This is a genomic window from Streptosporangium sp. NPDC051023 (assembly GCF_040689595.1).
Classification (GTDB): domain Bacteria; phylum Actinomycetota; class Actinomycetes; order Streptosporangiales; family Streptosporangiaceae; genus Streptosporangium.
On sequence record NZ_JBFBCE010000030.1, the window covers coordinates 56,718 to 105,339 of the forward strand.

Here is a 48,622-nt window from a genome sequence, read left to right on the forward strand (position 1 = left end):
GCAGCTCGGCGGTGGCAGGCCGGTCGTCACGGTGATCCTTCCTTGTGGTTCGCACAACGGGTTAAACCGATTGCTTCTGGCGTGGGGGCTTGTTTGACTTGGCTCCGAGCGGATGAGGGGGGATGTTGATGACCGTGGGCACCGAGGACGCCGTCGTGCGCCCTCGAGCGGGTCGACGTCCCCACCGGAGGCTCCGGCGGGGATGATCCCGCGTGGGTTGCGACGGCACAGTCAGCCGACTCGCCGCCCATTTCGTTTGGAGCTCCTCCCTTGCCACGCCATCGCGCTCGCATCAGTTCTTTCCGTTGCGTCAACTGCCGCCTCGACGTGCCCACCGACGCGCCGGGCACCGCGCACCGCAACCACTGCCCCACCTGCCTGTGGTCCAGGCACCTGGACGACACTCCGGGCGACAGAGCCGCCGACTGCGCCTCGGGCATGGCGCCAATCGCCATCCACGCGCGCCAGGACGGTGAGTGGGCCATCATCCACCGCTGTACGGCGTGCGGCACGCTCAACGCCAACCGCGTCGCCGGTGACGACAATCCGCTCACTTTGATGCGGCTGGCCGTCGCGCCACTGGCCCGCCCGCCGTTCCCGCTGGACTACTTCGCCCAGCTCTGAGACGGCTTCCCGGAGCCCGCAAGGCGGTCGCGGGCCGGCTGCGGCTCTTCGCCCCTCCCGGCCCGCCCCGCCGCGCGGCGGCCATGCCGCCGATGTCGCCACCGGTGCGCCTGATCAGGGGAGGAAACATCTCCGGGGGTACCGGACACCTATTGAGGTGTTCCGGCACCTTTTGGTTAGGAGACAGCATGCAGGATCCACGCGTGCCCCCCGGCACGCGCGATCGTTTCGAGGCGCTCTACCTCGCCTGCTATCCCGCCGTCCATCGATACGCGCTGCGCCGTACCGACTCGGTCGACGACATCGCCGATGTGATCGCCGAAACCTTCCTCACCGCGTGGCGGCGGCTGGACGACGTTCCCGAGGGGGACGCGACCGTGCTGTGGCTCTACGGCACGGCACGCCGCGTCCTGGCCAACCACCGGCGCGGAGAACTGCGGCGCACCGCTCTGGCCTCGCGGCTCCGTGACGAACTGATCACCGGTCAGGAGGCGGCGCCCGCCGATCCGCGGGCCGACGTCGTCCGTGCCGCCTTCGCCACCCTGGCCACCGCGGACCGGGAGGTGCTCGCGCTGGCCTGCTGGGAGGAACTGACCGGGCCGCAGATCGCCACGGTGCTGGGCTGTAGCAGCACCGCCGTACGGCTCCGCCTGCATCGGGCCCGAAAGCGCCTGGCCCGGCTGCTCGACATGACAGACGAGGCCCCTGTGATGGCCGCACTGAGAGGAGAGAACCGATGAGCAAGATCGACCGCATGGTGTCCGCCATCGATCCGGCCGCCGGACGTGCCGCGCCCGCGGTGAGCCCGGGGGTCTACGACCTGCTGGAGGAGATCGTGGCGACGGAACCCCAGGGCGGCCGTTCCCGGCTGCGGCGACGCCTGCTGGCGGGTGCCGCCGCAGCCGGGATCGCGGCGGCGGCACTGATCGTCGTGCCACTGGTCACCGGGGCGGAGAGCTCGGCCTACGCGGTGACAAGGCAGGCGGACGGGTCGATCACGGTCAAGCTCAATGAGCTTCGTGATCCTGAGCTGCTGGAGCGGGACCTGGCCGTGCTCGGCGTGAAGGCCAAGGTCTCCTACACCCCTCCCGGCAAGGGATGCTCGAGGAACTTCACCAGCGCGGATCCGGGCATTCCCCGGGAGGAGCTCACCAGCAAGGACCCGAAGGTGAAGGCCGCAGCACGGCAGAAGATGGACAGCTCTCCCTCGGCGCAGGCGTTCGACCTCGAGCTGGGAGGAGTCGTTCGCATCTTCCCCGATCACATCGAGCAAGGGCAGACGGCGGTCATGGAATTCTCGGAGAACTCCGATCAGACAACGGGCCCGGAAAAACCACGGGTGCTCTGGGAGTTCTCCTTCCAGCTGGCGAACGGACCGGTCGGCGAGTGCGTGCTCACCGACAAACCCGGGTGGAACGACATCGGTGACCCCGAGAAGAACCCCGAGGCGTTCCCGCCTCCGGGCAGCTGATCCGCCGATCCGTTCCCGACCAGACCAGGCCGCACCCCACGGCAACCGACCGGACCATCCGCCCCCGCAGTGCGGACCCCGAGAAGGCGGAACGTCCGTGGGGAACGGTTCCGGCGTCTGAGCTTCGGCGACGCCGGTGTGGGCTACGGGTTCATCAGCGGCGACGGGCAGGAAGGGCGCTTCCTGCCCGGCCCGTGACAGGACTCCTGCCACGGGCCGGGCACGTCCTCCCCCGGGCGACCCGGCTGCGGATACCCGCCGGCTACCCGGGGAGACGTGCCCGGCCCTTCCTCAACGATCGCTAACCGCCTGACGAGACACCGTCAGCAGTTCCTGACCCACGTGTGACTGGAGATCTCGTCGTTGGCCTGCGTCTGGTCGTCGAACCGCTCCCAGCCGAGGGCGAGGTTGCCCCAGTAGTCGCCGTTGCCCAGGCACATCGACGTGCCCTCGTATCCGGAATCCTTGTAGAACCGCACGTCGTCGTGGCTGCCCGGATAGCCGTTGTTCCACATGGACGTGGCGACGTTGTCGAAGTTGTCATTCTCACTGCACTCGCCCGCGGAGGTGCCGTACTGCCCCGACCACGCGTACGTCCAGTAGGCGTGGCTGCCGCTCCACCGGCACCACTGCTCGTCGTAGTCCCACATGGCGTCCTTCCAGACGTACAGATAGCCGTCGACCGCCTGCGCGCTGGCGTAGCCCGTCTTGTTCGGCGGAGCCGGCCTCTGCGGAGCCCCGTTCACGCCGGGAGCCGGGCTGGCCGAGCTCGACGGCTGCGGTGACGGCACAGCGGCTCCCGCCGGGGCGGCGGTCAGAACCGCCGCCGCGACGGCGGCTCCGATCATCAGGGCGCGGATTTTCTTCATGGGTGTACCTTTCCTATCGGTTTCGGTGGTGTGGCTTGTCGGTCGCGGCGGGCGGTGACCGCCTCGGCCGCGCCGGGAGGGAGTGGGAGGGAGGGGCCTCAGTGGCGGGCGGTGATCTCGGCCGCGCGGGGAAGCGCGTCGCGCCTCATGCGCCAGGCGGTGGTGACGTCAAGCCGGTACCGCTCGGAGAGCGCCCGGGTGTGTTCGCGCTCCAGGACGCCGATGACGGCGGGCAGGTTCGTTTCCCGCGCGCAGGTCGCCTCCGCGACCGCCGTACGGATCTCCTTCTCGCGCGCTTTCCGCGTGCTCGGGGCGGTCGCCTCCAGCTGGGTGACCTTCGCCCGTGCCTCCGGCGGAGTGCCGTACGGGTGGCCGCGTCCGCGCATGCACGCCGACCACGTCGAGATGGCCGTGGTGTATCGCGGATCCCGCGTCACCCGGGCGCGCGCGGCGTCCTTGAGATATTCGGTCACCTTGGCGACGCGATACCAGGTCGGCAGGTCACCGTACAGTCGCCGCTGGGCCTGGGAGGTGCAGCTGACCGCGCTTCTGCGGACGACCCCGCCTTCGGGCAGCCGCGCCTCGACCTCGTCCGGCCCGCGCGTCCTCGTTCCCGGCCGGGGTCCTTCCCCGTTGATGGCGACGAAGGCGGCGCGGCGGCGCTCCGGCGGGAGACCGTCGAGATAGCGGCGGTTCGGATTCCGTTCCCTGAGCCGGTCGATCTGTTCGCGGATGTCGCCGCCGTAGCCGTGCCTGCGGGCCCAGGCGGGGTCGTCGACGACGTAGGGGAAGTCACGGTCGTCGGGGATCGGGTCGTACGGCGCGGGCCAGTAGGCGAAGCCGTGTCCGGCCATGCAGTCGCGCGTGAGGATCTGTTCGGCGTCCCAGAGTGTTCGCGCCTCCTTGTCCGTCATCTCCCGGACGGAGGTGAGGGGAACGGCCGGGTCTGCGGGCACCGCCCGCGAAGCGGTACAGGCGCTCAGTGCCACGAGGCCGATCACCGTGCAGGTCAGCAATCTGACGTTCTTCGACGTCGCAAGCGACGCGGACATGGATCCCCCATCCATTGGTCCTCGGTCATTCGTGGTCTTCGCAGGTCGGCGGAGCGCTCCGAACTCGTCGGATCACACCGTGCCCGGCGTTCAGGTCTTCCGGGCACCGGTTGGGCGGGAAGGCTTCAGGCGAAGCGGCCGAGCTATCGCAATGATCTCGGCGGTGCGACATCCGCAGCCATCGGCGGACCCGCCAATTAGCGCGGAATTCCCGCCATCGCTCCGGTCCTACGCTTTCCTCAATGGCCGATATCCCTTCGCCGAAGGCGCGGGAAACGGCGAGTCCGACACCGTGAACCGGCCGCTCCCGCCCTCGAACGGCTTTCTCGCCCGGCCGAAGGGATTACCGGTACGCGGATTTTCACGTCGTGAGAAATCCCGTACACGGTCCTTATGTTCAGGGGGCCGGACCGTTTCGTCTCCGGCCAGTGGGACCTGAAAGTGTCGTCGGCGGCCGTTAGGGTGTGCGCGTGATCACGAATGGCGATCCCTCGTACGTCATGTCCTTCAGGGACGCCGACGGTCCCGTGGACGCGTTCACGACCAGGATCGGCGGCGGTCCCGACTGGGTCGGGGAGGCGCAGTGGCCGCTGTGCGCCAGGTGGGACAACCCGATGGCGTTCGTCGGGCAGTTCCGGCTGGCGGGTGACGAGCTTCGCATGGCCTACCTGTTCATGTGCGACAGCTGCGAGGAGACGTGGGAGCCCGAGGCGGGCAAGAACGCGCTGATCGTCCAGCCTGGCCGGGTCCCGCCGTTCGTCACGACGATGGTCCCCCTCTGGGAGTCGACGCCCGGCGGAATGCTGGTCGACCTGGAGATAGAGAGCCCCGGCGACCTGGAACACGAAGAGTCCAGGATGTACGGATCACCGGCCTGGCTCCAGTACGAGCAGTACCCGCCGGGTGGCCCCTGGTCGTTCCTCTTCCAGTTGGACTCGCGCTGCGACTGGTTGAATCACCTGAACTTCGGCATCGGTGTGGGCTACGGCTTCATCAGCGGTGACGAGCAGGAGGGACGTTTCCTGTGGCAGTGCTGACGCGGCGGCCGTACGGTCTCGCGGAGTCGCCCGCCCACGCGGAGGACGGCCCGTGACCACCGGGTCGAGGTGGCCCGACGGACACGGCGCCGAGATGATCACCACTCATCGGCGACTGGGACAATTCCCCCCATGACGCCAGAGACGCCATGGGATCCGCGCAGCAAGGGTGAGGAGCTCGTCGCCGCCGCGCAGGCGGGCGACGCGGAAGCCGCCTTCCGGCTCGGCGAGCTCCACGAGGAGCTGCGCGAACCCGAGGCGCGTGACCACTGGCACCGCCGCGCCGCCGAACTCGGCCACCACGAGACCTGTTTCGCCATGGGCCTGCTCTCCGACCACCACAGGGATTGGCAGGAGTCCGAGCGCTGGTACCTGCGTTCGGCCGAGAGCGGCGGGGGCCTGGCCGCGATGTTCGCGGGCAAGCTGAAGGCCCAGCGCGGCGCGTACGCCGAGGCGGAGCCGCTGCTGCGGCACGCCTGGGAGAGTGGGCGCGAGCACCCGTACGGCGTCGAGGCCGCGGGCTACTACGGGATGGTGCTGCACCGCCTCGGCCGGTCCGCGGAGGCGGTGCCGCCGCTGCGCGCCGCCGCCGAGCGCTGGCGCGAGGTCAGGCGGCGCTACGACCCGGACGACCTGGAACTGCTGGCCAGGATGGCGGACCCGGCGAAGGAGCTCGCCGAGGCGGAGGCGGCGGGATCCGCGGAGCGAGACTCTGGCCTTCCCTCGATGGGGTCCTCCCGGGCGAGGTCATCCTGAACGTCGTGCCGACGGCGAACGGGCCGTCGACCTCGATCTTCTCCAGCCCGTCGTTCCGCCGCGGCCACGCCGCCATGTCGGACCAGTGGCGCCAGAGCGCCTCCGGGGCGGCGGCGGTCTCGACGCTGTGCCCGTACTCCCACACGGGCTTCTCTCTCGTCAGTTGAACTACGCATGGATTATCGGTCAAGATCTGGCGCACCGCAGGTCACGGCGGGGTTCGCACCGCCACGGACGACCCAGAGCACTGCGGCGGACACCCTGGAGGAGCCCGGCGACCGGCCCGCTACCCGCGTCCCACACCCCTGTCCGGCCTGTCCGGCAGGTGGAACCACACCGCGTTGCCCGTCTCGTCGTGGTGGACGCCCCAACGGGCCGAGAGCAGTTCGACCATGAGCAGGCCACGTCCGCCGTCACTGTCGGTCGTCGCCGCGCGGACGAACGGCAGACTGCCGTCCGACCCGTCGTCGATCACCTCGACGTGAACCGTGCTGTCGCCGTGGTCGTTCGAGAGCGCCACGCACACCGTCACCGACCCGTACGGCTCACGCCCCGAGTCGGAGTGGACGACGGCGTTGGTGACGACCTCGCTGAGCAGGAGAAGGGCGTCGTCGAGGGTGGTGTCGGAGAGCCTGCCGGACAGCAGGTCGCGGGCCCACCGGCGGGCGGTGGGGACCGAGGCGGGGGTGCCGGGGAACTCGGCGTGGCCCAGGGGGAACAGCACGGCCCAGCGGGGTGAGGCCACGCGGTGGCGCTCGTAGCGGCAGGCGGCCCGCGCGGTCGTGGCCGAGAGCGGGAATGGGGGCGGGGGCGGAGGCGGGGTCACGCGGCGGCCGCCATGGCGACGATGTCGGCGGCGTTGTCGGCCTCGGCCCACACCCACGACCCCGGCATCCACAACCGCGCCCACCAGGGCCGCCAGATGAACACCCACTCCCGCGCCCGCCGGATCACCACCACCCGGATCCGGGTCCGCCCCATCGAGACGACCTCCAGGATCGGCTGACCGGCCACCGGCAGCACCAGCGTGGTGCCCACCCCGATCCGATGCAGATCCCGACCCAGCCGTACCAGATGGTCGAACTGTTCCAGCGAATTTCCGGTAACCATACTGCCACCTCCTACTGCGAGAGTTATTTGGCGTTAGGTCCGCATTAGGCAATGCGTCCGATCTGCATTCCGGAAGGACGATAGTTCGCCGCACTAAAAGCCCGATTTCATACGGTTACTAACAGCAACTCTCCACAATGACATCGTCATGTTGCAGTCGCTAGGTGCAGCCTGTCAATGCACTGTGCAGTTTTAACTTAATCTACGTATCCCTGACAGTGGCGTGATCACTCCGCCACACTGGGCGCATGTCGCCGACCTACAGCCCAACCGTCCGACTTCGCCGTCTGGCCCGCGAACTGCGCAGGATGCGAGAAGAGAGCGGACTGAGCCCTGAAGAGACCGCAGCGCGATTGGGATGGAGTCGCAGCAAAGTAAGCCGCCTCGAAACGGGACGTACCCGCGCAAGCCCTATCGACGTGGCCACCGCCTGTGATCTCTACGGCGCCAATTCATCGATTCGCGCTGGACTGATCCAGCTTGCAAAAGATGTCCGGCAACGGGGCTGGTGGACCGCCTATGCCGATGTTTTCACCGGCTCATATGTCGGCCTGGAAGACGAAGCGACCCTGATTCACCAGTGGGAGGTCCAACTCGTTCCAGGCCTTCTGCAGACCGAGGACTATGCCCGCACGGTAATCGGCGCAGGCAGGCCGGATCCGCACAACGCCGACGACATCCAGCGACGGGTCATGGCCCGCATGGCACGGCGAACGTTGCTCAGCCGCCCGAAAGCTCCAGCGCTTCACGCGGTGCTCGACGAAGGAGTCATCCGTCGTCCGATCGGTGGCCGTGAGCTGATGTGCGATCAACTGGACGCGCTCTTGAGCACGGCACGACGCCCCAACATCACGCTGTGCGTTCTTCCCTACAGCGCCGGAGCACACGCGGGACTGGAAGGCTCCTTCACCGTTCTCTCCTTCGCCGAACAGATCGATCCTGATGTCGCCTATGTCGAAGGAACAGCCGGTGACGTATACGTCGAGAGCTCGGATCAGGTAGATCGCTATAAAATAGCGTTTGAGCGCATCTGTGATGCAGCACTGCCCCCAGAAGCCTCGATGAGACTGATCTCCGACGCTAAGGAACAGTTACTCCATGACTGATCTGTCGAACGCCATCTGGCGCAAGAGCAGCCAGAGCGGTAGTGGCAACAACTGTGTCGAAGTGGCCGACAACCTTCGCGGGGTCGTGGCCGTCCGGGACAGCAAGAACCCTCACGGTCCAGCTCTGATCTTTTCCTCCAATGGCTGGCGAGCCTTCGTCGGCGGCCTCAAAAGCGGCGAGTTCGACGGCCTGAACTGACCCTTCTCGCAGTTCAGCGCCTTTTCTCGTCTGATCAAGGAGATTGTCAGCGTGTTGGTCGTCATACCGTGAAAATCATGTACGTGGGCCTTGATCCTTACGTAGCTTGGCGCCATGGACCTCTTCACCGCGCCACCGCCCTGTGAACGGAAGCCGGAAGAGTGGAGAAAGGACCCTTCCTGAGTCAGGGCCCCGGATGACATACGGCAGACCGGACCCCGCCTGGGTCACACGACCGCGCCGGGGCCCGGCAGCAGGTCGACGTCGCCCGCGTGCATCGGCAGGCCGCAGTGGGCGCAGCGCAGGTCGACACCGCCGATCTCACCGCACGCGTGATGGCGGTAGAGCACCGGCGGCCCCGCCTCGCCCGCGAGCCATTTGTCCCCCCAGCCGGCCATGACCAGCGGCACGCTCAACGCCAACCGCGTCGCCGGTGACGACAATCCGCTCACCCTGATGCGGCCGACCGTCGCGCCACTGGCCCGCCCGCCGTCCCCAGTGGACTGCTTCGCCCGGCTCTGACCCGGCTTTCCCTAGGTCAGTGGCCTAGCCGAGCCAGCCAGGGGAGCCGTCGGGGACGCTGGCCAGCAGGGCGCGGGTGTAGGGGTGGGCGGGGGTGTCGAGGACCTGCTCTGCGGGACCCGTCTCCACACACCGGCCCGCCTCCAGCACGTAGAGCCGGTCGGCGATCTGCCGGACCACGGCCAGGTCGTGGGTGATGAACAGCATCGCCATGGACAGCCGTTCCCGCAACTCGGCCAAGAGGGAAAGGATCTGCGCCTGGACCGAGACGTCGAGCGCGGAGACAGGCTCGTCGCAGATCAGCAGCCGGGGCTCCCCCGCGATGGCACGGGCGATCGCGACCCGCTGACGCTCGCCGCCCGACAGTCCCGCGGGACGCATCCCGGCCATGTCGCGGTTCAGGCCGACCGACTCCAGCAGCCCGGCGACGTCACCCGAAGCCGCAGGGCGGCCGTCCGCGCGCAGGGCCTCGGCGAGGGCGGCCCCGATCGTGCGGGCCGGGTTGAGCGTCGAATAGGGATCCTGGAAGATCATCTGTGCCGTGCGGCGTGCCTGGCGCACCGCCGTACGGCTCAGCGCCCCGTAGTCGGAGCAGTCGGCGTCCCCGAGCAGGATCGTGCCCGCGTCGGGACGTTCCAGCCCGGCCACACAACGGGCGAGCGTCGTCTTGCCCGACCCGGACTCGCCGACCACGCCGACCACCTCACCCGGGGCGATGGAGAGGCTCACCCCCGCGAGCGCGGGGCGGCTCGCTCCGGCGAACGTCCTGCGCAGGTCACGCACCTGGAGCACCGGTGCGGCCGTGACCGGTGCGGGCGGCGTGACACCCGGCGCGGGCGCGGGCTGAGCGGGCAGTTCGACGGCCCGCAGGCAGGCCGACTCACGGCCCGGCCGTACGGCCACGGGCACCGGCCGGGCGGCACGGCACTCGGCCACGGCGAGGGAGCACCGCTCCACGAAGGCGCACCGGTCGGCCACGGCGTCGTGGGCGGGCACCGAGCCGGGAACCGCGGGGATGACGGCCAGGCGCCGGTCGGCGGGCGGCTCGGCCGCCAGCAGGGCCCGGGTGTAGGGGTGGAGCTGCTCGTCCCGTACGGCCGCCGCCCCACCGACCTCCATGATCCGCCCCGCGTACATCACCACGACCCGGTCGCAGGTGGAGAACGCAAGCCGCAGGTCGTGGGTGATGAGCACGAACGCCATGTCCCGTTCGCGCTGGATCCGCCTGACGAGGGCGAGCACCTCGCGCTGGGTGGTCGCGTCGAGCGCGGTCGTCGGCTCGTCGGCGACCAGCACACGCGGCCCGCCCGCGAGCGCGGCGGCCAGCCCGACGCGCTGCCGCATGCCTCCGGACAACTGGAAGGGGTACCGTCCGGCCACGTCCCCCGGCAGGCCGACCTCCGCCAGCAGCCGGGGCACCTCGATCGTGGCGTCCGCTCCCCTTGGCAGCCCGTCCGCGATCTGCCGCCCGACCCTGCGCAACGGGTTGAGCAGGGTGAACGGGTCCTGCATGAGAAGGGAGACCACGCCGCCGCGCTGCCGCGCGCGGGCACGAGGGTCGTCGTCGACCCGCACGCCGTCGATGTCCACCCGCCCCGCGGCCTCAAGCCCCCGAGGCAGCAGGCCGAGCATCGCCCTGACCGTGAGCGACTTGCCCGAACCCGACTCGCCGACGATCGCGACGGACTCGCCGGGCGCGACCTCGAAGGAGACCTCGGACAGCAGGGTCCGTCCCGTGGCGGGCTGACGTACGGCGAGCCCTTCGACCCCGACGCCTCCCAGGCCCCCGCCGGTCGTCCCCGTTCTCCCGGCCGCCGACCGGCCCGTCCCGGACCCGTCACCTCCCGGCCGCCGTGCCCCGGGGTCCCCTGTCACCGGGCCTTCGGCTCTCGATGCCATCTCAGCGTGCCCTTCCGCGCCGGTCGACGCGCTCGTACAGCCAGTCGCCCACGATGTTGAGCGCCGCGGCCGTGGCGATGATGGCCAGACCGGGGGCGATCACCGTCCAGGGGTTGGCGAGGAACTGGGTGCGGTTGTCCGACAGCGTGCGCCCCCAGTCGGGCGAGCCCGCGGGCACACCGAGACCGAGGAAGGACAGCGACGCCAGCGAGACCAGCGCGAAGGCGAAGTTGAGGAACACGTTGGCCAGCGCCACCGGGGCGATGTTCGGCCAGACGTGCCTCGTCATGATCCGCCAGGCGGAGAGGTTCTTCAGCTGCGCGGCCTCCACGTACGGCCGATGCCGCTGTTCGAGTACGGCTCCGCGCACCACCCGCGTGTCGGTCGGCGCGAACAACACGACCAGCACGGCGATGGCCAAGCCGTACCCGCCGCCGAGCACCCCGGCGACGACGATCGCGACCAGGAGCGCGGGCAGGGAGAACACCAGGTCGGCCCAGCGCATGGCCAGCGCGTCGACCCAGCCGCCGAGATATCCGGCGGGCAGGCCCACGAGGTTGCCGATGAGCATCGACCCGGCGGCGACGCACAGCGCCCCGGGCACCGCCGTACGGGCGCCCGCGACCAGCAGCTCCAGCACGTCACGGCCGAGGTCGTCGGTGCCGAGCGGATGTCCGGGACCGGGCCCCGTGATGCCCAGCATCAGGTCCTGCGCGGTCGCGTCCGGCACGATCCAGGGGGCGAACGCCGTGGCGACGGCCACCGCGACGAGGATGGCCAGCGCGATGACCACGCTCACCGGCGCGCGCCGCACGATGCTCCTGCGCGCGTCCGACCGTGAGCGCCTCATGAGGTCCTCCCGCCGAGCCTGACCCGGGGGTCGGCGAGCGAGTAGCCGATATCGACCAGGAGGTTGACGGCGGCGATGAGCAGGGTGAGCAGCAGGGCGAGCGCCTGAACGGCCGGAACGTCCTTGAAGGTGACCGAGTCGACCAGCAGGGAGCCGAGTCCGGGCAGCGCGAAGGTCACCTCGACCAGCACGGTTCCGGCCAGCATGCCGGTCACGATCAGCCCGGCCGCGGTGAGGATCGGGACGAGCGAGTTGCGCAGCGTGTAGCCGAGGACGGTGACGGCGCCGAGGCCTCGTGCCCTGGCGAACACCACGTAGTCCTGGTCCAGCTCACGGATGAGCGCGGCTCTGCTGAAGCGGACGAGCATGCCGACGGCGCCGACGGCCAGCGCGGCGGCGGGCAGCGTGAGATGCCAGATCTGGTCGGCGAGGCCCTCGCCGGTGCCGTAGACGGGAAACCAGCCGAGCCAGGCGGCGAAGACCACGAGCAGCAACAGCCCGACGGCGAACGGCGGGGCACTCAGCCCGACCACTCCGGCGGTGACCACGAACCTGTCGGTCGCCCTGCCTCGCCTCAGGGCGCCCACGACGCCCATTGGGATGCCCGCGAGCAGCGAAAGCAGCGTGCCGTACCCGGTGAGCGCCAGGGTGAGCGGCAATCGCTCGCCGATCATGTCGGCGACCGGGGATCCGGTCCTGATGGAGACGCCGAGATCTCCGCGCAGGACACCGCCGAGCCAGCTCAGGTACTGCACGGGCAGCGGGTCGTTGAGGTGGTAGCGGGCCTGGATCGCGGCGATGGTCTCCGGTGTGGCGGGACGGGTGCCGAGCAGGGTCTGCTGCACCGAGCCGGGGGCGAGGTAGAGCAGGCCGAACACACCGATCGACAACAGCGCGACGACGACGGCGGTGCCCGCGAGCCTGCGCAGCAGGAAGGCGCCCCAGCTCCGCCACGCCATCACAGCACCCCGTTCCCCGTCAGCCAGGCGACCGTCCGCTCCGCCGCGTCACGGCGGTGCTCGGGCTCGGTCAGCTCGTGGCCCTCCCGAGGGTAGACGACGAGCTGAGTCCTGACGCCCGCCGCTGACCAGGCACGATAGAGCTGTTCCGCCTGCCCGAGGGGGGTCGTGCGGTCCTCGGCGCCGTGCAGGATCAGTGTCGGGGTGGTGACGGCGGCGGCGTGGCAGACCGGAGAACGGGCGGCGAGGAACTCCCTGCCCTCGGGGGTGGAGATGTCGGCGCCCCGGTGGTACAGCGGATCGTACCCGCGGGCCAGGTTGCTGGCGGTGGCGAAGCTGAGCCAGTCCGTGACGCCGGACATCACCACCGCGGCCCTGAACCGGTCGGTACGGGTCACCGCCCACGCGCTGAGGTAGCCGCCGTAGCTCAGCCCGAGCACGGCCATGCGGCCCGGGTCGGCGACCCCGCTCTCGACGAGGTGGTCGACCCCCGCCAGCACGTCCCCGAGGTCCTCCTCACCGACGTGCCCGATGACACGTCGCGCGTAGTCCTGGCCGCGCCCGCTGCTACCCCTGGGGTTGGGCAGCAGTACGGCCGCGCCCGCGTGCACCAACGGCACCGCGAGCTGGTCGGACTCTGCGGGCGCGAAGGCGCTGGACCACAGCCAGGTCGGCCCGCCATGCGCGATGACGACGAGCGGCAGCGCCTCTCCCCGGCCGCCACCCGGTACGGCGACGCCCGCCCCGGAAACAACGCCATCTAGTACGGCGACACCCGACCCGGAAACGCCATCGCCCGGTACGACAGCACCCGAACCGGAAACGACGCCATCCGACACGGCGAGACCACCCGAGGCGGAAACGCCGCCGCGGGCCCTGGGGGTCAGCAGCAGGCCCTGGACGGTGAGCCCGCCGGGCCCGGTCCAGGTCACCTCCTCCTGGTGTACGGCCAGCCCCGCGAGCCCCTCATTGAGTGCGGTGACCTGGCGCCACTCACCCTCGGCGACCCCGGCGACCGCGATCTCCGGCGGCAGTCCGGCCGTCTCCCAGACGGCCGCGGCCAGCGTGCCCGCACGGTCGACCGACAGTGACGGCTGCCCGTCGCGCCCGCCCAGAGTGCCCCAGGCCGTCCAGCGGGTCAGGACCCGGCCGTCGGCGGTCAGCGTGCCGCCGTGCGTCCCGGTGCCTGACCAGCCGGTGAACCACAGGGTGTGCTCGTCCAGCCAGCCCAGGTCGGTGACGTCGTCGACGGCGGCCAGCCGTGTCACCTCGCCGCCGTCCAGGTCAACGTGGAGGATCCGCCCCGAGACGATGGACAGTCCCTCGACCACGACGGCCGCGTGTCCTCCCGGGGCCAGCCGGGGGCGGCTGAGCTGCCACGAGGTGCTCATGAGGGTCCTGGTCAGGCCGGTCTCACGGTCGGCCAGGACGAGACTGGGCCGGTAGTACCCGGCGGGCGTCTCGTCGGCCGAGATCACGGCCAGCGCGACGCCGTCACGCCAGTCGGCGTCCCACACGGTCTGGCCCGCCAGGGGGATCGGGCGTGGGGACTCGTCACCGATCTCGGCCCACGCAAGCCGCCTCAGCCGACCCCCGGGCGTCCTGACGAAGGGGTCGGAGGGGTCGGCGACCCGGAGCCCGAGGTGGCTGCCGTCCCGCTCGCTGCCGGGGTCGGCGAGCCGTACGAGAACGGTGCCGTCGTCGCCCGCGACCAGATCCTCGATCTCCCCGTCCACCCTGACCCGCCAGACCGGGGCGAGGTCGTCTCCGGAACGGACCTCGACGTGATCGAGGTCCTGCCCCTCCCCCGAGGCGAGGAGCAGCCGCCCGTCGGGCAGCCAGCGCGTGAACGCGTGCCAGCGCTCCGGCGCTTCCGGCACGGGAACGGGCGTGCTCCCCTCCGCGAGGTCGAGCACGTGCGCGACGGGTCCGGCGCCGGGCAGCGGCAGCACGCAGGCGACACGACCGCCCGCGGGGTGCAGCGCCACGGCGTCGGGCACCCGCAGGGTCGCCAGCGCCGCGTGCGCCCGCAGCGCCGCCTCCGGGTCCGACAGCGCGGAGCCCAGCAGCACAGAATCCGACAGCGCGAAGTCCGACGGCGCAGAATCCGACGGCGCGGAGCCGGGTGAACCGACCCGCGCCTGCGGCGGGGTGGTCACGAGCGGGCGGAGAGCTTGGCGGCCCAGGGGCCGACGAAGAAGTAGGGGCCGAATTCGCCCGCGCCGACCTTCGGGCCGAACGCGGTCGCCGCCTCGCCCCACCACAACGGCTGGTAGGGGACGTCGGCGGCGGCCTTGACCAGCGCGTCGCCGAGCAGCTTGCCCCTGGCCGCGTCGTCGGTGCTCTTCTTGGCGTCGTCGAGCAGGCCGGTCACGTCGGCGTTGGCGTACTCGGCGATGTTGGAGCCGTTCTCGCCGACATAGGCACCGTTGAGCAGCTGCTGGATGTACTCGGACGGGTCACCCGTGGTGGCGAAGTACCAGCCGAGGTAGACGCCGGAGGCGTGCTTGCCCAGCTCGGCGATCCACTGCTCAAGCGGGATCTCCTTGACTTCCAGGGTGATGCCGATGGTCTTGAGGTTCTCGGCGAGGGTGAGCGCGGCCCTGCCGAGCTGAGGGCCGCTGCTCGGATAGGTCAGCACGTCGCTGAAGCCGTCCGGCACCGACGACTGGGCCAGCTCGGCCTTGGCCTTGGCGAGGTCGAAGCCGTACTGCGGGATGGTGCCGTACAGGCTCTTGACCGCGGCCTCGTCGAGCACGCCGCCCCACTGCGCGGGGTCGGGGATGGTCGCGGCCACCTGGCCGTGGCCACGCAGGACGCTGCGCACGATGCCGTCCCGGTCGATCGCGTGGGCGACCGCCTTGCGGACGTGGATGTCGTTCCAGGGCTTCTTGGCGGTGTTGAAGGCGAGCGTGACCAGAGAGCGGTCGCTGGCCGTCTTCAGGTCGACGCCGGAGATCGCCTTCCACTGGTCGATCTGCTCGGCGGGGACGTTCAGCGCGACGTCGACGGAGCCGCCGCGCATGGCGAGCAACCGGGTGGACTCCTCGGGGATGAAGTCGAGCCTGATCTGGCGGTAGGGCGCCTTACCGCCCCACCAGGCGTCGTTGCGCTCCATCGTCACGTGCGAGTCGGGCGCGAACTCGGTCACCTTGTAGGGGCCGGTCCCGAGGATCTTGCCGGTCGGGGTGCCGATGTCCTTGCCGGTGGCGTCGATGAACTTCCTGCTCGTGACCAGCAGGGTGCCGGGAGAGGGCGTCCAGGCGAAGGAGGCGTCCGGCTCCTTCAGTGTGATCGTGACCTCGGAGGGGCCGCTGGCCTCGATCTTGTCGACGTTGGCGTAGGCGTAGGCGAAGGCCGAGGTCGAGCCCTTCTTCGCGTGCAGGTCGAGGCTGGCCACGATGTCGTCCGCGGTGAGCGGTGTCCCGTCCGCGAAAGTCACCCCGGAGCGGATCTTGTAGATGTAGGTCTTGGGGTCCTTGCGCTCCCACGACTCGGCGAGGGCGGGCTGGAGGCTGCCGTCCTGGCCGACCCCGACGAGCGCCTCCTGGCAGAGGAGGGCGACGACGTAGTTCATGATGCCCGCCTCCTTGCTCGCGTCCAGCGAGCTGATCGAGGAGGGCAACGCGACCCTGAGGAGGTCGAGGGACTTCGCCGAGGCGCTCGGGGCTCCTGACGAGCCGGCCGAGCCGGTCGAGTCGGCGGGGCCGGTCGAGCCGCAGGCGGCGAGCCCGGGAATCGCGGCCAGGCCGCCCACGATGGCGAGGGACCTCAGAAGGGAGCGCCGGGTGAGGGCGACGTCGGGGAGACCGGCCACGGGGACCTACTTTCGTGCGACCAGCCAGCCTATCTAGCTGCTGCGTCTACCATTACTATCCACTTGGCTCAGGAGAGTATTCGCTCGATGGAGCCCCGGTCAAACCCACCTTTCGAATGGGGAATCCATGACCTCCCTCACCGTTTACAGCGCCCCCTGGTGCGGCCACTGCCACCGCCTGAAAACCGCGCTCACCCGCGCGGACATCCCCTTCGACGAGGTGGACGTCGATCAGACGCCGGGGGCGATCGAGCTCATCACCGAGATCGGCGGCGGCACCTGGCTCATCCCGACCGTGGTCATGCCCGACGGCTCGGGCCTGGTCAACCCGAGCCTTCAGGAGATCCGCGACCGCCTGACCTGACCTGACCGCCCCTGACCTGGCCGCCCGGCCTGCCCCCTGACCTTGTCCTGACCGCCTGAGCGATCAGCGCTCAGGGCCGCCTCTCGGGGCGCGCACCGGCGTCAACGCGAGCACCGCGGCGACCAACGGGAAGCACGCCACCACGACGAGCACCCGAGACAGGCCCATCGACGGGGCCAGCGCGCCCGCCACGGCGGAGCCGACGCCGCCGCCGACGAAGAAGGCGAGGTTGAGCAGTCCCATGCCCGCGCCGCGCAGGGGCAGCGGCAGCCGGGCCGACATCTCCCCCGTGAGCACCACCTGGGTGAGGGCGAAGGATGCCAGGGCGAGCGAGGTGCCCGCGACGAGGAGCCATGCCCCGCCGCCCACGCTCCCGGCCACGACCATGATGACGCCCGTCACGGCGGCGGCACCGGCCAGCAGCAACCGCCCGGTGCGCGGGCCGAGACCGCCGGTCACCCGGGACAGCGCGGCGCCGACCACCGCGCCGGGCAGCAGCGCCGCGCCGACCGTGAGCACGCTCCAGCCGTAGGTCCTGGTCAGGATCTGGGGCACCGCGTACATCGCGGCGAACAGCCCGCCGTAGACGCCGACACCGATGACCGCCGCGACCCAGAACCCCGCGTCGCCCACCACGGGGCGAGGTACGAAGCCGTCCTGCCTGCGCCTGACCTGCCAGGCCAGGCCCGCCGAGGACAGCACCAGCACCGTCGCGACCGCCGCGACGACCGCGCCCGGCAGTCCCAGAGCCCGCGACTGGATGAGGAGCAGCAGCGAACTGGACGCCGTGGCGAGCAGTACCGCGCCGACCACGTCCACCCGCCTGTGCGATCCCGGCCTGGTGGCCAGGGGCAGGCAGAACGGCACGGCCAGCAGTGACAGCGCGGGCAGTACCAGGGTCACCCGCCACGACAGCCAGGCCGTCGCCACACCGCCGGCCAACGTGGCGCCCGCCGCGAACAACGCCATGACACCGCCGTACGTGGCCAGCACCCTGGCCCGCCTGGCCGGATCGGTCGCGGCGAGCAGGGCAAGACAGCCGGAGGTCATCGCGCCCGATCCACCGGCGAGCACCAGGCGGCCCGCGATGAGCACGCCCAGGTTCGGGGCGACCAGACAGCACACGGCCCCGGCTCCCAGCACCAGCGAGCCGACGATGAGGGAGGTCCGCACCCCCCAGGAGTCGGCCAGCCGCCCGAAGACCGCGGTGCCGATACCGAGTGCGAGAGCGTGCGCGGTGAGGACCCAGGCCACCGCGACGGGCCCGGCGTGCAACGCGGCCGCGACGCTGGGCAGCGCGACACCCGCCGCGGTGACGCCGAACACCGCGGGCCCGAACAGGGCGCCGAGCCGTACGGCCGTCGAGAACGGACTGATCGGAGCCGGATCGACGGCCACGACGGGCGGCTGCCCGACAGTTGGAGTCGAGGACATGGACGGTGTCTCCTTCACCGGGCGGCGGAGGGCCGTGCGGCCCGCCAGGCCGCGCTGCTCACGAAGTGGACGTCGTAGTGCTCCTGCACGGCGGACAGGCTGTCGGCGGCCTCCCGGCCGTCGGCGATGCGCCCGAGGTGCCGGAAGTAGCCGAACCGCTCGACGCCGGGTGTCAGGACGACCAGCACCTCGGCGGTCGAACCGGGGGCGGCCCCGAACGCGTGCGCCGTCCTCGGCGGCACCACCACGAGGTCTCCCCTGGAAACCGTGGCCAGCCGGTCGCCGAGGAGGAACTCCATGACCCCGTCAAGCACGTAGAACGCCTCGGAGGACAGGGTGTGGAAGTGCGGGGCGGCTCCGCCGGCGCCGCTGCCCAGCGTGAGCCGGTTGGCGCCGAGCGCGCCCTGGGTGCCGCTGGCATCGGCCAGCAGGGCGAACTCACTGCCCGCCGACAGTTTCACTGTCTCGGCGGCCTCCGCGCGGACGATCATGGCACGGCTCGTGTCTGGATCACTGCCTGGCATGCGAACTTCCTCTCAGATGCTTGGGACCCATTCGAGCCTGGGAACACCTCGCGAACCAGAAGCAGTTGTCACCTGCAGATATCTGTGATCGTGATGAATGGAGGAGTTGTGGAACTCCGGCAGTTGGAGTACTTCCTCGCCGTCGCGGAGGAGGGAGGGTTCGGCCGGGCCGCAGAGCGGCTGAACATCGTGCAGTCCGCGGTGAGCCAGCAGATCCGCAGGCTGGAACGCGAGCTCGGGCTGCCGCTCTTCGACCGCTCGACCCGGCACGTCCATCTGTCCGCCGCAGGAGAGCGCCTACTGCCCGAGGCAAGGGCGGTGATCGCCGCGGCACACCGCACCCGGCAGGTCGCGGCCGAGATCATGGCGGGCACGGACGGCATACTGCGCCTGGGCGCGATCCACGGCCCTGGGGACCGGCTCTACCGCACCCTGGCCGAACTGGCCGCCCTCGCGCCCCGCCTGCAGGTCCGGCTCAAGGACGCCCCGCTGGCCGACCGGCTGGCGGCCGTACGCTCCGGTGAGCTGGACGCCGCACTCGTACGCGCCCTGGCCTCCGCTCCCGGCCTGCGGCTGATCCCCGTCTGGACCGATCCCCTGTATGTCGCGCTGCCCGCGTCACACCCGCTGGCGGCCGAGCCCGTGCTGCGTCTGGAACAGCTCGCGCACCTGCCCGTCCGGCTGACCTCGCGAGAGAAGAACCCGCCCTTCCACGATCTGATCACCGGCTCCTTCCGCGAGGCCGGAATCGAGCCTCCGCCGGGACCGCCGTTCACCAGCCTGCAGGAGACCCTCGCCGAGATCGGGGCGGGTGCTCCCTCCTGGACGGTCTTCTACGAGGTCTCGGGACTGCCGCCCGCGCTCCGCGTGGCTTTCCGGCCGCTCGCGGAACCGGCCCTCGTCACCTTCCTCGCCGTCCGCGACAGGCCGCTCACCGCCGCCCTGCGGCACCTGCTCGTCTCGTTCGGAGCCGGACCGCGGGACGACGGACAGCCGTCGTGACCGGGCCGATCAGGTCAGCAGGGGCTCAAGCAGCAGCAGAACGCCGAAGACGGCGAACGCGGCGGCGGCGCCGTACCGGATGACCTTCTCCGGCAGGTGCTTGCCGAGCATCCGGCCGACCGCGATGGCCAGCGCGTCGGCGGCGACCATGCCGACCGTCGAGCCGAGCCAGGTGCCGAACCAGCCGTACTGCGTGGCCAGCGTGATCGTGGCAAGCATGGTCTTGTCGCCGAGCTCGGCGAGGAAGAAGGCCACGGTCACGGCGACGATCGCGGAGCGGGTCGTGCGGTTGGCCTTCTGCGCCTCCTCGTCGGTCAGCTCGTCCCCGCGCAGCGTCCACAGGGCGAAGCCGAGGAAGGCGACGCCCGCGACGATCGTGATCGCGGTGGTGGGGATGAGGTCACCGGCCAGCCTGCCGAGGCCGACGCTGACCAGGTGAACGACCGCGGTGGCCGCGGTGATCCCGGCCAGGACCGGCCACGGCTTGAACCGGGTCGCGAAAGTCATCGCCATGAGCTGGCTCTTGTCGCCGAGCTCGGCGACAAAGATCACAGCGAGACTGATCCAGAACGCTTCCAACGAGCTGCCCTTCCGCGCGCGGCCGGGCCGGAAGGAGCACCCGGGGAGTTTCGGGCACGACTTCGGCCCGGCGGCATCCATGTGTGCCTGCCAGGCCGAAGGTCTCGTCCGCCTCGGTGTGAGGCCCGCGCGACCGGGCGCCGGAGCGCCAGTATGTCGATCACGCGATTGGGACTACTCCCCTTCGGGTGTTTCCACCCGACTTTAACAGGCGGAGTACCCCCGTTGATTCCCCGCCCGTTTCCCCGGTGCGAAACTTCACGGCTCGGCGCGACGGCTGTACACACCGTGGACACGGACACGGACACGGACACGGACACGGAGATGGAGACGGACAGCCGGGCGTGCCGGACGGATCAGGCGGGACGAACAGGGCAGATGGATCAGAGGCGGGCGCCGACCATCACGGGCTCGTTGACGAGCGCGACGCCGAACTTCTCCAGCACCCCGTCCCGCACCTCACGGGCCAGGTCGAGGAGGTCCTCGGTCGTCGCGGACAGCTCGGGGTTGGTCATGGCCAGGGTGTGCTTGGTCGAGATGCGCGCGGGACCGCGCCGGTAGCCCTTCGGGAAACCGGCGTTCTCGATCAGCCAGGCCGCGGGGACCTTGACGGAGCCATCGGGCGCGTCCCAGTGGGGGAAGCCGGGGACGCGCAGCTCCAGCTCGGCCGCCTGCTCCGCACTGAGGATCGGGTTGGTGAAGAACGAGCCCGCGCTCCGGGTGTCCGGGTCCGCGGGGTCGAGCACCATCCCCTTACCCGCGCGCAACCGCAGCACGGCCTCGCGGGCTCGCGCCAGCGGCACCCGCTCCCCCAGCTCGACGCCCAGGGTCGTGGCCAGCTCCCGGTAGGCGACGGGGCCCGACATCCCGTCCCTGGCCAGCTCGTAGGTGACCGCCAGGACGACGTGCCCGCCGGGCTCCTGTTTGAAGGCACTGTGCCGGTAGGCGAAGCCGCACTCCTCCGCGGTCAGGTCCCGCACCTCGCCGGTCATCCGGTCGTAGACCCGCACCCCGGTGATCGTCTGCGAGACGTCCTGCCCGTAGGCGCCGACGTTCTGGATCGGCGTCGACCCGACCAGCCCCGGGATCCCGGACAGACACTCGATCCCCGACCACCCCTCGGCGACCGCGAGGGCGGCCAGCGTGTCCCAGTCCTCACCCGCCTGCGCGGTGACCCTGACCCCCTCCGCGCCCCCCTCGACCTCGACTCCCCGCGAGGCGACCCGCACGACCAGGCCGTCGAACCCCTCGTCCGCCACGAGCAGGTTGCTGCCCCCGCCGAGCACGAGCACCGGCTCGCCCGCCCTGTCCGCCTCCGCGACCAGCTCGACGATCTCCTCAGCCGACCCGGCCTCGACGAAGGCCTTCGCGGGGCCGCCGAGCCCCAACGTCGTGTACGGCGCCAGCCGTACCCCTGCAACCCGCTCAGTCATGCGCTTCCCCACGCCGGTGCGAAATCCGGCGACCAGCCTACGTGGCGCGGAGCAGCCCGAGCACGCGGTCGTAGGTCCTGCGGGACTCCCTGTCGCGGTAGCCGGGGTCGACGTCGTGGTAGCCGCGGTGCCGTTCCTGGTGGACCGGCAGGTCCCTGCCGAGGGCGACGACGATTCCGGGCAGCGAGAGGGAGAACTCCAGGTCGGCGTTGCGGTAGTAGCGCGCGTCCCTGGAGAACCCGCCCGCGGCGAGCGCGGCGTCGCGCCTGACGGCGAACAGGTGACCGAGCACCCCCCTGACCTCGCCCGGTCCCGCCTCGTGCCAGTCGTGGCCGTCCTCCCCGGGATTCACGCCCTTCCACCCGGCCGCGGCGACGTCGTCCTCCAGCGCCCTGACCAGCGGGGTGATCGCGTCACCGTCCAGGATGGTGGAGGTCTCCATCACGACGTGCACCTCGGAACGGTCGAGCCTGAGCAGCTTCGTACGGCTCTCGCCCCACCCCGCGGAGCCTCCCCGCCAGTGTGCGGTCTCGGCCACGTGCCAGGCCTCGACCCTGCGGGGATACTCGGCGGCCAGTTCCTCGAGAACGTCCCCGGCGCCGTCGACGTTCCCCAGGTCCAGGCCGATGATCTTCGCGTCGGTGCGGGCGATCACGGCGCGGACGCACTCCCGCAGGTCGTCGGGCCAGCCGTCGACCACGAGCGCGACCGTCACCGTCGGCGGCGCGACGGGCTCCTCGACCTCGACCGGGGTGACCTCCTCGTCGAGCCGGGAGACCGACAGGCTCCCGTCCCACAGGAGCTGGGCCTCGAGCATCCGCTCGGGACGGCCCTCTTTCTCCCTCGACCTGCCGACCAGCTCCGCGCCCTCCGGCGCCTGCTCCGGCGCGGCCTGGGTCTCCGCGACCCGCTCGGACTCCAGGTCTCCGAGCCGTCCCGGATGGACGCCGGGCTCCGCCGCCTTACCGGCGCGGTCCGCCTCGGGAGAGGTTTTCCCCGGGGCGACCGTCCCGGAAGCCCGCCCCTCCGCTCGTGCGTCCCGTTCCTCCTGTCCGGGGTCGCCGGAGCTTTCCGAGCTCTCGGACCTTTCCTGCCTTTCCGGCACGGAACTCACCGTGGCCCACACCCGGAACGACGGTTTGGGAGTGAGATCTTTGGGAGTGAGATCGAAGCCCTCATCGGTGTCGCGGACGAGCCAGCCCTGGGCTTCGATCTCGCCACGGAGCGCGTCCGCTCCGACGTGGTCGTGATCGGCCCTGGCCCTGGCCCACCGCTCGGCGAGAGCGGTCACGTGAGGTGGTACTTCTCTCATTCCAGGACGCTACCCACGGACAGGGGGAAGAATCCGCCTTCGATCGGTGAGACAGTGGAGGCGAACCGTACGACGCCTCCGTCCTCGGCTACTGCGCGAGCCTACGGAGGGATCGGGTGCGTGGCCGGCGCACCCGATCCGTCATGTCAGGAACAGAGGCAGGAGGTCAGCTGTACTTGCGGATCGTCGTGCCGATCCAGTCCGCGTAAGCGTGCACGTTGGTGTAGAGGCCGGGACCTTCCGCGCAGGACGGGCTCGCGGCGCCGGGACCCGAGGTGACGCCGATGAGCTCCCATCGGTCGTTCCTGCCGCGCTGGATCTGCGGCGAGCCGGAGTCGCCGTTGCACGCCATGGCGTCCGGCACCCGGCTGACCGTGCACAGCCGGGTCTTGGTCGCGTAGCCTGGGCCGCACTCGGACTTCGCGCCTCTGCGGGTGTCGAGCTCCTGGAGTCGCGGGGACATCTTCCAGTCGGCCGGGTTGCGCTTGGACTCGGTGATGCCGAAGCCGATGATCCGGGTCGGGGTGCCGGGCCGTCCCGGCCGCTCGGCGATCCGGATGGGCTTGTAGGAGACGGGACGGTCCAGGCGGACCAGCGCGATGTCGTTGTTGTTGGGCGCACCCTGGGCGAAACGAGGGTGGATCACCGCCTGTGCGATCTTACGGACCGTGCCCCCCGACTTTCGCCGGTCGCTGCCGATGCGAACCTCTCCCGCCGGGATCGACCCGATCTCCATGTTGAGGCAGTGAGCCGCGGTCACCACCCACTGCGGGGCGATCAACGCCGCCCCGCACACGCCGTCCTTGAGACCCACGCCCGGCGCCGACACCGGGATCGACGCCATGAACGAGTAGGACTGCGTGGCGTCCTTGCCGTTGATGATCGCTCCGGCGCTACCGGTCGTCGCGGCGAGACAGGCCACGCCGGCCACGGCGACGATGGCGGAACGTGACAGAGCGCGACGGAACGATTCCATGCCAAACAACGGGGTTAGCCCCTTAAGTGGAGGATTAAGACGTAATCACGCTATATGTCCGAGATTGGCGGGGTTATCACGCCAGCACGTCAACCCACGGTAGGGGTAACCCCCCCGGACCAGGGCGGATATCTCAACAGCATCCCGGCCACCGGACGCTGCTCCCGCGCCCCGAGAACACTCCCCAGGACGCGGGGGAGTCGGCCGCGAGCCACCCATGTCGCGCGCGGCCTCCTCACGTCACCGGTCGGCGGCCGTTTCCCGCGGTCGGCGCCGATGAGCGTGGCGGGTGTCAGAAGGCGTAGGGACCGAAGCGGCCCCAGGCGATCACGGCGGTGAGCACCAGCAGCACCAGGTTGACCACGATGCCGCTGTACTCCTTGCGGCGGACGTGGACGGCGGCGGCCCCCACCATGATGATCGCCAGGCCGGTCGCGGCCAGCGGCGTGAGGATCGGGGCGATGCCGGTGAGGGCGGGCAGGATCAGGCCGAGCGCGCCGAGCAATTCGACCACCCCGATCAGGCGGACCTGGACGGGCGAGAAGTCCTCGACCCACGGCAGCCTGGGGGCGAGCCCGTCCTTCGGCTGGGTGGCCTTCATGACTCCGGCCATGCCGAAGGCCGCGGCCAGGAGAATCTGCAGAACCCACAGGAAAACGTTCACGTCGGTTTCTCTCTCGGAGCGAGGGGGCCGGGCACCGGTCCCGGCGGGGAGTCAGGCGAGAAGGGAGACCCGTGCCGACGACGACGGTCGCGGACGTCGGCGATGCCCCAGGGGGTGACGAGCGGGTTGGCGGGCGATGCCCTCAGGGGACGGGCGGGTTAGTGAAGGGATTCCTCCACTTACCGGGAGGATAGCAAAACATGTGGAGGATGTATTCCGCTTAGATATCCTGGAAACATGACCACTTCCGCCGACCGGCCCGCCCTACGCGCCGACGCCGAACGCAACCGCGAGCGCATCCTCGCCACCGCCCGGCGGATGTTCGCCGAGCACGGCCTGGACGTGCCGATGGAGGACGTCGCCCGCCAGGCGAGCGTGGGCGTGGCCACCCTGTACCGGCGCTTCCCCACCCGGGAGGACCTCATCGCCGCGGTGTTCGAGGCCAAGATGACCGCCCACGCCGACGCCGTCACCACCGCGCTGACCGACCCCGACTCCTGGCACGGCTTCTGCCGCTACCTGGAACACGTCTGCGCCATGCAGGCCGAAGACCGCGGCTTCGCCAACGCGCTGACCATGACCTTCCCCACCGCCCGCGCCCTGGAGGCCGAGCGCGACCGCGCCTACCACGGTCTGGTCGAGCTGATCAGCCGCGCCAAGGTCGCGGGCAAGCTACGCAGGGACTTCGTCCCCGAGGACGTCGTCATGCTGCTCATGGCCAACGCCGGTGTCATCGCCGCGACGGACCAGGCCGCCCCCTGCACCTGGAAGCGGCTGCTGGCCTATCTCATTCAGGCTTTCGCCGCACCGGCGACCCCGCCCGTCACGGTGCCGCTGCCCGACCCACCGGCCCCGACCGCGATGTATCGGGCGCTTCTGCGCCTGCGCGGGCCCAGGACGGGCACGGCACGCTGACGCGCGGCCGCGCCACCGTCATGCGGGTCACGGGAGTCATGGGTACGGCGATTCCCGGCGGGTCATGGCGGGTTACGACGGGTCACGGGAGGAAATCCGTGGAACACCGTCGCGAACCCGCCGGCTCGCGGAACGCCTCTCAGGCGAGCTGGACCACCGCGCGGGCCTTGGAGAGCACCCGGGAGTCTCCGGAGCGGGCGGTCAGCGCGACCACCACACGCTTGTCCTCGAGCTTCTCCTCGACGATGCCACTCACCGTGATGACCGCCCCCTGCTCGTCGTCGGGGACGACGACCATGGAGGAGAACCGCACGCCGTAGTCGACGACCGCGCCCGGGTCGCCCACCCAGTCGGTGACGAACCGGCCGCCCTGGGCCATGGTGAACATGCCGTGCGCGATGACGTCGGGCAGCCCGACGGTCTTGGCGAAGCGCTCGTTCCAGTGGATGGGGTTGAAGTCGCCGGAGGCCCCGGCGTACATCACCAGGTTCACGCGGCGGACGGGATAGTCGGCCGCCGGGATCTCCTGGCCTGTCTCGACATCGTCGTACTTGACCGTCGCGGCCATCTCAGCCCGCCCCTCCGCGCTCGACGATGGTGTTGTAGGTCGTGCAGACCGGCTCGCCCTCGACGGTGGTGACGTCGCTCCTGACGGTGATGAGCTCGTTACGGCCCACGCTGCGGATGTCGGTCACCGTCGAGACGGTGACCAGCTCGTCGCCGACGTGAATCGGCCTGCTGTACTCGAACCGCTGCTCGCCGTGGACGACCATGGCGAAGTTGAGGCCGAGGTCGGGGTCGGTCAGGATCGATCCGCCCGCCAGGCTGAACACGATGGGGAAGGTCGGCGGCGCGATCACGTCCGGGTGACCGGCGGCCTGGGCGGCCTCCCTGTCCCGGTAGATCGGGTTGTTGTCGCCGATCGCCGTCGCGAACTCCCTGATCTTCACGCGGCTGACCTCGTAGGGCGAAGAGGGCGCGGACGCCCGCCCGACGAAATCGCGGTTCAGAGCCATCATGCTCCTTTGCGGATATCGAGCTGGTGAGGCCGACAGTAACAGAACAAGATTCCGGGATGTGCTCCCAGACGGCCACCAGGAAACCGTAGCCCGGTCCGGGCCTCGCACGGCTGTTGAGCACGGTCAACACCCGAACCGGAAAGCTGTGCGGATACGACAAACCGGCGCCCTCCAGAGAGGACGCCGGTCTGCGTTGAGTATGCGAGTGCTACCGAAGCAGCCATCTCCCGGACTGAGGCGGGAGTCTTCGCGGAGACTTAGCGGGTCTCGCGGTGCGCCCGGTGCGTCTTGCAGTTGGGGCAGTACTTCTTCAGCTCAAGCCGATCCGGGTCGTTGCGCCGGTTCTTCCGCGTGATGTAGTTGCGGTGCTTGCACTCCTGGCAGGCCAGCGTGATCTTCGGCCTAACGTCGGTGGCAGCCACTTGGGAGTGCCTTTCTACGTTTGGGACTGGGACAACCCACGCCGGTGCTCCGCGAGGGAGACCGAGAGGGTAGTAGCGGAGGCCGGACTTGAACCGGCGACACAACGATTATGAGCCGTTTGCTCTGCCTGACTGAGCTACTCCGCCTTGGGACCGACTAAACTGACGACCCCCGCAAGGATACCCGACCCGCGGACTGACTGCGTACTTGCGCAGGTCAGGGCCATCATCCGGGTTTCCCCGGTATGCCCGTCCACGCGCCGGGACCTTGAGCACTCTCCGGGTGACCGTCAAGGGCCACCCAAGCCGAAAGCCCCAACCGACAGGTCAGGGCTTGGAGGCTGTCGAGCCCCTTTACGGAATCGAACCGTAGACCTTCTCCTTACCATGGAGACGCTCTGCCGACTGAGCTAAAGGGGCCTGTCTGCTTCGCCTTCGCGCTGCGGACAGGTGTAACCATACACGGCTCCGGAGCGCGATGCGAAATCAATCGAGGACCGCCCGGATCACCACACGTCCCCCACCGGTCGTGCCGTGTTCGACGCCCAAACCGGGCCTCTCGGCTTCGCGGCGACGGCGACGCGACCCCGGGTTCCGCTCCCCCGCGAAGGCGACGGCCGCCCACCACCCTCACCTACGTTCCCGCAGGTGGAGGGGCCGTCCGGGACGAAACCGCACGGCCGGTCCGCGCCGGAACGGCTCCGCCCGCCGCGGACCGCCTGGCCGTACCGGAAACTCGGACCAAGCCGCGGCTCACAGGCCTCCGAATACGGTGCGTGGCGAACAGGAGACGCGGGGTCAGGGCGGCGGGAGCGGGGCTCCTGGCGGCGCTGGCCGCGCTCGGCGGCGGGGAGCTGGTGGCGGGGCTGCTGCGCCCCCAGGCCTCCCCCGTCGCCGTCGTGGGCGCCACGGTGATCGACCTGACCCCCACTCCCGTGAAGGAGTTCGCGGTCAGCACGTTCGGAAGCCACGACAAGGCCGTCCTGGTCGGCACGATCGTCCTGGTCCTCCTCGGCTTCGCCTGCCTTCTCGGCCTTCTCGCCGGAGCGGGCCGCCGTGCCCTGGCCGCGACCGGGGTGGCGGGCCTGGGGCTTGTCGGAACCGCGGCCGCGGCGACCCGGCCTGCGACCGTCCCCGTCGACGCGGTCCCGTCCCTGGTCGCGGCGATCGTGGGAGCCCTGACCCTCCTCGCCCTCGTCCCGGCCGTACCACCGACCGGCGGCGCGAGGATCCTCCCCACGCGCGGCAGGAGGGCCATCCCGGTCAACACGCGAAGGGCCTTCCTGGTCACCGGGACGGGGGCCGCGGCGGCGATCACCACCGGGCGCCTGCTCGCCTCGCGCGCCCCGGCCGGCACACTGCTCCTGCCTCCGCCCGCCGCCCCCGCCCCGCCGCTTCCCGCGGGGACCGATCTGCGCGTCCCCGGCCTCGGCCCGTTCGTCACCCCCGCCGCCGACTTCTACCGGGTCGACACCGCCCTCGTCGTGCCCCGTCTCCTCCTTGACGACTGGACCCTTCGCGTACACGGGACCCGCACGATCGAGCTGACCATGGCCGACGTGCTCAGACGCGGGCTGATCGAGCGCGACATCACCCTGACCTGCGTCTCGAACGAGGTCGGCGGCCCGTACGTCGGCAACGCGCGCTGGCTGGGCGCGCCGCTGGCGCCCCTCCTGCGCGAAGCCGGCATCCCCGCGGGCTCCGACCAGCTGCTGAGCCGTTCCGCCGACGGCTGGACCGCGGGAACCCCGGTCGACGTCGTCATGGACGGCCGCGACGCGATGCTGGCCGTCGGGATGAACGGCAGAGCGCTTCCCGCCGAGCGGGGCTTCCCCGCCCGTCTCGTCGTCCCTGGCCTCTACGGCTACGTGTCGGCGACCAAGTGGGTGGTGGAACTCAGGCTGACCCGCTACGCCGACGAGCACGCCTACTGGACGGAGCGCGGCTGGGCCGTCGACGCGCCCGTCAAGACCATGTCCAGGATCGACGTCCCCGCGCCCTTCGGACGGCTGCGAGCCGGAGCCGTGACGGTCGCCGGGGTTGCCTGGGCGCAGCACCGCGGCGTCGCCGGTGTCGAGGTCAGGGTGGACGGCGGCCCGTGGCAGGAGGCCCGGCTGGCCGCCGTCCCCGGCCCGGACACCTGGCGGCAGTGGGCCTGGACCTGGCAGGCCACACCGGGCGGCCACACCGTGGAGGTCCGCGCGACCGACGCGGCGGGCCATACCCAGCAGTCGTCCCGAGTGACGCCGTTCCCCGACGGGGCGACGGGCTGGCACTCGGTGGCGGTCACCGTCACGTGACCGGTTCATCCCCGCGGAACCGGCGGGCGGAACGCGGCCCAGGTCGCGCACCAGACGAACACCACAAAACCATCGATAACAGGAGCAGCTACGTGAAGATCACCGCATTCACCGCCACCGCCCTCACCGCCCTGGCGCTCACCGCCGCCTGCGGGAACAGCACGAACGCGGACGGCACCGCGGCGAACGGCGCCGCGACCCCGGCCCCCGCCACCTCCGCCGCCTCGCCCGCCGGGACGGCCACGCAGGACGCCGCCGGGCCCGCCATGGCCGACGGCCCGTTCGGTACGGCCTGCTCGGCCGTACCGACCTCGGGCAAGGGCAGCTTCGCGGGCATGGCGACCGACCCCGTCGCCACCGCGGCGTCCAACAACCCGGTGCTGTCCACCCTGGTCGCGGCCGTCAAGAAGGCGGGCCTGGTGGACACGCTGAACTCCGCCAAGGACATCACGGTGTTCGCCCCGACCAACGACGCGTTCGCCAAGATCCCGAAGACCACCCTCGACAAGGTCCTGGCCGACAAGGCGACGCTGACCAAGATCCTGACCTACCACGTGGTCGCGGGCAGGAAGAGCCCCGCCGACCTCGGCGCCGCCTCGTTCGCGACGCTGCAGGGCGGCGACCTGACCGTCAAGGGCTCCGGCGAGGACTACACCGTCAACGACGCCAAGGTCGTCTGCGGCAACGTCACCACCGGCAACGCCACCGTCTACATCGTGGACACGGTGCTCATGCCGAAGTAGGCGAGAGCTCTCACCGTGAGAGCGGCGGGACGGGCCGGGAGCCGGCCGGGTGGAAGGGATGGGACAGCGCGAGGCCCCTCCACCCGGCACGGCAGCACCAAGTGGCCGCCAAGTAAGCCTTAAACAGGTCGTCGCATCGTGGTCGCGTAGCGGTACACACCACGAAGGAGAGACCTGACATGACCCCCGAGCTGCTGGGATTCCAGATCGCGCACCGAGCCATGAGGGGGGAGGCCCGCCGCCTCTCCGTCCTGGCCACGGAGCTGGCCGAGGGCAGGCAGTCCGCCGACACGAACCGCGCTGGAGCCATCAGTGCCTTCATCGCGCGGATGTGCGCGACCATCCACCATCACCACATGTCGGAGGACGAGGTGCTCTGGCCCGTCATCGAACGGTCAGCGGGCGCGGAGGTGGACCTGCGCGACCTGAGCGACGACCACTCCGCGCTCGACCCGCTGCTGGCCGAGATCAACGGCCAGGCGACGACGTTCGCCTCGACCGGGGACGCCTCCCCGCTCGTGGCGCCGCTGGCCAGGCTCGCCGACATGCTTGACGAACACATCGAGGAGGAGGAGCGGCTGCTCTTCCCGATCATCACGAAGTACGTGTCCGTCGCCGACTGGAAGAGGGTCGAACACGCCGTCCGCAAGGGAAGCGACGTCCGGGTCGAGCTGCCGAGGATGGAGGAGTACGCCGGGCCCGAGGAACTCGCCCGGCTGCGCAGGCTGGCCGGTCCCATGCTGACGGTGATGCTTTCCCTGTTCCGCGGCGGCTACCGGCGCCGCCAGCGGCTCGTCTTCGGCCCTCTCGCCGGGGCCTGAGGGGCAGATCCCCGGACGGGAGGGTCAGCCGGCGACGTGCTGTGCCTCGTCCTGCATGACGTAGGCGGATCCCCGGACGGGAGGGTCAGCCACCCTGCGCCGACGACGCCGCCAGCGCCTGAGCCGCCCTGCGCGCCCAGTGCGGGGAGCCGACCCGTTCCGCGACCCGTTCCGCCTTGGCGTAGTGGGCCGTCCCGTCGCGGCCGAGGAACTCGGCGAGGTCGCCCAGGATGTGCGCCACAGGACCGATGGTGACCGAGCCTGAGGACAGCCCGGCCAGCTCGTCGTCCCACGGCAGCAGCTCCCTGTAGCACCGCTCCCCCACCTCGCGCTCGTCCAGGGCTATGGCGTTCTCCGCCCGCAGCGCCAGCCGGATCAGCCAGTAGTAGTCCTGACGGGCCTGCCAGCCCGGCTCCCAGAACGCCCGGGCCTCCTCGTGCCGCCCCTCGGCGATCAGGGCCCTGACCAGGATTTCCGAGACGTCCTGGGGAATGAACGCGTGGATGGCCGTGAGCTCCTCGATGTCCTGCGGCAACCCTCCCGCCAGCCGGACCACGAACCGGCCGACGACGCCGATGCCGGTGGCGTTCGCGCCGCCCGCCACCGCCATCTGCTCGGCCGCGGCCGAGTAACCTCGCTCGGCCGCCTCGAACTCGCCCCTGACCAGCAGGATCAGGGTGTCCAGCATGGACAGCACGCTCAGCGCCAGCCCGAGCTGCCCGTTGGTCGAGTGTTCAAGCGCCAGGTCCGCGTGATGACGCGCGGCGGCCAGGTCGTTGCGGCCGAGGCTGACCATGTAGAGGGCGTGGTGCCCCTGCATCTGGTAGCCGGGCAGCCCGGCGCGCTCACCCAGCTCGACCAACTCCCGCCCCACGGCCTCCAGTTCGTCGCGTCTGTGGGGCGTCAGCAGGACGAAGTAGCGCGCGTTGAGCGCGAGACAGATCAACTCGGTACGGCCCAGCCCCCTGGCCAACCGCAACGCCTCGGCGCTGAACGCCTCGCAGTCCTCCTCGTCATGCCCCTCCAGCTCGAAGGTGAGCGTGGCCAGCAACCGGCAGCGGACCTCGTCGCGGCTCACGGCCCGCTCCCGTCCCGGCGCCCCCTCGGTCCAGGCCTCCCCCTCGCTCTCAGCCCCCTCGGTCTCGGCCCAGACCTCCCCCTCGGCCCAGACCTCCCCCTCGGTCCAGGCCTCCCCTCCGGGCGGCGTCCCCTCGTCGGACAGCGCCTCCCTGATCGCGGCGACGAACTCCTCGTCCACCCGCCGGTCCGGCTGGATCGACCAGGTCACCGGCGCGTCGTAGGCCGTCAGCGCCCGGGGAAGCCCCGTCCCGAGCCGTCGCGCCACCTCGATCGCCCGTGCCCGGTTCGCCCTGGCGGCCATCACGTTGCCCTCGTGCGCCTCGGCACCCACCAGACGGCAGAGCAGGCCGAACCGCCGGTGATCGTCGTCCACGAGACCGAGCGCTCCCCGGTAGAGGACTCCCGCCTCCCGGTAGGCGTGCAGGGCCACCGCCTGCTCCGCCGCCGCCACCACGTACGGCACCGCCCGCTCCGCGGTGCCCGCGGTGGCGGCGGCGAGCGCGTGGTGCCCCAGGGCCGCGACGTCTCCCGGCCTGACCCGTTCCAGCGCGTCGAAGACCTTGCCGTGCAGCCGGGTACGGCGGATACCCGGGGTGTCCTCGTACAGCGTCTCGCGAACCAGGACGTGGGCGAAGCGCACCCGGCCAGGAGCGGGCTCGGTCAGCAGCCCGGTCAGGACCCCCGCCTCCAGCCCCTCAAGCACCGCCTCCTCATCGGCACCGTCCATCGCGAGCAGTACTTCGGCGTCCACGTCCCTGCCGACGATCGCCGCGTCCCGCAACGTGGTCCTGGCCGTCGCGGGCAGCCTGCCGATCCTGCGCCGGATCAGGTCCCGCACCCCCTGCGGCAGCGCCATGGCCGCCGTCGTCCCGTCCGTGGTGATCAGCCGGGCCGTCTCGCACACGAAGAGCGGGTTGCCGCCGGTGCGCTCCGCCACCGTGCGCGCGGTCACCGGATCGACGTCGCGCCCTGAACGCTCCCGCAGCAGCCGGGCGACGTCCGCGGCGTCGAGCCCGTTCAGGTCGAGCCGGTGGGTGTCCCTGCCGGCCAGAGCCGCCCAGGTCGCCTCGAGATCCTCGGCGGCCTCGGCGGGCCGGTAGGTGGCCACCACCATGATCCTGGAGGTGGCGAGCCGTACCGCCAGATGGCGCAGCAGCCTGAGCGTCTCGCCGTCGGCGCGATGAACGTCCTCCAGCACGATCAGCAGCCGGGTGTCTCCCATCACGGTTCGCGCCAGGTAGTCCTCCACGGCTCTGGCCAGCTGGAACCCGCCGGTCGCCGGGGCGTCGTCGGCCAGCAGGGGCGCGAGCCGTACCGCCGCGGCGTCGTCCGGCGGCCGTACGGCGGCCAGCCCGCGGAGCACCTCGCTCCATGCCCAGGCGGGTGGCGCCCCGCCATCCGTCTCTGGGCACTGCCCCGTCGCGGTCAGCCATCCCCCGGCCGCCAGCCTCGAGGTGAACATGTCGGCGAGCGTGCTCTTGCCTGCCCCCGCCTCCCCTCCCACCCAGACCGTGCGCAGCCCTTCCGCATCGGCGACGGCGTCGAGCATGGTCAGCTCCGCCGTACGGCCGATCAGCTCGGTGACCGGTTCGAGGCTCCGGCTCCCAGCCTGGGGCCGGGAAACGACAGGCTCTGCGGTCACCGGCCCGGGAGCCGCCGGGCCCGAGACCACCGGCCCCTGCCCGTGCAGGAAGTCGGCGTGGGCCAGGATTCCGGCCTCCAGCGCACGCAACGCAGGCCCGGGATCCACTCCGAGTTCCTCGGCGAGAGTCTCACGTGCCATCCTGATCGTGGCCAGCGCGTCCGCCTGCCGTCCCGCCCGGTAGAGGGCCAGGGCCAGCAGGCGCACGGCGTTCTCCCTGAGGGGATGGGCGCGGACGTGCTGTTCGAGACCGACCTCCGCGTTGCGGCCGAGGGCGAGCAGGGCCTCGGCGCGATACTCGACGGCGACCAGCCGCAGCTCCTCCAGCCTCGCGGCCTCCGGCTCCGCCCACTCCTCGTCGGCGAACTCGGCGTAGGCCTGCCCCTGCCACAGCTCGAACGCCCGACCCAGCAGGCCGAGCGCCCGCACACCGTCACCCGCGGCGAGCGCGGTGGCGGCGGAGTCCACCAGACGAGGAAACAGCCAGGCGTCCACCTGGTCGTCCTCCAGCCGGAGGCGGTACCCGGGCGCGGCGCTGACCAGTACGGTGGCCGGAGTGCGGGGCGGCCGGTCGGGTTCGAGCGTTCGGCGCAGGTTGGACACGTACACCTGGAGCGCGGCCAGCGCCTTGGGCGGGGGCTGCCCCCGCCAGAGGTCGTCGATGAAACGATCGGTGGAGACCACATGGCCGCCCGCGGCGACCAGCCGGGCCACCACGGCCCGCTGCCGGAACGGCCCCAGGTCCACCGCACGACCACTGATCTCCGCCTGGAGCGGACCGAGAACGCGCAACATAACAAAGGGCAGCGTATGTGCCCTTCATCATCTTTCGCATGACACAGAGGAGCACAATGCTGCAGAACCGGCGCAAGGAAGCGATCCGAGCGCTCGACGAGAGCGACAGGAAACACTGGTACTGGTACGGAAAGGATGGCGACGGCCATGTGTGGCTGTTCGACGCCGTCATCGACGACGGCGGTGAGTACTGGCCTGTCAGACATGCCGAGCTGGGTTCGGGCGGTCTCGCCCACCGGTACTCGTGGAACCACATCGAGGACGAGCACGGCTTTCTCGCCGAGGGGCCGCTCTACCCCGACGACTTCGGCCTGCACCCGCTGACCGCAGAGGAGTTCGGCACGTTGTGGGACGCGCTCGGCGACTGAGGGAGCCCTCCAGGACAGGCCCGTCTCGTCTCATCCGTCGGCACGGACGCCCTCTTCGGCGTTCTCCCTCCGGCCGTGGAGAACCCGCTCGTTGATCTCCAGGTTGTTGAGCAGCTTGAGGGACGCGGAGAGCGCGCTGCCGACGAGATCTCCCTGGACCTCGCCGTACTCGATCTGGAAGACCGTGCCTGCCGTCCCGTCGCCGGTGTCCCCTCGGAGATCTTGGCAGGTGCCCTCGGCGCCGGTCTCGGTGGCCGCGCGAAGCAGGAACGCAACGGTGTGAGCCTTGGCGCGGGGAACGGTCAGGGTGAGCAGTTCCCGTCCGGTCCGCCCGAGCAGCACCCCTTCCTCCTCGCCGCCGAACAGCAGGCCGTACAGCACGTCCCTGACCTCACGCAGCAACGCCTCCCCCCGTGCCGACCGGCACTTTCCCGGGATGAGCGCGTCACCTTTGCGCGGCGGGTCGATGAGATATCCACCGGCCTCAAGAACAGAACGGTTCAGAGACCGATATCTCTCGACATAACGAGACAGGGAGTCCTCGTCCAGGCCCAGCTCTCGCAGGCGGGCCCTCCTGGCAGTCCCGCCCTCCTCGGTTTTCTCGATCACTCCCGACGGGACGGACGGTCGCCGCGGCCCGGACTCCGCGACCGCGTTCCCCGGCAGGAGCAACGTCAGCAACTGCTCGACCAGCCAGTCGAGAGGCTGGGCACGGAGCCGGGCACGCACGCGCTCGCGAAACTCCTCGGAGAGCTCTTCCCGGACCTGCCCTACGATCTGCGTCACATCATGCATGTGAAACCCGCTTCCGACCTCGGACCTGCCGCGACTATCGCATCTGAAAAGGCCCTCGACCAGGCGAATCTCACATCCGCCGATCAGCTGTCCGATATCGGACATAGAAAAAACACCTTGCCCGATATAGCGGAAAAAACATCCATGCCGAGATATTTACGGATGAGTTATGGATGGGAAAGCTGAATCCACGGCCCTCAGGAAGTGGCCCCGTTCTGGAGAGCGGCCTGGACCTCGAGGACGATCTGCACCCTCTCCCCCAGCGCCAGACCTTCTCCCCCCGGGATGGGGCTGTTGAAGGTGACGCCGAAATCCGTACGGTCGATCTCCCCTGTCGCCGTGAAGCCGACACGGGCCCCGGCGAGGGGGTCCGGCGCGAAGGGGTCGGGGCCGAAGCCGTTGACCTCGACATTCAGCGGAACCCGGCGAGTGACCCCCTTGAGTGTGAGCTCGCCGTCCAGCACGAAGGCGTCACCGTCCCATCGAACCGTGTCGGCGCGATAGGTCATGGTCGGGTGCTTGTCGACTTCGAGGAAGTCGGTGGAGCGGAGGTGTGCGTCTCTCTGCGCGTTGCCGGTGTCGACCGAGGTCAGGTCGATCACCGCGGTGACGCTGGAGTCGAGCGGATCGACCCCGGTGACAATCTGCCCCTCGAACGCGGTGAAACGCCCGCGCACCTTGCTGATCATCAGATGTCGAACCGTGAAGCCGACCTCGGAATGGACCGGGTCGATGTTCCATGTTCCCGCGACGTAACCCGGGATTTCGACGGCCTGCGTCATTATCGTCTCTCCTTGGATTTTACAAGCAAGCGGATGTCATTTATGACATGGCCCCAAAGAAGGGGCTTCTCCATCCTGAGACCGCGGAGAGAGCTACGCAAGAACGCACTTTTACATTACTCGGTGACCTGAAGATAACCGTAAACGCGCGAAAACCCGCCCCACCCGGGCCCACGACCTGTCCACCGCGCACCCGAGGACCGACAACCTCCCGGAACGCCCTGGCTCAGAGCCGACGAGGGGCGGGCGTCACCCCAGCCGTTACGGCACGGCCGAAAAACACAGAACAAGGTGCCGCCGCCGATATTCTCCGGAAATCCCGACGAGAATGTCGGGGCCACGCCGTTCCTTTCACTCCGCCCACCCGTGCCCGGCCCCGTGCTGTTCGGGGAGATCCCCGCCACGTGGGCGATCGGCCGGCACATCACGAAACCGGCGATTCACGCCCAGGACATGGCCAAGGCGGCCGACCGGCCTCGATCCCGAGGTGGGGCGGCCGACGCTGGAAGGGGATCTTTCGCGAGGTGGGTCAGGAGGCGTCGAACAGGGCGCTGACCGACTCACCGTCGTGAATGCGGCGCATGGCCTCGGCGAGCGCGGGGGCGATCGACAGGACGCGAAGCTTGGAGTCAGGCTTGACCTCGGGGAGGGGAACGGTGTTGGTGCAGACGATCTCCTCGACGTCGGGCTGCTCACTGAGACGGTCGACGGCTCCATGGGCGAAGACGCCATGGGTGCAGGCGATCCGTACCGACCTGACCCCGCGCTCGCGAAGACGGTCGAGCAGCTCGATGACCGTCGTCCCCTTGGCGATCTCGTCATCCAGAATGATGACGTCCTTGCCGACGACGTCGCCGATCACCGAGCCGATGACGACGCGGTCATCGCTGAACCGCTGCTTGGCCCCCATCGCGACCTCGGTCCCCAGGAGACGCGCGAAGGCCGCGGCGTCCTTGGCGTTGCCCAGGTCAGGGGAGACGACGACGGTGTTGGAAAGGTCGTACTGCCGGAAGTGCGCGGCCAGCTCGCGCAGAGCGTGCAGGTGGTCGACCGGGACGCTGAAGAAACCGTGTACCTGGGGTGAGTGCAGGGTCATGGCGAGCACCCGGCTGGCCCCGGCCGCCACCAGGAGATCGGCGACCAGACGCGCTCCGATCGAGATGCGCGGGGCGTCTTTCTTGTCCGACCGGGCATAGGAATAGTGGGGCATCACCACGGTCGTCCTGGCCGCCGAAGCCCCTCTGGCGGCGTCCAGCATCAGGAGTAGCTCAACCAGATTCTCCTGGACGGGAGGGACGAGGGGCTGGATGAGGAACACGTCCCGTTCCCTGCAGTTGGCCTGCAGCTGCACTTCCAGGCAGTCGTTGGCGAAACGCTTGACTCGGACCGGATGCAGCGGGGTCCCCAGATGAGAGCAGATCTCGGCTGCCAGCTCGGGATGGGCACTTCCGCTGAACACGGTGATGTCTCGCACAAGGCGCTCCTTGCTCGTGGACTGGTGCTGAATCAGTCAGACGAGCCGCATGTTACATGTGCCCACAAATCGGACTCACCGCTGGTAGGGGACTGGGACCTCTCCCCGCCCACGGACTCGCCGGCCGTACGGCACGAGCCCCGCCGCCAGGCGGCACGGCACCCCTGAGCACACGCCCGGCCTCCTGAGCACACGCCTCGGCCCCGTTTCCGTCTCCGCCCCCCGCCCCCGCTTCGTTGTTCTTGGCGCTTCGCTCTCAATGCTTCGCCGGGACCGCGGCCGGCAAGAGCCGCGCGCTCTCTCGCAGCGTGGCCCGCTCGGCCCGAGACAGGTCCGTTCCCTGGCACGACGAGGGCTCCGCCCCCCGGCAGACGATGGCCACGGCCCTCTTGGCGGCGTCCACACCACGGTCGAACCGGGCACCAATCACCGGGTCCGCCTGTCGGCAGGCCCGCAGAGCCTCTTTTCGCGGGGAATCAACGAGCTGTTCGTAGCCGACTTTGATCGTCATGACGTGAAAGTCGGAGTTTCCCGTCCGCTCGAGCAGGTTCCTGATCGCGTTCCAGGTGGCGAGCAACCCCACGGCCAAATTCAGATAGGCGCCTTTGCAGGCGGCCTTCCAGTTCTCGGGAGGCCGACAGTCACCCGGGTCGAAGCCCTTCGGATAAAGGTTCCCGACGGCGGCGGAGGCCGTCGGTACACCACCTCAACGTCCGCGGTCACCCCGATTCCCGGAATCCGGGCCCCCTGGCCGACACATAAAGGAACGAAGCAGGCACCCGCATGCTCATCTGGAGCGGACCAAGGACAAGGAGAACGGACACCACGCCGGACGGCCCCCTGCCCCAGACGGCCGGACATCGAGCAGGAATCGCCAGCCGATCGAGTGATATGAAATATTGACTCCACATTGACCACTCCGCAGAAATGGGCCGCCTCTTGAACACCTACGGGAGATCCTTGGGCTACGTGATCGCACTGCTGCTGTTGGCTACGGGAATCACCATCGGTTTGGCCCTGGTGCCGCGTGCGATCTATCCGTCACTGGCCAACGAACAGTTACAAGGCATCAGTGATCCGTTGGTGAGACTGCAGCTCAAAAATGCCCGGTCGGCACTGGAGATCGAGTTCCGCTGGCAGCTGATCGCGGTGACGGGCATTTTCCTGGGGACGGGAGTAATTGGTTCCTGGGTACGCCACAAGAAGTGAACTCCACGTCGATCCACCCGGCGCGGAGCGGCAACCGACGTCAATGCCGTGCTGAACGTTTTTCATCTCGCCTCGTGGTGCCGCAGGCCGCGGATCGCCTTGACCAGATGGCCCGTGTGAAAGAAGCGAACGCCTACGGTTTTCTCGGCACCCGAAGCCTGGTGTGCGCTCCACCACCGAACATCCTCGACGTGAAAGGCGACGTCACCGACGATCCCCGGCGCTGGAAGGCCGTGGACAGAGCGAGTGCCACCGACGACGCCCCTATCCCATGGAGAAGGGAGCCGAGTTCCACGAGACAACGCTCCGGCTCGGCGAGGACGACTCCGGTCTTGGCATCGAAAGGAACCCCTCTGATGTCCCCTGTCGAAAACCCGGAGCATGCCATCGGGGTGCACCTGGTCCGGCTACTCGAAGAGCGCGGCATGACGCTGGTCGAACTTGCCGACAAGGTCGGCATCACCACCGTGAACCTGTCGATCCTCAAGAACAACCGCGCCAGGGCGATCCGGTTCTCCACGCTGATCAGGATCTGTGAGGTCCTCGGCTGCCAGCCCGGTGACCTGCTGTCCTTCGCACCCCGCTCCTAGCGAGATGACGCACGCGCTGTTACTCCATCAGACGAATCCCGGCGGACCTGCCAGCCGGAAAGTGTCGGCCCGTGCCCGTACCTTGGCCCAAGGGACACATCTGCTCGCCTCCGGCCGCCCGGCGCCCACACCGCCCGAGGACGAGGGCAAGGTGTGTTCCGCTTTGCGTACTAATGATCGTCCAGACGTCTCCACGAATTGAGGCAGGATCTTGAGCACAGTCACCTCGCAGGACGGCACGGTCATCGACTACGACCGCTACGGTGACGGACCTGCCGTCATCTTCATCGGCGGAGCCACTCAGTACCGCGCCATCGACCAGAACACCGGGCAGGTCGCGCGGCGACTCGCGGCCGAGGGCTTCACGGCGGTCGACTACGACCGGCGCGGACGCGGACGATCCGGCGACACCGCGCCGTGGGCACTGGAGCGAGAGGTCGAGGACCTCGCCTCACTGATCAAGGCAGCAGGAGGAACCGCGACTCTCTACAGCAGCTCATCCGGAGCGACCGTGGCTCTGGCAGCCGCAGACGCCGGTATCGGTGTCACCGCGCTGGCGCTCTACGAGCCACCGCTGTTCGCCGATGCCGACCACACCGAGCACCTGGCCACCCTGCACTCCTTGCTGACCGCGGGCAAGAACGACGAAGCGATGCGCTACAACCTGACCGCAGTGATCGGGATCCCGTCCGATGCCGCCGATGGGATGGCTCAAGCACCCGGATGGACCGAGATGGTCGCCGTCGCCCCAACGCTCGTCTACGACCTCACAGCCCTCCATGAGATCAACGTCGACCCCGACTGGGCCGGCCGTTGGGCCTCGGTCACCGTACCGACGATCGTGTACTCGGGTGACCAGACCTTCCCCGGCATGCCCGAGGCCGCTGACACGGTGGCGGCAGCCCTGCCCAACGCGACCCGCCGCATCCTGCCAGGCCAGGGCCACGGCCCCACGCCCGAAGCCATAGTTCCGGTACTCCTGGAGTTTCTCCGCTGAGCCGGCTGCCCCGGTGACAGACACGCGGGATCAGGCGGGATCCTCATCTCGAAGATCCCGCGGTCACCGTCTCCGGCACCGACGAGCACCGACGAGGGCCTGGCCGCCACACGCCCACGGCAGCGTCAGCGGCCGAAGCCGACACCGGCAAGTCGTGAAAGAGCGCCACAGAAGGCGAACTCCGTCCGACCAGGCAGCCGTATCAAATCCTCGCCCCGTCCTGTAATCCGTACCCCGCGAATCTTGATCTTCACGCCGCGGGAATCACGGCACGACGTCATGCGGCTCACGGACGGCAGATACGCGACATGGGCGTCTGTGAAACACCGATCCGATGCCGTGATGGACACGGACGACGCGAGATCCGTACGCCGGAATGGCGAGGAACCCAGTGCGATCCGACTCCGGATCCGGGTAGGTCAAAGTGTGGACGTCCCCCTGACAATGGGAATTTTCATCCTGTTCCGCGGAGTCAAAGCATGAGAGCCGCCCTGACACGTTGACCTAAACGAAGCGAGCAACAGCCCAGCCTCCACAACGCACACCTGGTTCATCAACCCATCCACCCACTCTCCGAGCGCACGTGGCCTGGTATGAGCGGAGTTGGCGCTCTTTCGCATGTGAATCGCCTCGGGTTTGGTGGAAGACTTCGGTGCACCCCGAATCACCGTCGACGCAGCCCGCCCGTCAACTGCGGCATCAATCCGATGTGCGTCCGCACAGACGTGCACCGGGCGTACGGCAAGCCGCCGGTCATGGCGGTGAACGGCATGGCGCTCATTCATAACGCGCCCGCTGAACCTGCCCTGCGGCTTTCTCGAGACGTGCAGGTCGTCATCGTCGCCGGTGTCGACAACCAGCCCCCGCGATCGAGACCGATCAAAGCGAGAGCGCCCGGCCGACCAGGGACCACTCGCTTTCCCCCGATGCCGTGGATGAAGAAAGAGCCGTATGAACGGGGGCCGCCCCGGACCCTTGCAGGCTCCTAAAGGCAGGGTTACAATCCGAATCTATTAGGAAAGTTTCCTAATGGAAAAGGAGGTGTAGGGGCATTAACCTGCTCCTTCACACTCAGCGAGGCCGCTCCCTGCACACATGCAAACGCGGCCTTATCCGTTCAACGTACCGGCAAGGCGGTGCCAACGTGATCTCGGCACGGCCAGGCCCGGCAGACACGCACCCGGTCTGTGGCGCTTTTGCTTGTGCAAGACAGCCGCAGACATGCCACCCCCCACCCCCCATTCCTCTGGAAGTGTGACGTGAGATTTCGTGTCCTCATCCTCGCGCTCTTCGCCGTCTTCGTGACGAGCGTGGGTGCCCCGGCGCTGGCCGACGCCAGCACGCGGCAAGCGAGCGTCCAAGCCTCCGCTGCCGCCTGGGCTCCCTACACCGCATACACCGCGGGTACCGTGGTTACCCACAACGGCATCAACTACCAGTGCCTGCAGAGCCACACCTCCCTGCCCGGCTGGGAGCCCGACCGGGTCCCGGCCCTGTGGAAGGTCACCACGGGCGGCCCCACTGACCCCACGCCTCCCTCGGTCCCGGGCAATCTGCGCGTCACCGCGACCACCTCCAGCAGCATCTCGCTGGCCTGGGACGCCTCCACCGACAACGTCGGCGTGACCGGCTATGAGGTCTACCGCGGCACGACCCTGGTGACCACCGCCACCGGCACCAGCTACACCGACTCGGGCCTGGCCGCCTCGACCAGCTACACCTACACCGTGCGCGCCCGCGACGCCGCCGGTAACCGCTCGGAGGCCAGCGCCCCGGTCACCGGGACCACGCAGGGCGACAACGGCGCCCCCGGCCAGCCCGGTACCGCCTCGGCGACCCCGACCAACAACAGCATCACCCTGACCTGGGGCGCCTCCAGCGGCACCGTGACCGGCTACCGCGTCTACGAGGGCACCACACAGCGGACGCAGGTCACCGCGACCACCGCCACCATCTCGGGCCTCGGCACCTGTGAGACGCACAACTACACGATCAAGGCCTACAACTCCATCGGCGAGTCGGCGGGCCGCGACGTGAGCGCCACCACCACCGGCTGCACCAACCCGAACCCCGCCAAGCTGCCCGGCGCGCCGTACCTGTACATGGGCTGGGGCAACCCGCCCAACCCGGGCACGGTGATGGACGCGACCGGCGTCAAGTCCTTCACGATGGCCTTCATCCTGGCCCAGAACGGCTGCACCCCGGCCTGGGACGGCCAGCGTCCGCTGACCGGCGGCACCGACGCCTCGGCGATCAACACGATCAAGTCCAAGGGCGGCAGCGTCGAGATCTCCTTCGGCGGCTGGAGCGGCAACAAGCTCGGCCCGAACTGCTCCACCCCCGAGGCCTTCGCAGGCGCCGTGCAGAAGGTCATCGCCGCCCACGGCCCGGCCGTGGTCGACTTCGACATCGAGAACACCGACGAGTTCGAGAACTACACCGTCCAGGACCGCATCCTCAACGGCCTGAAGATCGTCCGGCAGAACAACCCGAACGTGAAGATCGTCGTCACCATCCCGACGTTCAAGACGGCCCTGAGCGCCGCGGGCGTCCGGCTCGTCAACCAGGCCAAGGCGTTGGGCGCTCCGATCGACAACTACACGATCATGCCGTTCAACTTCAGCGGCACCGAGATGTACCAGGACACCATCAACGCCTCCGAGGGGCTGAAGGGCTCGCTGAAGAGCGCGTTCGGCTGGAGCGACGCGGAGGCCTACGCACACATGGGCATCTCCGGCATGAACGGCAAGTCCGACCAGGGGGAGACCACCACCCCGGCCATCTGGACCCAGATCCGCGAATGGGCCAAGTCCAAGGGCCTGACCAGGTTCACCTATTGGGCGGTCAACCGTGACCGGGCCAACGGCGGCGGCGTTCCGCAGGCCGAGTGGGAGTTCACCAGGATCACCGCGGGCTTCTGACAGCCGCACAGAGAGGGGGCGGGCCATCACCCGTCCCCTCACCGTTCCGATGACTTTTCCAATGGGCACTGCTCTGATGGGCACTGCTGGAAAGCCCCGTCCCTTTACCCTCGGGCGGGGGCAGTGCCCCTCGGACAAGGCACCCACCGCCCAGGGGGACGCCGCCGTCAGCCGGACGGCGCGTCTTCGGTGACGTCACAGACGTCGGCCAATCGTGAGGACGGCCAGCCAGTGCCGGGTCAATCGTCTTTCCGGACGTACGGCCAGCCGGCGACGTACCTCGTCGTAGAGATGCTCGCGCTTGGCCGCCTGCATGGCGATGTGTCCGGAGAAGGTTTCCAGAAGCGCGATGTATTCCTCTGTGGTGTAGCGGAGTGACCATACGTAGCGTCGGGTCCCGATGACGTCGAAGTGCCCAGAGGTCTCAAATTCGGTGGCCGTGGGATCGGGTTGGTCCTCAGGCCATGGCGGTGGCCAGGTACTGCCGTCGCCCTCACCCATCTCGTCGTACACCTGTTGGATTTCCGTGAAGAACACGTCGAAGTCCGGAGGAAAGGCGTGCTGAGCATCCCATACGGCCAGGTGGCCGCCTGAGGGCAGAAGCGCGGCCGCCTTCTCGTATTTCACCTCAGGGTCGACCCATTTCCAGGCAGTTGCCGCGTAGACGAGGTCGAAGAGAACACCGGTCGGGGGTTCCCATGCCTCGAACGACGAGGTGACCACCGAAACGCCGGGGAAATCACGTAGCCGGCGCCGTGCCTCCACGGCCAGAGCGTCGCCGAGCTCAACGGCCGTGATCCTAAAACCCGCCCTCGCCAGCGGCAGCGTGGCTTTCCCCGGGCCGCATCCGATTTCGAGGAGGTGCGCAGGCGGTTCGACCCCCGTCATCGCGAGCAGCTCAGAGTACAGATCGGCCGGGTAGTCGGGGCGTGCCTTCTGATACAGGGAAGCCACAGTGTCGAAGGCGACTCGCAGACGTTCACGGGACATACTGCGATCCTGGCAGTGCCTCACCTCGGGCGTCTGATCATTGACCTGCCGGCTCCCAGCCACGGGTTGACACCCCCGGGGCCGAACTCGTCACCTTCCATACCGCCCGCCATCGCCTTCTGACACTCACGGGCGCGATCGCCTCTCAGTCGAACAACCGCTTTCTTTTCCTTATCTTCTGCATCTTCTTGGGGCTCATGAGGTCAACCATCAGCTAAGGCTTCTCCAGCCCATTGACGCAGGTCACCTCATGTCCCGGTCGCGCCGTCCTCTCCCTCGGAGAGAGCGGGTCCAGTCGAGGCGACAAGTCCTTGAATCATGGCGGGGTAGGCGTCCTGGATGCCCCGCGCCGCCTTCAACTGAGCATGCAGGTAGTCGATACGCCGGTACAGCACCCGGTGGTCGGGCGGCTGAGTGCTCCTCCACAACCGGACCTTTCTGTCGGCGCCTGCGGTGGCGAGCAGGTGGCCGTGCGGGTGAAAGGCGATTGCCCGGACGGGGCCGGTGTGACCGACCAGCGGTCGCCCCACCTGTTCCCCGGTAGCGAGGTGCCACAAGCGGACCGTCCCGTCATCGCCGGCGCTGGCCAGCAGGTCCGCTCCCGGATGGAAGGCCACAGAGCGGACAGAACCAACGTGGCCGATCAACGGTTCAATCCTGGAACGTCCTGAGGCGAGATCCCACAACCGCACCGACTCGTCATCGCCGCCACTGGCCAGCAGACCTCCGTCCGGGTGGAAGGCCACCGCCACGACGGCACCCTCGTGGCCTCGCAGAGGCTCCCGCAGCGGCTTCCCCTCAGCGGTATCCCACAACCGCACCATGCCGTCATCGCCGCCGTTGGCCAGCACCGGCCTATCCGGATGGAAGGCAAGGGACCAGCCGAAACTGTCGTGGCCGATCACAGGCTCTCGTAACGGCTCGCCTGATCGGATGTCCCACAATCGTACGGTTCCACCGATGCCGCTGCTGGCCAGCACGCGTCCGTACGGGTGGAAGGCCACCGACCAGACGGCACCGGAGTGGCCCTGCAACGGATCCCCTACAGGCCGCCCGGAGACGACGTCCCACAGCCGTACCTTCTGGTCGCTACCACCGCTGGCCAGCAGACCTCCATCCGGGTGGAAGGCCACCGCCACGACGGCACCCTCGTGGCCTCGCAGAGGCTCCCGCAGCAGCTTCCCCTCAGCGGTATCCCACAACCGCACCGTCCCGTCACCACTGGCGCTCGCCAGGACGCGTCCGTCCGGGTGGAAGGCCATCGACCAGACAGCACCGGAGTGCCCCCCTTCCAGGGGGCCGCCCTCCAGCCGATAGAGCTCCTCCTGCTCATCCTGCAAATCGAGGACCGGCTCCTGGGGACCTTCGGCCCGAACAATGGACTCGGCCTCGAAAACCGAGTCGGGCTCACGCTGAGGCTGGGCGTTGCGGGCGGCGGCCCACAGAGCCTGAAACGCTGTGACATCGCCGTTCAACGCCTCAACGACAAGCTCCACGTTGCCCCACCGCGGCAGTTTGTCGCAGCGGATCACTGCGTGAGCGGTGGTGTGACTCATGGCTCTCGTCTGCTTGGCCAAAGTCCGATAGCTGGGCTCACCTGCGCGCAGATGGAGATCCCGCAGGCTCTCGCGCAGAGCGGTCAGGGCGTCCTTTTTCATCAGGGGCATAGTGGTTCAATCATTCCTGAGTGTCAGGAAACGTAAAGCCCATATGGTCACTTGCCTCCGTTCACACTGCGACCGTCAGCATCTGTCAGTCGACGTCCACGTTTGTCGAATGATGTAAGACCTTGGCACAGATCGTCAACACTGCTCCCGCACGTCACATCCTGGTATCACGCCCTCGACATCAACCAAAGAGGGTAGAACTCACAAAAGGAGCCCGATGACCATGATGTCCCAGCTCGTCACCTTAGTCACGTCAGGTGCTGTGCTGTTGGCCGTCCCTGCCGCGACCTACATATTCTCGGCTGATCCGGAGCGTCGTTCCCGGGCGCTGCGCCTGCTTCAGCTGCTGCTGCGCCGCTAATGCGGCGTTTCTGTCACGGTGGCCTCGATATGAGGTTAGCCCTCGCTGTCCACGGTAGATCCGGCACGAGAATGAAACGAAGACCCGCGGCATGTTCGGCGACGAACCGTGGCCGCTCAGGAACCTGTCCGCAGCGTGTACGGAAGCCGTATGAGAACGCTGTGGCTTGCGAAATCAATTAACCGCTCGTAGCAGGTGCCTTCGTAGATGATGACTCGGTCAGCGGACTATTCCGACCTGCTGATGTCCCGATGAGCATCCGGTGGCAGATGTTTCGTCCAGCGCCAGGGAGCGGAAGGCCGGGGTGACTGATCCTCGCCGTGTGACGACACCACCCCGTCCCACCGCTTCCGCATTACCCTCTTCCACCGGCCTGATCGGGCGCCTGCCGTTCAACGTCTGGCTGACCGCCGCCGAGCACTCGTCCCCGCCTCTGCCGTACCAGGGGGGTGCCCATCGACACCGGATTGCCCGCCCGCGAGCTGATCAAAGCCCGCCCTGGCTCGATGACCTGGTCATCGAGCTCCACCCGGCTGACACGTGCTGGCCTCCAACGCGCGGCGGCGGAGGAGAACCGGGGCCTTCAGCTCGCCGTATCCGGCGTCACGGGATCACAGGACTCCGGCAACCGAGATGGCCGGTCCGGTGAGGATCGGCACGGCGGTCACCTCATCGCGGCCAAGACTGGCACGAGGAGCCCGGGCACCGAGTGACTCCGAAATTCGTAGGCCGCTGACGTCATGCGGAGCCGCCCACGAGCCTGGGTACTCGACTCCGTGGATGACGGCCGATAGTCACTCCTGCACCGAGCGAGCGCCTCCGTCGGTGAGGCCCGAGCACTCCTGGTCGAAGGTGATCACGATGTATCTGCCGTTGGCGTAGCTGACCACAGGCCGCTGGAGCATGTCACCCACCCTGCGGGCAACCTTCTGGAACAACTCCACCATCTCCGGAGTATCGGCGGACACCCTGAACCGCCCGTTGGCGACGAGCTGCTGGGCAACAAGGGGAGCGAAGTTCACCTCGCTTCTGGCCTTCTCCTCCGCGCTGAGAGGGGTACGCCGAAGCGCGGGCCGTGTGCCGGGAGGGTAGGTCATCACTGATCTCCTCGTAATCGCCGATCTCCTAGGGTGCCATCCACACCACCCCCTCTGGACCGCTACCGGGCGCATCAGACATCTCCCCGCGACAAGACAGCGGGGACACCGCCACCCTTGATCATGCACCACGGACGTGGCAGATCCCGCGGGAAACGGCGGGGAATCACAGGGACATGATTCGGACCCCACAACGGATCATCGCCAAGGCCGAGATCGACGACCGGTAATGCCCAAAGGTTGAAACAGCTCGCGTTCACATCCCGTACGGGTGGCCGGCCTCTCGACACCATCGAGAGCTACAAAAGCAACTCGACTTAGGTTCACCAAACCTTCCCCTGACACCATCCTTCTTATGTTGACCGTAAAATCTCAGCGTGACAGTGCGCTCCAGCACCCGGGACCGAATCCAGTGTGTTGTTTGCAAGGATGCAGAACTGAACGTATGAGATACGCGGACAGGAGCGGAGCTTGTTCGCCCGGGCTTGGTTGCAGCATGAGGAGCTGTGATTTCTGGCTTCGGCCATGTTCACCAGGGAATCAGGGCACCGCGGATGGCTCAGCTGTCGGGCGTCATCCGCAAGTCGGCGCGCGAATGGCGTCAGGCCTGACTGGAGCTCTGATCTACAAGGGGATCGCAGCAGGTGCTGCTGAGGGATGAGCAGCCGACCAGCTGGACGTTGAGCTGAAACGCGGCGCGCCCATCCACAGCTTTCGCCCCGACCTGATTTTTACCTGACCCCACCACAGACCACACATGCCCAACTCAGCATGCCGCTCTCACCGGTGCGGGGCAGTCTACCCTAATATCTGGCGAGCCATCCAGCAGAAAACCCAAAACATCCCGAGTCATTCTCAAGGGAAACCGATATCCATCATCCAACCCGGGACACATTCCGCGATGTTAGTCATGGTGCGTTAAGGCGGTAGCCAAAAAGCTTCGTGACAGCGGGCCTTTGGGCTGTCCTGTGTTCTGCTAGCCTCGATCTTTCGTGATCTTCGTGTGGTGGGCTGAGGTATTCGGCTGAGAGTCGATTTCGCTTCCTGGTCAGCGTGGTGGCCCGGCTGTCGCGCC

49 protein-coding genes and 2 tRNA genes are annotated in these 48,622 nt (G+C 69.0%); 21 read left to right on the plus strand and 30 right to left on the minus strand.

The window, feature by feature from the left end:
* Positions 1-327 precede the first annotated feature (327 nt).
* The 3 genes from AB0395_RS20910 (at position 328) to AB0395_RS20920 (ending at position 2,095) form a co-directional block, all read left to right on the plus strand.
* The gene (locus AB0395_RS20910) at positions 328-624 is read left to right on the plus strand and encodes an RNHCP domain-containing protein (protein ID WP_366282810.1); all 297 of its coding nucleotides are present in this window, start codon (positions 328-330) and stop codon (positions 622-624) included.
* A 188-nt stretch (positions 625-812) separates the two neighbouring features.
* Positions 813-1,364, plus strand: a complete 552-nt coding sequence (locus AB0395_RS20915) for an RNA polymerase sigma factor (RefSeq protein WP_366282812.1) — start codon at positions 813-815, stop codon at positions 1,362-1,364.
* On the plus strand, positions 1,361-2,095 hold the full coding sequence (locus tag AB0395_RS20920) for a hypothetical protein (RefSeq protein WP_366282813.1): 735 nt from the start codon (positions 1,361-1,363) through the stop codon (positions 2,093-2,095). The genes AB0395_RS20915 and AB0395_RS20920 overlap by 4 nt, the downstream gene beginning before the upstream one ends.
* Before the next feature lie 323 nt (positions 2,096-2,418).
* On the opposite strand, the gene AB0395_RS20925 is transcribed toward AB0395_RS20920, so the two are convergent.
* Positions 2,419-2,964: a hypothetical protein gene (locus AB0395_RS20925; RefSeq protein ID WP_366282815.1), complete on the minus strand. Its 546-nt coding sequence runs from the start codon at positions 2,962-2,964 to the stop codon at positions 2,419-2,421.
* 98 nt (positions 2,965-3,062) lie between these two features.
* Positions 3,063-4,016, minus strand: coding sequence for a hypothetical protein (locus tag AB0395_RS20930; protein WP_366282817.1), 954 nt, complete (start codon positions 4,014-4,016; stop codon positions 3,063-3,065).
* Between the two features lie 470 nt (positions 4,017-4,486).
* On the opposite strand from AB0395_RS20930, the gene AB0395_RS20935 reads away from it, so the two are divergent.
* From AB0395_RS20935 to AB0395_RS20945, 3 genes are all read left to right on the plus strand, one after another.
* Positions 4,487-5,053, plus strand: a complete 567-nt coding sequence (locus AB0395_RS20935; RefSeq protein WP_366282819.1) for a hypothetical protein — start codon at positions 4,487-4,489, stop codon at positions 5,051-5,053.
* A gap of 132 nt (positions 5,054-5,185) precedes the next feature.
* Positions 5,186-5,809, plus strand: a complete 624-nt coding sequence (locus AB0395_RS20940) for a hypothetical protein (protein ID WP_366282821.1) — start codon at positions 5,186-5,188, stop codon at positions 5,807-5,809.
* Between the two features lie 5 nt (positions 5,810-5,814).
* On the plus strand, positions 5,815-5,976 hold the full coding sequence (locus tag AB0395_RS20945; RefSeq protein ID WP_366282823.1) for a hypothetical protein: 162 nt from the start codon (positions 5,815-5,817) through the stop codon (positions 5,974-5,976).
* 119 nt (positions 5,977-6,095) lie between these two features.
* Here AB0395_RS20945 and AB0395_RS20950 read toward each other — a convergent pair whose 3' ends face one another.
* Together AB0395_RS20950 and AB0395_RS20955 are read right to left on the minus strand one after the other, a co-directional pair.
* Positions 6,096-6,635 (minus strand): ATP-binding protein, encoded by a 540-nt coding sequence (locus AB0395_RS20950; RefSeq protein WP_366282825.1) that lies wholly within the window; start codon positions 6,633-6,635, stop codon positions 6,096-6,098.
* Positions 6,632-6,919, minus strand: coding sequence for a hypothetical protein (locus tag AB0395_RS20955; RefSeq protein WP_366282827.1), 288 nt, complete (start codon positions 6,917-6,919; stop codon positions 6,632-6,634). Before AB0395_RS20955 ends, AB0395_RS20950 begins: the two co-directional genes overlap by 4 nt.
* A gap of 248 nt (positions 6,920-7,167) precedes the next feature.
* Here AB0395_RS20955 and AB0395_RS20960 point away from each other — a divergent pair, with 248 nt between their 5' ends.
* Both AB0395_RS20960 and AB0395_RS20965 read left to right on the plus strand, forming a co-directional pair.
* Complete coding sequence (locus tag AB0395_RS20960) at positions 7,168-8,025, plus strand: helix-turn-helix transcriptional regulator (protein ID WP_366282829.1); 858 nt, start codon at positions 7,168-7,170, stop codon at positions 8,023-8,025.
* The gene (locus AB0395_RS20965; RefSeq protein ID WP_366282831.1) at positions 8,018-8,224 is read left to right on the plus strand and encodes a DUF397 domain-containing protein; all 207 of its coding nucleotides are present in this window, start codon (positions 8,018-8,020) and stop codon (positions 8,222-8,224) included. The genes AB0395_RS20960 and AB0395_RS20965 overlap by 8 nt, the downstream gene beginning before the upstream one ends.
* Positions 8,225-8,451: 227 nt before the next feature.
* On the opposite strand, the gene AB0395_RS20970 is transcribed toward AB0395_RS20965, so the two are convergent.
* Positions 8,452-8,622 (minus strand): hypothetical protein, encoded by a 171-nt coding sequence (locus tag AB0395_RS20970; protein WP_366282833.1) that lies wholly within the window; start codon positions 8,620-8,622, stop codon positions 8,452-8,454.
* Between AB0395_RS20970 and AB0395_RS20975 the strand changes: the two genes are divergently transcribed.
* The gene (locus AB0395_RS20975) at positions 8,621-8,746 is read left to right on the plus strand and encodes a hypothetical protein (RefSeq protein WP_366282835.1); all 126 of its coding nucleotides are present in this window, start codon (positions 8,621-8,623) and stop codon (positions 8,744-8,746) included. The genes AB0395_RS20970 and AB0395_RS20975 overlap by 2 nt on opposite strands.
* A 24-nt stretch (positions 8,747-8,770) precedes the next feature.
* Here AB0395_RS20975 and AB0395_RS20980 read toward each other — a convergent pair whose 3' ends face one another.
* Genes AB0395_RS20980 through AB0395_RS21000 form a run of 5 tightly spaced genes read right to left on the minus strand, consistent with a single transcriptional unit; the run spans position 8,771 to position 16,271 of the window.
* A complete protein-coding gene (locus AB0395_RS20980; RefSeq protein ID WP_366282837.1) occupies positions 8,771-10,621 on the minus strand; it encodes an ABC transporter ATP-binding protein in 1,851 nt (616 codons plus the stop codon).
* 25 nt (positions 10,622-10,646) lie between these two features.
* Positions 10,647-11,495: an ABC transporter permease gene (locus AB0395_RS20985; RefSeq protein ID WP_366282839.1), complete on the minus strand. Its 849-nt coding sequence runs from the start codon at positions 11,493-11,495 to the stop codon at positions 10,647-10,649.
* Entirely contained in the window at positions 11,492-12,454 is a 963-nt protein-coding gene (locus AB0395_RS20990; RefSeq protein WP_366282841.1) for an ABC transporter permease, read from the minus strand. Before AB0395_RS20990 ends, AB0395_RS20985 begins: the two co-directional genes overlap by 4 nt.
* On the minus strand, positions 12,454-14,613 hold the full coding sequence (locus tag AB0395_RS20995) for a prolyl oligopeptidase family serine peptidase (RefSeq protein WP_366282843.1): 2,160 nt from the start codon (positions 14,611-14,613) through the stop codon (positions 12,454-12,456). Before AB0395_RS20995 ends, AB0395_RS20990 begins: the two co-directional genes overlap by 1 nt.
* On the minus strand, positions 14,610-16,271 hold the full coding sequence (locus AB0395_RS21000) for an ABC transporter substrate-binding protein (RefSeq protein ID WP_366282844.1): 1,662 nt from the start codon (positions 16,269-16,271) through the stop codon (positions 14,610-14,612). Before AB0395_RS21000 ends, AB0395_RS20995 begins: the two co-directional genes overlap by 4 nt.
* Positions 16,272-16,398: 127 nt before the next feature.
* Here AB0395_RS21000 and AB0395_RS21005 point away from each other — a divergent pair, with 127 nt between their 5' ends.
* Positions 16,399-16,635 (plus strand): glutaredoxin domain-containing protein, encoded by a 237-nt coding sequence (locus AB0395_RS21005; RefSeq protein WP_366282846.1) that lies wholly within the window; start codon positions 16,399-16,401, stop codon positions 16,633-16,635.
* A 63-nt stretch (positions 16,636-16,698) separates the two neighbouring features.
* Here the strand turns inward: AB0395_RS21005 and AB0395_RS21010 are convergent, their stop codons facing one another.
* Positions 16,699-18,069 (minus strand): MFS transporter, encoded by a 1,371-nt coding sequence (locus AB0395_RS21010; RefSeq protein ID WP_366282848.1) that lies wholly within the window; start codon positions 18,067-18,069, stop codon positions 16,699-16,701.
* 14 nt (positions 18,070-18,083) lie between these two features.
* The gene (locus AB0395_RS21015) at positions 18,084-18,593 is read right to left on the minus strand and encodes a cupin domain-containing protein (RefSeq protein ID WP_366282850.1); all 510 of its coding nucleotides are present in this window, start codon (positions 18,591-18,593) and stop codon (positions 18,084-18,086) included.
* A gap of 108 nt (positions 18,594-18,701) precedes the next feature.
* On the opposite strand from AB0395_RS21015, the gene AB0395_RS21020 reads away from it, so the two are divergent.
* Positions 18,702-19,595: a LysR family transcriptional regulator gene (locus AB0395_RS21020; protein WP_366282851.1), complete on the plus strand. Its 894-nt coding sequence runs from the start codon at positions 18,702-18,704 to the stop codon at positions 19,593-19,595.
* A 9-nt stretch (positions 19,596-19,604) separates the two neighbouring features.
* Here the strand turns inward: AB0395_RS21020 and AB0395_RS21025 are convergent, their stop codons facing one another.
* The 5 genes from AB0395_RS21025 to AB0395_RS21045 form a co-directional block, all read right to left on the minus strand.
* Positions 19,605-20,174 carry a TMEM165/GDT1 family protein gene (locus tag AB0395_RS21025; RefSeq protein WP_366282852.1) on the minus strand — a complete coding sequence of 190 codons (570 nt, stop codon included), beginning with the start codon at positions 20,172-20,174 and terminating at the stop codon, positions 19,605-19,607.
* 383 nt (positions 20,175-20,557) lie between these two features.
* Entirely contained in the window at positions 20,558-21,607 is a 1,050-nt protein-coding gene (locus AB0395_RS21030; RefSeq protein WP_366282853.1) for a UDP-N-acetylmuramate dehydrogenase, read from the minus strand.
* 37 nt (positions 21,608-21,644) lie between these two features.
* A complete protein-coding gene (locus tag AB0395_RS21035; protein WP_366282854.1) occupies positions 21,645-22,919 on the minus strand; it encodes a hypothetical protein in 1,275 nt (424 codons plus the stop codon).
* Positions 22,920-23,085: 166 nt separating this feature from the next.
* On the minus strand, positions 23,086-23,895 hold the full coding sequence (locus AB0395_RS21040) for a serine protease (RefSeq protein ID WP_366282855.1): 810 nt from the start codon (positions 23,893-23,895) through the stop codon (positions 23,086-23,088).
* Between the two features lie 292 nt (positions 23,896-24,187).
* On the minus strand, positions 24,188-24,559 hold the full coding sequence (locus AB0395_RS21045) for a DoxX family protein (protein WP_366282857.1): 372 nt from the start codon (positions 24,557-24,559) through the stop codon (positions 24,188-24,190).
* A 237-nt stretch (positions 24,560-24,796) separates the two neighbouring features.
* Here AB0395_RS21045 and AB0395_RS21050 point away from each other — a divergent pair, with 237 nt between their 5' ends.
* Positions 24,797-25,474 carry a helix-turn-helix domain-containing protein gene (locus tag AB0395_RS21050; protein WP_366282859.1) on the plus strand — a complete coding sequence of 226 codons (678 nt, stop codon included), beginning with the start codon at positions 24,797-24,799 and terminating at the stop codon, positions 25,472-25,474.
* Between the two features lie 139 nt (positions 25,475-25,613).
* Here AB0395_RS21050 and AB0395_RS21055 read toward each other — a convergent pair whose 3' ends face one another.
* The 5 genes from AB0395_RS21055 to AB0395_RS21075 all read right to left on the minus strand — a co-directional run bounded on the left by AB0395_RS21055 (position 25,614) and on the right by AB0395_RS21075 (position 27,335).
* A complete protein-coding gene (locus tag AB0395_RS21055; protein ID WP_366282861.1) occupies positions 25,614-26,042 on the minus strand; it encodes a MaoC family dehydratase in 429 nt (142 codons plus the stop codon).
* A 1-nt stretch (position 26,043) separates the two neighbouring features.
* Positions 26,044-26,490 (minus strand): MaoC family dehydratase N-terminal domain-containing protein, encoded by a 447-nt coding sequence (locus tag AB0395_RS21060; protein WP_366282893.1) that lies wholly within the window; start codon positions 26,488-26,490, stop codon positions 26,044-26,046.
* Between the two features lie 260 nt (positions 26,491-26,750).
* A complete protein-coding gene (gene rpmG / locus AB0395_RS21065; protein ID WP_036325591.1) occupies positions 26,751-26,915 on the minus strand; it encodes a 50S ribosomal protein L33 in 165 nt (54 codons plus the stop codon).
* Between the two features lie 73 nt (positions 26,916-26,988).
* Positions 26,989-27,062: transfer RNA gene (locus AB0395_RS21070), tRNA-Met, on the minus strand.
* Between the two features lie 200 nt (positions 27,063-27,262).
* Positions 27,263-27,335, minus strand: a tRNA-Thr gene (locus AB0395_RS21075).
* Between the two features lie 356 nt (positions 27,336-27,691).
* Here AB0395_RS21075 and AB0395_RS21080 point away from each other — a divergent pair.
* From AB0395_RS21080 to AB0395_RS21090, 3 genes are all read left to right on the plus strand, one after another.
* Positions 27,692-29,215 carry a molybdopterin-dependent oxidoreductase gene (locus tag AB0395_RS21080; RefSeq protein ID WP_366282863.1) on the plus strand — a complete coding sequence of 508 codons (1,524 nt, stop codon included), beginning with the start codon at positions 27,692-27,694 and terminating at the stop codon, positions 29,213-29,215.
* 92 nt (positions 29,216-29,307) lie between these two features.
* Entirely contained in the window at positions 29,308-29,958 is a 651-nt protein-coding gene (locus tag AB0395_RS21085; RefSeq protein WP_366282865.1) for a fasciclin domain-containing protein, read from the plus strand.
* Positions 29,959-30,137: 179 nt separating this feature from the next.
* Positions 30,138-30,779, plus strand: coding sequence for a hemerythrin domain-containing protein (locus AB0395_RS21090; protein WP_366282867.1), 642 nt, complete (start codon positions 30,138-30,140; stop codon positions 30,777-30,779).
* A gap of 85 nt (positions 30,780-30,864) precedes the next feature.
* On the opposite strand, the gene AB0395_RS21095 is transcribed toward AB0395_RS21090, so the two are convergent.
* On the minus strand, positions 30,865-34,296 hold the full coding sequence (locus AB0395_RS21095; protein ID WP_366282869.1) for a BTAD domain-containing putative transcriptional regulator: 3,432 nt from the start codon (positions 34,294-34,296) through the stop codon (positions 30,865-30,867).
* A 38-nt stretch (positions 34,297-34,334) separates the two neighbouring features.
* Between AB0395_RS21095 and AB0395_RS21100 the strand changes: the two genes are divergently transcribed.
* A complete protein-coding gene (locus AB0395_RS21100; RefSeq protein WP_366282870.1) occupies positions 34,335-34,664 on the plus strand; it encodes a hypothetical protein in 330 nt (109 codons plus the stop codon).
* Positions 34,665-34,694: 30 nt separating this feature from the next.
* Here AB0395_RS21100 and AB0395_RS21105 read toward each other — a convergent pair whose 3' ends face one another.
* From AB0395_RS21105 to AB0395_RS21120, 4 genes are all read right to left on the minus strand, one after another.
* On the minus strand, positions 34,695-35,450 hold the full coding sequence (locus AB0395_RS21105; RefSeq protein ID WP_366282871.1) for a hypothetical protein: 756 nt from the start codon (positions 35,448-35,450) through the stop codon (positions 34,695-34,697).
* A 206-nt stretch (positions 35,451-35,656) separates the two neighbouring features.
* Positions 35,657-36,241 carry a YceI family protein gene (locus AB0395_RS21110; protein ID WP_366282873.1) on the minus strand — a complete coding sequence of 195 codons (585 nt, stop codon included), beginning with the start codon at positions 36,239-36,241 and terminating at the stop codon, positions 35,657-35,659.
* 529 nt (positions 36,242-36,770) lie between these two features.
* Complete coding sequence (locus AB0395_RS21115) at positions 36,771-37,715, minus strand: ribose-phosphate pyrophosphokinase (RefSeq protein WP_366282875.1); 945 nt, start codon at positions 37,713-37,715, stop codon at positions 36,771-36,773.
* A 256-nt stretch (positions 37,716-37,971) separates the two neighbouring features.
* The gene (locus AB0395_RS21120) at positions 37,972-38,298 is read right to left on the minus strand and encodes a hypothetical protein (RefSeq protein ID WP_366282877.1); all 327 of its coding nucleotides are present in this window, start codon (positions 38,296-38,298) and stop codon (positions 37,972-37,974) included.
* Between the two features lie 386 nt (positions 38,299-38,684).
* Here AB0395_RS21120 and AB0395_RS21125 point away from each other — a divergent pair, with 386 nt between their 5' ends.
* The 4 genes from AB0395_RS21125 (at position 38,685) to AB0395_RS21140 (ending at position 43,432) form a co-directional block, all read left to right on the plus strand.
* Positions 38,685-38,924: a hypothetical protein gene (locus AB0395_RS21125; RefSeq protein ID WP_366282878.1), complete on the plus strand. Its 240-nt coding sequence runs from the start codon at positions 38,685-38,687 to the stop codon at positions 38,922-38,924.
* A gap of 356 nt (positions 38,925-39,280) precedes the next feature.
* Positions 39,281-39,514: a helix-turn-helix transcriptional regulator gene (locus AB0395_RS21130; RefSeq protein ID WP_366282880.1), complete on the plus strand. Its 234-nt coding sequence runs from the start codon at positions 39,281-39,283 to the stop codon at positions 39,512-39,514.
* 211 nt (positions 39,515-39,725) lie between these two features.
* Complete coding sequence (locus tag AB0395_RS21135; protein ID WP_366282881.1) at positions 39,726-40,511, plus strand: alpha/beta hydrolase; 786 nt, start codon at positions 39,726-39,728, stop codon at positions 40,509-40,511.
* 1,259 nt (positions 40,512-41,770) lie between these two features.
* Positions 41,771-43,432 (plus strand): carbohydrate-binding protein, encoded by a 1,662-nt coding sequence (locus tag AB0395_RS21140; protein WP_366282882.1) that lies wholly within the window; start codon positions 41,771-41,773, stop codon positions 43,430-43,432.
* Between the two features lie 195 nt (positions 43,433-43,627).
* Here AB0395_RS21140 and AB0395_RS21145 read toward each other — a convergent pair whose 3' ends face one another.
* A complete protein-coding gene (locus AB0395_RS21145) occupies positions 43,628-44,422 on the minus strand; it encodes a methyltransferase domain-containing protein (protein WP_366282884.1) in 795 nt (264 codons plus the stop codon).
* Between the two features lie 248 nt (positions 44,423-44,670).
* On the minus strand, positions 44,671-46,080 hold the full coding sequence (locus tag AB0395_RS21150; RefSeq protein WP_366282886.1) for a WD40 repeat domain-containing protein: 1,410 nt from the start codon (positions 46,078-46,080) through the stop codon (positions 44,671-44,673).
* A 226-nt stretch (positions 46,081-46,306) separates the two neighbouring features.
* Here AB0395_RS21150 and AB0395_RS21155 point away from each other — a divergent pair, with 226 nt between their 5' ends.
* Positions 46,307-46,450 (plus strand): hypothetical protein, encoded by a 144-nt coding sequence (locus tag AB0395_RS21155; RefSeq protein ID WP_366282888.1) that lies wholly within the window; start codon positions 46,307-46,309, stop codon positions 46,448-46,450.
* A gap of 794 nt (positions 46,451-47,244) precedes the next feature.
* Here the strand turns inward: AB0395_RS21155 and AB0395_RS21160 are convergent.
* Positions 47,245-47,547 (minus strand): hypothetical protein, encoded by a 303-nt coding sequence (locus AB0395_RS21160; protein WP_366282889.1) that lies wholly within the window; start codon positions 47,545-47,547, stop codon positions 47,245-47,247.
* Positions 47,548-48,622 lie beyond the last annotated feature (1,075 nt).

Bases quoted from the DNA above. Each gene is read 5' to 3' on its own strand.
- AB0395_RS21145 (WP_366282884.1), bottom strand. From the start codon at position 44,422: ATGTCCCGTGAACGTCTGCGAGTCGCCTTCGACACTGTGGCTTCCCTG.
- AB0395_RS21005 (WP_366282846.1), top strand. From the start codon at position 16,399: ATGACCTCCCTCACCGTTTACAGCGCCCCCTGGTGCGGCCACTGCCAC.
- AB0395_RS20955 (WP_366282827.1), bottom strand. From the start codon at position 6,919: ATGGTTACCGGAAATTCGCTGGAACAGTTCGACCATCTGGTACGGCTG.
- AB0395_RS20960 (WP_366282829.1), top strand. From the start codon at position 7,168: ATGTCGCCGACCTACAGCCCAACCGTCCGACTTCGCCGTCTGGCCCGC.
- AB0395_RS21130 (WP_366282880.1), top strand. From the start codon at position 39,281: ATGTCCCCTGTCGAAAACCCGGAGCATGCCATCGGGGTGCACCTGGTC.
- AB0395_RS21050 (WP_366282859.1), top strand. From the start codon at position 24,797: ATGACCACTTCCGCCGACCGGCCCGCCCTACGCGCCGACGCCGAACGC.
- AB0395_RS21015 (WP_366282850.1), bottom strand. From the start codon at position 18,593: ATGCCAGGCAGTGATCCAGACACGAGCCGTGCCATGATCGTCCGCGCG.
- AB0395_RS21055 (WP_366282861.1), bottom strand. From the start codon at position 26,042: ATGGCCGCGACGGTCAAGTACGACGATGTCGAGACAGGCCAGGAGATC.
- AB0395_RS20940 (WP_366282821.1), top strand. From the start codon at position 5,186: ATGACGCCAGAGACGCCATGGGATCCGCGCAGCAAGGGTGAGGAGCTC.
- AB0395_RS21035 (WP_366282854.1), bottom strand. From the start codon at position 22,919: ATGAGAGAAGTACCACCTCACGTGACCGCTCTCGCCGAGCGGTGGGCC.
- AB0395_RS20975 (WP_366282835.1), top strand. From the start codon at position 8,621: ATGACCAGCGGCACGCTCAACGCCAACCGCGTCGCCGGTGACGACAAT.
- AB0395_RS20930 (WP_366282817.1), bottom strand. From the start codon at position 4,016: ATGTCCGCGTCGCTTGCGACGTCGAAGAACGTCAGATTGCTGACCTGC.
- AB0395_RS21090 (WP_366282867.1), top strand. From the start codon at position 30,138: ATGACCCCCGAGCTGCTGGGATTCCAGATCGCGCACCGAGCCATGAGG.
- AB0395_RS20965 (WP_366282831.1), top strand. From the start codon at position 8,018: ATGACTGATCTGTCGAACGCCATCTGGCGCAAGAGCAGCCAGAGCGGT.
- AB0395_RS20915 (WP_366282812.1), top strand. From the start codon at position 813: ATGCAGGATCCACGCGTGCCCCCCGGCACGCGCGATCGTTTCGAGGCG.
- AB0395_RS20920 (WP_366282813.1), top strand. From the start codon at position 1,361: ATGAGCAAGATCGACCGCATGGTGTCCGCCATCGATCCGGCCGCCGGA.
- AB0395_RS21150 (WP_366282886.1), bottom strand. From the start codon at position 46,080: ATGAAAAAGGACGCCCTGACCGCTCTGCGCGAGAGCCTGCGGGATCTC.
- AB0395_RS21060 (WP_366282893.1), bottom strand. From the start codon at position 26,490: ATGGCTCTGAACCGCGATTTCGTCGGGCGGGCGTCCGCGCCCTCTTCG.
- AB0395_RS21100 (WP_366282870.1), top strand. From the start codon at position 34,335: ATGACACAGAGGAGCACAATGCTGCAGAACCGGCGCAAGGAAGCGATC.
- AB0395_RS21030 (WP_366282853.1), bottom strand. From the start codon at position 21,607: ATGACTGAGCGGGTTGCAGGGGTACGGCTGGCGCCGTACACGACGTTG.
- AB0395_RS20985 (WP_366282839.1), bottom strand. From the start codon at position 11,495: ATGAGGCGCTCACGGTCGGACGCGCGCAGGAGCATCGTGCGGCGCGCG.
- AB0395_RS20925 (WP_366282815.1), bottom strand. From the start codon at position 2,964: ATGAAGAAAATCCGCGCCCTGATGATCGGAGCCGCCGTCGCGGCGGCG.
- AB0395_RS21095 (WP_366282869.1), bottom strand. From the start codon at position 34,296: ATGTTGCGCGTTCTCGGTCCGCTCCAGGCGGAGATCAGTGGTCGTGCG.
- AB0395_RS21155 (WP_366282888.1), top strand. From the start codon at position 46,307: ATGACCATGATGTCCCAGCTCGTCACCTTAGTCACGTCAGGTGCTGTG.
- AB0395_RS21110 (WP_366282873.1), bottom strand. From the start codon at position 36,241: ATGACGCAGGCCGTCGAAATCCCGGGTTACGTCGCGGGAACATGGAAC.
- AB0395_RS21040 (WP_366282855.1), bottom strand. From the start codon at position 23,895: ATGGAATCGTTCCGTCGCGCTCTGTCACGTTCCGCCATCGTCGCCGTG.
- AB0395_RS21160 (WP_366282889.1), bottom strand. From the start codon at position 47,547: ATGACCTACCCTCCCGGCACACGGCCCGCGCTTCGGCGTACCCCTCTC.
- AB0395_RS20970 (WP_366282833.1), bottom strand. From the start codon at position 8,622: ATGGCCGGCTGGGGGGACAAATGGCTCGCGGGCGAGGCGGGGCCGCCG.
- AB0395_RS21010 (WP_366282848.1), bottom strand. From the start codon at position 18,069: ATGTCCTCGACTCCAACTGTCGGGCAGCCGCCCGTCGTGGCCGTCGAT.
- AB0395_RS20990 (WP_366282841.1), bottom strand. From the start codon at position 12,454: ATGGCGTGGCGGAGCTGGGGCGCCTTCCTGCTGCGCAGGCTCGCGGGC.